This is a genomic window from Acinetobacter sp. 'aerobic (ED)' (genome assembly GCF_904886855.1).
GTDB classification, from domain to species: Bacteria; Pseudomonadota; Gammaproteobacteria; order Pseudomonadales; family Moraxellaceae; genus Acinetobacter; species Acinetobacter courvalinii.
Genome location: NZ_CAJHGI010000013.1, coordinates 1 through 49,044, shown reverse-complemented (window position 1 = coordinate 49,044; position 49,044 = coordinate 1). Strand labels below are relative to the sequence as shown.

The 49,044-nt window shown below is 44.3% G+C and carries 48 protein-coding genes and 1 rRNA gene; 23 read left to right on the top strand and 26 right to left on the bottom strand.

The genetic code is table 11. The features are described from left to right. A 5S ribosomal RNA gene (gene rrf, locus JO943_RS18165) occupies positions 1-115 on the top strand. A gap of 326 nt (positions 116-441) precedes the next feature. Then, positions 442-2,430, top strand: coding sequence for a hypothetical protein (locus JO943_RS18160; RefSeq protein ID WP_202741467.1), 1,989 nt, complete (start codon positions 442-444; stop codon positions 2,428-2,430). Positions 2,431-2,664: 234 nt separating this feature from the next. Here JO943_RS18160 and JO943_RS18155 read toward each other — a convergent pair whose 3' ends face one another. Beyond that, positions 2,665-3,000 carry a TIGR01244 family sulfur transferase gene (locus JO943_RS18155; RefSeq protein ID WP_005228544.1) on the bottom strand — a complete coding sequence of 112 codons (336 nt, stop codon included), beginning with the start codon at positions 2,998-3,000 and terminating at the stop codon, positions 2,665-2,667. Between the two features lie 126 nt (positions 3,001-3,126). Here JO943_RS18155 and JO943_RS18150 point away from each other — a divergent pair, with 126 nt between their 5' ends. The 4 genes from JO943_RS18150 (at position 3,127) to JO943_RS18135 (ending at position 5,443) form a co-directional block, all read left to right on the top strand. After that, positions 3,127-4,023, top strand: coding sequence for an alpha/beta hydrolase (locus tag JO943_RS18150; protein WP_005228546.1), 897 nt, complete (start codon positions 3,127-3,129; stop codon positions 4,021-4,023). Then, entirely contained in the window at positions 4,024-4,461 is a 438-nt protein-coding gene (gene trxC / locus JO943_RS18145; protein WP_005228547.1) for a thioredoxin TrxC, read from the top strand. It abuts the gene before it with no gap. Position 4,462: 1 nt separating this feature from the next. After that, positions 4,463-4,885: an acyl-CoA thioesterase gene (locus tag JO943_RS18140; RefSeq protein ID WP_004774422.1), complete on the top strand. Its 423-nt coding sequence runs from the start codon at positions 4,463-4,465 to the stop codon at positions 4,883-4,885. Between the two features lie 78 nt (positions 4,886-4,963). Continuing rightward, positions 4,964-5,443 (top strand): GAF domain-containing protein, encoded by a 480-nt coding sequence (locus JO943_RS18135; protein ID WP_202741466.1) that lies wholly within the window; start codon positions 4,964-4,966, stop codon positions 5,441-5,443. 53 nt (positions 5,444-5,496) lie between these two features. Here JO943_RS18135 and JO943_RS18130 read toward each other — a convergent pair whose 3' ends face one another. The 3 genes from JO943_RS18130 to JO943_RS18120 all read right to left on the bottom strand — a co-directional run bounded on the left by JO943_RS18130 (position 5,497) and on the right by JO943_RS18120 (position 7,071). Continuing rightward, a complete protein-coding gene (locus JO943_RS18130) occupies positions 5,497-6,006 on the bottom strand; it encodes an ester cyclase (RefSeq protein WP_202741465.1) in 510 nt (169 codons plus the stop codon). A 67-nt stretch (positions 6,007-6,073) separates the two neighbouring features. Next, on the bottom strand, positions 6,074-6,568 hold the full coding sequence (locus JO943_RS18125; protein WP_009506088.1) for a DUF4442 domain-containing protein: 495 nt from the start codon (positions 6,566-6,568) through the stop codon (positions 6,074-6,076). 14 nt (positions 6,569-6,582) lie between these two features. Further along, positions 6,583-7,071 (bottom strand): YajQ family cyclic di-GMP-binding protein, encoded by a 489-nt coding sequence (locus JO943_RS18120; RefSeq protein WP_004774427.1) that lies wholly within the window; start codon positions 7,069-7,071, stop codon positions 6,583-6,585. A 90-nt stretch (positions 7,072-7,161) separates the two neighbouring features. Between JO943_RS18120 and JO943_RS18115 the strand changes: the two genes are divergently transcribed. Beyond that, on the top strand, positions 7,162-7,476 hold the full coding sequence (locus JO943_RS18115; RefSeq protein WP_004774429.1) for a rhodanese-like domain-containing protein: 315 nt from the start codon (positions 7,162-7,164) through the stop codon (positions 7,474-7,476). 76 nt (positions 7,477-7,552) lie between these two features. On the opposite strand, the gene mnmC is transcribed toward JO943_RS18115, so the two are convergent. Genes mnmC through JO943_RS18095 form a run of 4 tightly spaced genes read right to left on the bottom strand, consistent with a single transcriptional unit; the run spans position 7,553 to position 10,884 of the window. Continuing rightward, positions 7,553-9,463 (bottom strand): FAD-dependent 5-carboxymethylaminomethyl-2-thiouridine(34) oxidoreductase MnmC, encoded by a 1,911-nt coding sequence (gene mnmC, locus JO943_RS18110; protein ID WP_202741464.1) that lies wholly within the window; start codon positions 9,461-9,463, stop codon positions 7,553-7,555. Positions 9,464-9,480: 17 nt separating this feature from the next. Continuing rightward, the gene (locus tag JO943_RS18105; RefSeq protein ID WP_202741463.1) at positions 9,481-9,942 is read right to left on the bottom strand and encodes a hypothetical protein; all 462 of its coding nucleotides are present in this window, start codon (positions 9,940-9,942) and stop codon (positions 9,481-9,483) included. Between the two features lie 3 nt (positions 9,943-9,945). Beyond that, positions 9,946-10,248 carry a YciI family protein gene (locus tag JO943_RS18100; RefSeq protein WP_202741462.1) on the bottom strand — a complete coding sequence of 101 codons (303 nt, stop codon included), beginning with the start codon at positions 10,246-10,248 and terminating at the stop codon, positions 9,946-9,948. Positions 10,249-10,272: 24 nt separating this feature from the next. Continuing rightward, complete coding sequence (locus JO943_RS18095; protein WP_005228564.1) at positions 10,273-10,884, bottom strand: septation protein IspZ; 612 nt, start codon at positions 10,882-10,884, stop codon at positions 10,273-10,275. A 45-nt stretch (positions 10,885-10,929) separates the two neighbouring features. On the opposite strand from JO943_RS18095, the gene JO943_RS18090 reads away from it, so the two are divergent. Further along, entirely contained in the window at positions 10,930-11,781 is an 852-nt protein-coding gene (locus JO943_RS18090) for a PHP domain-containing protein (protein ID WP_150956237.1), read from the top strand. Between the two features lie 104 nt (positions 11,782-11,885). On the opposite strand, the gene JO943_RS18085 is transcribed toward JO943_RS18090, so the two are convergent. Continuing rightward, a complete protein-coding gene (locus JO943_RS18085; RefSeq protein WP_202741461.1) occupies positions 11,886-12,785 on the bottom strand; it encodes a LysR family transcriptional regulator in 900 nt (299 codons plus the stop codon). A gap of 103 nt (positions 12,786-12,888) precedes the next feature. On the opposite strand from JO943_RS18085, the gene JO943_RS18080 reads away from it, so the two are divergent. Then, positions 12,889-13,935, top strand: a complete 1,047-nt coding sequence (locus JO943_RS18080) for an aldo/keto reductase (RefSeq protein WP_202741460.1) — start codon at positions 12,889-12,891, stop codon at positions 13,933-13,935. Between the two features lie 51 nt (positions 13,936-13,986). Here the strand turns inward: JO943_RS18080 and JO943_RS18075 are convergent, their stop codons facing one another. Further along, complete coding sequence (locus JO943_RS18075; protein WP_005228572.1) at positions 13,987-14,898, bottom strand: bestrophin family protein; 912 nt, start codon at positions 14,896-14,898, stop codon at positions 13,987-13,989. Positions 14,899-14,942: 44 nt separating this feature from the next. After that, positions 14,943-15,665, bottom strand: coding sequence for a RadC family protein (gene radC, locus JO943_RS18070; protein ID WP_005283232.1), 723 nt, complete (start codon positions 15,663-15,665; stop codon positions 14,943-14,945). A 197-nt stretch (positions 15,666-15,862) separates the two neighbouring features. On the opposite strand from radC, the gene coaBC reads away from it, so the two are divergent. The 6 genes from coaBC (at position 15,863) to JO943_RS18040 (ending at position 20,234) form a co-directional block, all read left to right on the top strand. Next, positions 15,863-17,119, top strand: coding sequence for a bifunctional phosphopantothenoylcysteine decarboxylase/phosphopantothenate--cysteine ligase CoaBC (gene coaBC / locus JO943_RS18065; protein WP_009506095.1), 1,257 nt, complete (start codon positions 15,863-15,865; stop codon positions 17,117-17,119). A gap of 155 nt (positions 17,120-17,274) precedes the next feature. Next, positions 17,275-17,652, top strand: coding sequence for a cytochrome b562 (locus tag JO943_RS18060; protein ID WP_202741459.1), 378 nt, complete (start codon positions 17,275-17,277; stop codon positions 17,650-17,652). Between the two features lie 167 nt (positions 17,653-17,819). Then, positions 17,820-18,665, top strand: coding sequence for a methylated-DNA--[protein]-cysteine S-methyltransferase (locus JO943_RS18055; RefSeq protein ID WP_032876390.1), 846 nt, complete (start codon positions 17,820-17,822; stop codon positions 18,663-18,665). Further along, positions 18,652-19,389 carry a 2OG-Fe(II) oxygenase gene (locus tag JO943_RS18050; protein WP_202741458.1) on the top strand — a complete coding sequence of 246 codons (738 nt, stop codon included), beginning with the start codon at positions 18,652-18,654 and terminating at the stop codon, positions 19,387-19,389. The genes JO943_RS18055 and JO943_RS18050 overlap by 14 nt, the downstream gene beginning before the upstream one ends. Before the next feature lie 4 nt (positions 19,390-19,393). Further along, complete coding sequence (locus JO943_RS18045; RefSeq protein WP_005283246.1) at positions 19,394-19,639, top strand: Ada metal-binding domain-containing protein; 246 nt, start codon at positions 19,394-19,396, stop codon at positions 19,637-19,639. Further along, positions 19,626-20,234 (top strand): alpha-ketoglutarate-dependent dioxygenase AlkB family protein, encoded by a 609-nt coding sequence (locus tag JO943_RS18040; RefSeq protein ID WP_032876384.1) that lies wholly within the window; start codon positions 19,626-19,628, stop codon positions 20,232-20,234. The genes JO943_RS18045 and JO943_RS18040 overlap by 14 nt, the downstream gene beginning before the upstream one ends. A gap of 113 nt (positions 20,235-20,347) precedes the next feature. On the opposite strand, the gene secB is transcribed toward JO943_RS18040, so the two are convergent. The 4 genes from secB to rsgA all read right to left on the bottom strand — a co-directional run bounded on the left by secB (position 20,348) and on the right by rsgA (position 22,697). Further along, entirely contained in the window at positions 20,348-20,806 is a 459-nt protein-coding gene (secB, locus tag JO943_RS18035) for a protein-export chaperone SecB (protein ID WP_004655889.1), read from the bottom strand. 48 nt (positions 20,807-20,854) lie between these two features. Then, entirely contained in the window at positions 20,855-21,115 is a 261-nt protein-coding gene (gene grxC / locus JO943_RS18030) for a glutaredoxin 3 (RefSeq protein WP_005228588.1), read from the bottom strand. 11 nt (positions 21,116-21,126) lie between these two features. Continuing rightward, positions 21,127-21,543 carry a rhodanese-like domain-containing protein gene (locus tag JO943_RS18025; protein WP_004655885.1) on the bottom strand — a complete coding sequence of 139 codons (417 nt, stop codon included), beginning with the start codon at positions 21,541-21,543 and terminating at the stop codon, positions 21,127-21,129. Between the two features lie 95 nt (positions 21,544-21,638). Beyond that, entirely contained in the window at positions 21,639-22,697 is a 1,059-nt protein-coding gene (gene rsgA, locus JO943_RS18020) for a ribosome small subunit-dependent GTPase A (protein WP_202741457.1), read from the bottom strand. Between the two features lie 124 nt (positions 22,698-22,821). Between rsgA and orn the strand changes: the two genes are divergently transcribed. The 3 genes from orn (at position 22,822) to JO943_RS18005 (ending at position 25,190) form a co-directional block, all read left to right on the top strand. After that, positions 22,822-23,382 (top strand): oligoribonuclease, encoded by a 561-nt coding sequence (gene orn / locus JO943_RS18015; protein WP_032876378.1) that lies wholly within the window; start codon positions 22,822-22,824, stop codon positions 23,380-23,382. A gap of 127 nt (positions 23,383-23,509) precedes the next feature. Next, positions 23,510-24,244 (top strand): Bax inhibitor-1/YccA family membrane protein, encoded by a 735-nt coding sequence (locus JO943_RS18010; protein WP_202741456.1) that lies wholly within the window; start codon positions 23,510-23,512, stop codon positions 24,242-24,244. Between the two features lie 142 nt (positions 24,245-24,386). Further along, positions 24,387-25,190, top strand: a complete 804-nt coding sequence (locus tag JO943_RS18005) for an enoyl-ACP reductase (RefSeq protein WP_202741455.1) — start codon at positions 24,387-24,389, stop codon at positions 25,188-25,190. A 142-nt stretch (positions 25,191-25,332) separates the two neighbouring features. Here JO943_RS18005 and JO943_RS18000 read toward each other — a convergent pair whose 3' ends face one another. From JO943_RS18000 to JO943_RS17960, 9 genes are all read right to left on the bottom strand, one after another. Continuing rightward, positions 25,333-26,418 (bottom strand): protein kinase domain-containing protein, encoded by a 1,086-nt coding sequence (locus JO943_RS18000; RefSeq protein WP_202741454.1) that lies wholly within the window; start codon positions 26,416-26,418, stop codon positions 25,333-25,335. Between the two features lie 234 nt (positions 26,419-26,652). After that, complete coding sequence (locus JO943_RS17995) at positions 26,653-28,053, bottom strand: efflux transporter outer membrane subunit (RefSeq protein WP_202741453.1); 1,401 nt, start codon at positions 28,051-28,053, stop codon at positions 26,653-26,655. Between the two features lie 11 nt (positions 28,054-28,064). Then, entirely contained in the window at positions 28,065-30,056 is a 1,992-nt protein-coding gene (locus tag JO943_RS17990) for a MacB family efflux pump subunit (RefSeq protein WP_202741452.1), read from the bottom strand. 1 nt (position 30,057) lies between these two features. Continuing rightward, positions 30,058-31,398 (bottom strand): MacA family efflux pump subunit, encoded by a 1,341-nt coding sequence (locus JO943_RS17985; protein ID WP_032876364.1) that lies wholly within the window; start codon positions 31,396-31,398, stop codon positions 30,058-30,060. Between the two features lie 108 nt (positions 31,399-31,506). Continuing rightward, the gene (locus tag JO943_RS17980) at positions 31,507-32,337 is read right to left on the bottom strand and encodes an SIR2 family NAD-dependent protein deacylase (RefSeq protein WP_202741451.1); all 831 of its coding nucleotides are present in this window, start codon (positions 32,335-32,337) and stop codon (positions 31,507-31,509) included. Between the two features lie 42 nt (positions 32,338-32,379). Further along, a complete protein-coding gene (gene holA / locus JO943_RS17975) occupies positions 32,380-33,375 on the bottom strand; it encodes a DNA polymerase III subunit delta (RefSeq protein ID WP_202741450.1) in 996 nt (331 codons plus the stop codon). Between the two features lie 9 nt (positions 33,376-33,384). Then, a complete protein-coding gene (gene lptE, locus JO943_RS17970) occupies positions 33,385-33,894 on the bottom strand; it encodes an LPS assembly lipoprotein LptE (RefSeq protein ID WP_005228615.1) in 510 nt (169 codons plus the stop codon). 88 nt (positions 33,895-33,982) lie between these two features. Then, positions 33,983-36,622 carry a leucine--tRNA ligase gene (gene leuS, locus JO943_RS17965; RefSeq protein ID WP_202741449.1) on the bottom strand — a complete coding sequence of 880 codons (2,640 nt, stop codon included), beginning with the start codon at positions 36,620-36,622 and terminating at the stop codon, positions 33,983-33,985. A 142-nt stretch (positions 36,623-36,764) separates the two neighbouring features. Continuing rightward, positions 36,765-37,103, bottom strand: coding sequence for a DUF4124 domain-containing protein (locus JO943_RS17960; RefSeq protein ID WP_202741448.1), 339 nt, complete (start codon positions 37,101-37,103; stop codon positions 36,765-36,767). 508 nt (positions 37,104-37,611) lie between these two features. Here JO943_RS17960 and JO943_RS17955 point away from each other — a divergent pair. The 4 genes from JO943_RS17955 to JO943_RS17940 all read left to right on the top strand — a co-directional run bounded on the left by JO943_RS17955 (position 37,612) and on the right by JO943_RS17940 (position 43,679). Continuing rightward, complete coding sequence (locus JO943_RS17955) at positions 37,612-39,336, top strand: acetolactate synthase 3 large subunit (RefSeq protein ID WP_202741447.1); 1,725 nt, start codon at positions 37,612-37,614, stop codon at positions 39,334-39,336. After that, positions 39,336-39,827, top strand: coding sequence for an acetolactate synthase small subunit (ilvN, locus tag JO943_RS17950; protein WP_004804329.1), 492 nt, complete (start codon positions 39,336-39,338; stop codon positions 39,825-39,827). The genes JO943_RS17955 and ilvN overlap by 1 nt, the downstream gene beginning before the upstream one ends. A gap of 123 nt (positions 39,828-39,950) precedes the next feature. After that, on the top strand, positions 39,951-40,967 hold the full coding sequence (gene ilvC / locus JO943_RS17945; RefSeq protein ID WP_004659026.1) for a ketol-acid reductoisomerase: 1,017 nt from the start codon (positions 39,951-39,953) through the stop codon (positions 40,965-40,967). 645 nt (positions 40,968-41,612) lie between these two features. Continuing rightward, positions 41,613-43,679 carry a putative bifunctional diguanylate cyclase/phosphodiesterase gene (locus JO943_RS17940; RefSeq protein ID WP_005228621.1) on the top strand — a complete coding sequence of 689 codons (2,067 nt, stop codon included), beginning with the start codon at positions 41,613-41,615 and terminating at the stop codon, positions 43,677-43,679. Between the two features lie 60 nt (positions 43,680-43,739). Here the strand turns inward: JO943_RS17940 and JO943_RS17935 are convergent, their stop codons facing one another. Beyond that, entirely contained in the window at positions 43,740-44,882 is a 1,143-nt protein-coding gene (locus tag JO943_RS17935) for an alpha/beta fold hydrolase (protein ID WP_202741446.1), read from the bottom strand. Positions 44,883-45,334: 452 nt separating this feature from the next. Further along, positions 45,335-46,417 (bottom strand): AraC family transcriptional regulator, encoded by a 1,083-nt coding sequence (locus tag JO943_RS17930; RefSeq protein ID WP_005228623.1) that lies wholly within the window; start codon positions 46,415-46,417, stop codon positions 45,335-45,337. A 252-nt stretch (positions 46,418-46,669) separates the two neighbouring features. On the opposite strand from JO943_RS17930, the gene JO943_RS17925 reads away from it, so the two are divergent. After that, the coding region (locus tag JO943_RS17925; protein WP_265102663.1) for an ESPR-type extended signal peptide-containing protein at positions 46,670-49,044 on the top strand (2,375 nt) is incomplete at its 3' end.

Genomic DNA, 49,044 nt, shown 5'->3' with positions numbered 1-49,044 from the left:
GCTGGCGACAATAGCAAGAGTGAACCACCTGATCCCTTCCCGAACTCAGAAGTGAAACCTCTTAGCGCTGATGGTAGTGTGGCACTTGCCATGTGAGAGTAAGTCATCGCCAGCTTTTAAATATGAAACACCCCTAACCTGACGGTTAGGGGTGTTTTTTTATTGGCGGGAGAAAATAAGTTGGTTTATTAAATTATATTCCTTTTGGAATATTTATCTCAGAGCAACCTTTATTTCTTTTAAGTAAAAAATTTATTTGTTAAAAGTTCTAACATAATTCTCGATTCTTACAAATAGTTTGATTGGCATCACTTTAATAATCTTTACTTGAAGATAAACTATATTTACACAAAATCTATATTATGGTTACATTAGGCATATTTTTATAATGAAAAGTCTAATTCCGTTTGGGGATTTGATCGGGGACAAAAAGGAATGATCATGAATAAAAAGCAACTTACTTTAAAGTTGTCGGCGATGGCTATCTCTATTTTATTGGTGAGTTGTGGTGGAGGTGGGGGAGGTTATTATGGTTCAAATGATAATAATTCCTCTGGAGGAAATGGCCAGACTCCTGTCACAGCTGTGAATATTACAAATATTCAGTTATATGATGCGAATAATACGGCTACAAATTCAATTACAGCATCGGGTGTAACCGCTAAAGTAAAAGTGACTGATTCTTCTGGAAAAGGAATTAGTGGAGCAATTGTGACATTTCAAGGGGAAGGTGTTGCTTTTGGCACGACCAATGGTGCTGTGCTGACCAATGCGGAAGGCGAGGCCAGTATCTCGGTAAAACCACAAGACTTAAATGCAACCGGCGCTTATCAGTTGTCTGCGACGACTAGTTATAAAGGTACAACGGCAACAACTCAACCTTATAATTTCGTACTTCAGGCTGCAAATATTGTTTTAGTTGGTATGGCAGCAGCCACGACACAACTGGAATCAGGTGCATCTACCAATATTACTTTGAAGACACAAGATTCAAATACTAAGGTGAATCAGAATAATGTGACCGTTAGCTTTAATGCTACTTGTGGAACTTTTGAGCCAGTAAGCGTTGTATCTTCAAATCAAGGTGATGTAACCACTTCTTATAAAGCAATTGGAGCTGACGGGAAGCTGTGTGAAGGCCAGCAAACGATTCTTGCGTCTGGTTCAAATATTCCTGAATCAAAAGTTACTGTGAATATTGCTGCAATTGAAGCTAACTCTTTAAAATATACAACATCAAGTCCAGTTACTTTGGGTATTAGAAGTAGTGGTACTGCTGCATCAGGCCAGATTGAATTTACTTTATATGCGAATGGTACGCCAGCTGCAAATAAAGATGTAAATATTGAATTGGTTCGTGCGCCAGAAGACCTCAGTTTTATCTCTTTAGGCAATCAAAATTCTAAAATTGTAAAAAGTGACCCAAATGGTAAAGTGATCGTAACCTTATATCCAGGGGATAAACCGGGACCTGTCGAAATCAAAGCAACTCTAGTTTCTAACAGCGCTGTTTCAGCGTTATCTAAAAATGTTTCTGTATCAACGGGACGCGCAACTCAAGACGGTTTCAGCTTATCAGTGAGCAAAAATGCCTTGCAGAACAAGGTCGATGGCGATAGTGCTACGATTAACGTCATGTTAAGAGACCGTACGGGTAATCCTGTGCCTAATGGAACGCTGGTGAGTTTTATTAGTGAAGGCGGTGTTGTTACTCCTAATTGTTCGACCAATGCTGGTCGTTGTGCAGTCACGTTATCCGTTCAGGACCCACGACCTTTAGATAACCGAGTTACTGTTCTGGCCTATGTTGAAGGTGATAAGAGCTTTACTGATTTAGATGGTGATAATCTTTATACGAAAGGGGTAGATAAGCTGCTTAGTAATATTGGTAGCTTCTTCCGTGATGATAATGAAAATAACCAATACGATAATAACTATGGTATTGGGGAGTTTCTTTATAATCGGAAAATTGTAGGCAATAAAGCTGCATGCGCGGCCTCAACGATGAATCAGCCGAATATTGCTGATACATGTGACGATAATTTAGATGGTATTCTACGCCAGCAGCTTATCTTTGCATTTTCTGAAAATACGGCAACGTTTACCAATATTAATGCGAGTGAGGGATTATTATCTTTTAATCTGTATGGAAATAGTATGCAAGGGGTTCCTATGCCTACTGGCTCTACTGTAAGCGTTACAGCCGAAGATAATACCAAAGATAATAATTTGTCGTGTACTGCTGAATTGGTACAAGGCAGCACCCCTGTCGCAAATGTATTTAATCTTTTAACACCGACAACTTTTAAAAATAGCACACAAGCCTTTTATGGTTATCGTTTGAAAGAATGTGCTGTAGGGGATATCTTTAAAATTTCTGTCGCAGCTCCTGATGGTAAGGTATCAACAGTTTTTGCTGCGTATAAATAAAAGTAAATTTTTCCTATAAAAAAACAGCACTTCGGTGCTGTTTTTTTATAATGCTGTTCCTACACTCACTGAGGCGGTCGGACGAACTTGCATTGAGCTACAAGCGGAAACAGCGAAAAGGCATAACAGAATAACAGCAAGTTTTGACATGGTTCTTCATCTTATGAAAAAGAACCATCTTCATATAAATCGCAAGATTTAACTATTTTGATCGGGTAATGAAATGTAATGAATTTAATCGTCTAGCAGATCCATCTGTTTGGCTAACTGATATAAATTATTCGAACGGTTCCCTGTGCGGCAGAACATCAAAATCGGTTTTGGCAGTTCATTATAATGATTTGCAAAAGTACGCACGTCCAGTTCAGTAATCTGACCCGCCACGACAGGCTGATAGACATAATCCAGACCTGCACTGCGAGCAGACTCTTCAATCTGTGCACTGGTCGGCTGATCAGGTCCACCTTCCATATCAGGACGGTTATTAATAATCGATTTGAAACCTTTTTCGACAACTTGAGCTACATGCTCCGGGCCGATTTGACCTGCAAAACCTATATTTTCTGACATCTTGTCACTCCAAAATCAAACAAAACATTTTATGCTCTATCTATCATAGCATTAAGCTCGATCTTGGGTTTAAATGTCTATATTAAATAAACGATGATAACGAATAAGATACGCAATGGAGCGCGCATGCATACTTATACAGTTGAGCCGTTGTATGTTACGAGTGGTGATGAAACCATCGCTGCCGACTTCTATCTTCCGAAAACCAATATTAAACCCGCTGTGATTGTGATGGCGCATGGATTTGCTGGATTGCGCCAATTTAAGTTGGTTCAGTATGCACAGCGTTTTGCCCATGCCGGCTATGCCGTGATTTTGTTCGACTATCGTTATTGGGGCGGCAGTACCGGAAAACCGCGTGAACTGGTATCGCTCAGTGCCCAGCTTGATGACTGGAAGAGCATGATTCAATATGCCTCTAACTGTAAGTCGATTGATAGCCGCCGGATTATTTTGTGGGGCACTTCACTCAGTGGTGGCTATGCTCTTAGTTTGGCGACGGATCTGAAAAATATTCAGGCAGTGATGGTACAAGTGCCTTATGTTGACGGGGCAGAGACAGCCAAGCTATATCCATTGCAACGTTATCCAGAAGCATTGAAACGTTCCAGTCAGGACTATATGGGCTCCAAGATGGGCTTGGCCCCTAAAACCTTACCCGTAGTCGATCAATATAAACTCTGTTTCTTACCGACCTCAGATAGTTATTACGGTTATCATTCGATTGTAAACCCTGATTATTACTGGAGTGGGGAGGTGCCTGCACGGGTATTTTTTAATCTGATGCGTTACCGGCCAATCCAGTTTGTACGCAAGATTAATATTCCGGTGTTATTTATTGCGGCTAAATATGACAGCCTGATTCCGATTGCCTCGAGTCGTGAAGCCGCCACCAATATTGCGCCATTTGTGAGCTATCATGAGTGGGAAATGAAGCATTTCGATATTTATCACGATTCTTGGTTTGAAAAAGCAGTCACAACCCAATTAGAATTTTTACATCAACATATCGGAGTGATGTAAATGATTATTGTCTGTGCATCATGTGGTGCAAAAAATCGTGTACCTGAAGAAAAACTGGCGGTTCATCCCAATTGCGGTCAATGTCATCAAGCATTGCTGCCTTTAGAACCGATTGAGCTGAATGAACAAAACTTTAGCAATTTCATTAGTAATAATGATTTACCTGTGCTGATTGACCTATGGGCAGAATGGTGTGGTCCATGTAAAATGATGGCGCCACATTTTGTTCAGGTCGCCAAGCAAAATCCTTACGTTGTTTTTGCCAAAATCGATACGGAAGCAAACCCGCGTTTGAGCGCTGCATTTAATGTCCGCAGTATCCCAACCCTAGTTCTCATGAACAAAACCACAGAAGTGGCGAGAATCAGTGGCGCATTACGTGCACCTGAACTGCAACAGTGGCTAGACCAGCAATTACAGCAACAGCAAGGAAATTAACATGAGCGAACGCCCAAAGCATCCTGAAGGGATCTTATCTCTACAAAATATTGCCATGCCAGCGGATACCAACTGGAGTGGTGATGTTTTTGGAGGCTGGATTGTTTCCCAGATGGATCTGGCTGGAGCGATTCATGTTGAACGTTTTAGTAAAGGCCGTTGTGCGACGATTGCCATTAATCAGATGACTTTCCTCGTGCCTGTAAAAGTGGGTAATGTGATTAGCTGTTATACCAAGATTCTAAAAGTCGGTAGCAGCTCGGTACAGGTTCAAATCGAAGTGTGGAACAGTCACGATGATTCACGTGAACCTGTACGGATTACCGAAGGCGTATTTACCTTTGTTGCGGTAGATGTAAATGGAAATAAACGTTTAATTACAGATGAAATTAAGCAGTCTTTTCTAGCTTCACAGTCAGCTTAAATGATCCGTTTTAATATCTGCACTTACTAGAACAGATGATGATGTTTTAACACTACTTTTTTAATCGAGAATATACAGATGGCTGAAGAACTGGTTTTACAACAGGGCCACAAAGTTGAGCAATATCAAAGTATCCTGCCACAGATTCAGGCCATTGTTGAAGATGAAGCTGATGTGATCGCGAATCTGGCCAATATCTGTGCGGCACTCAGACAGCAATTTGGCTGGTTCTGGATTGGCTTTTATCTGGTGAAAGGAAATGAGCTGGTATTAGGTCCATTTCAGGGGCCCATTGCCTGTACCCGTATTGCCAAAGGGCGCGGTGTATGTGGTTCTGCTTGGCAGCAGCAGCAAGTAATTGTGGTGCCTGATGTGGATCAGTTTCCCGGGCATATTGCCTGTAGCTCTGACTCTAAATCGGAAATTGTGTTACCCATCATGAAAAATGGTGAGTGTGTCGGCGTGCTGGATATTGATAGTGATGAACTGAATCAGTTTGATGAGGTTGACGCTGACTATCTCCAGCAATTGATGACAATGATTGAAAAATTTATCTAAGCCCAAACTAAAAAAGCCCACATGATGTTGGGCTTTTTTTATGTGTACTCTGCTTAGAACATGGTATTGGTATTTTTGCTGTTCTCTGGAATGTTCTGTATCACATCCCAGTGCTCTACAATTTTGCCATGTTCAACCCGGAATATATCTATAATGGCTCGGCCCCGGTCAGTGTCATTTTCAGTCGAATGCACATGCAGGACGACTAAATCTCCTTCAGCAATCACTTTCTTGATGACATTCTTTGCCTGAGGATGATGACTAAATTTTTGCGTAAAGAAGTTTATAAAAGGCATCTTACCATCAGGTACATTCGGATTGTGCTGAATATACTGATTCCCAATATAACGATCCGCATATTGTTTGACCTGATGTTTCAGGAAAACACCTTCATAAAAATCGGTGACAATTTTCTTGTTTTGTTCAGCTACAGATTTTGTGTGCTTTGCGGGCACAGAAACGCGAGAAGAGGCATCCGCAGCAAAGACTTGACCTGGGTAAAATGCTAGATTGAGCAGGACAAATACAGGGGAAAGAAGCAATATTTTTTTCATTTTTAGCATCAGAACACAAACTGAGATGCTTGTATCCTGATACTAATGATGAACTTGGAATAGTCTAGACCCGTTATTATTTTTTACGTTTTGGTAACCAGGCCCAAAGCATCTGGCACTGGATCGGTTCATTACCAGAATCATCAATCACGGTCACAGGAATCAATAACTCGCCTTTTTCATTCTCCGCAATAAACTTTTGCTGATCTGCTGATAAGCTCGCTGTCGCAGTTAAACCACCTTGCGCGACTTTTAAATAATCCACATGCAATGATTTGATCAAGACGATCCGATCATCCGGAACATGTAAACCCGTTAAAAAGCCCGTCGCAGTTTCTGCAAGTAATGCCATTGCGGCAGCATGAACCCCTTTAATATGGTTCTGCATATTGCGCTGGTTTTCAATACGAACAGTCACGTGGTCTTTATCCACCTCCAAATAGCGGATATTGGCTGTGCCGACCATAGGAACAACACGACCAAACGCTTTGCTCCAGAGCGTGCTACGAATGCCTTTTGGAAATTTAGAGGTGGTTTTAACCAGCTTATAAAGACGGTTATCTTTTGCCATGGTGAACCTATTACTTAATCTTTGAAGTTATTAAATTGCAGTGGCAGACCAAATTGTTGTTCACGTAAAAAGTTCATCACTTGTTGCAAAGTATCGCGCTTTTTATCCGTGACACGGATTTTGTCTCCTTGGATAGAAGATTGCGCCTTGATGCCACTTTCTTTAATGGCTTTATTAATTTTTTTTGCGGTATCTGAGTCAAGTCCATCTTTAAGCTTGATCACTTGCACCACATTTTTACCTGAAGCGGTCGCCTTTTGTGGATCGAGTGCCTGTACGTCAACTTTACGTTTATAGAAATGGTTTTCCAGCATGGTATAGACTTGTTCACACTGGAAATCACTTTCAGTTGAGATTTTGATTTCTTTATTTTTTTCATTTAGCTCAATTGAAACATCCTGCCCACGGAAGTCAAAACGTGTAGCAATTTCTTTTTGCGTGTTTTGCACCGCATGATTGACTTCAAATAACTCTAATTCAGAAACAATATCAAAAGAAGGCATAGTTAGACCTTTACAAAGGGAAAGAATATTTGAGATGCTAAGGGGGTTTTCTTCATTTGCCAAGTGTTGTTTACATCAAAGGAGTGCACAATGATCCGTAAACAAGAAATTACAACATTTGAGTTCCCAGAAGGCGCAGTCATTTGGGATGTCCGAGATACCAAAGCGTATACAGAGGCTCATGTCAAAGGGGCGGTGAATCGTCCAATTGCTGAATTAACTGCGGATAGTTTGACTCAAGTGGCAGCGGATCAACCGATTTACATTCTGTGTGGTGGCGGTAGTAAAGCACCGCGTGCAGCAGAGCTTTTAGACGGTATTGATAGTTCTCGTGAGTATGTTGTATTGATGGGTGGCACACGCGCAGCACGTGATGCAGGCTTAGCTTTGGAACAAGGCGCTTAAAACACTCAAAAATTTGCCAAAATACTTGGGTATTTTGGCAAATTCAAAAATAATAAAGATTCAAACGTCCAAATACTTAACCTGAATAATATGGTTTTTTAGCTTTCACTTTCTTCTGGAAGCGTTGCGGATTCAATTTATCCAGTAACGGTTGTGGAACCGGACACAGTTCACCCAAGATCAATGCCGCCAGAATCTCACTACATAGTGGCGCAAACAAGAATCCTTTCGACCCTAAACCTGCAAAGCTATAGTTTTGCTCATGGTTGTGGACTTTGCCGACCAAAGGAAAGTAATCCAGACTCTGGGCACGGACAGCGGCCCGACCTTGCCAGTGCTCTAGAGCAGGCAACTGTTGTGCATATTCAGGGAACACATTGTGGATAAGTTCGTAGTTATGCACATGATCTTCAGCCAAGACTTCGGCATCATCCCGATTGGGATAAAACGAGGCTCCCAGAATCAAGTGTGAGGCATCCAGTTGCATGCAATAGCCGCCATAACTATAGGCCTGATCCAGTGCTAAAGGCTGCTGGCTATTCTCAACCCAGCTGACTTGTCCCCGAATGGGTTTTAAAACCGGGTAGTTTTTAAACAGTTCCGCACTTTGTCTGGCGCAACAGACGATAACATGATCTGCTGTGGCGATCCGTTGTTGCTCCTGCCAAAGTTCAGTTTGTGATTCGACTGAGTTTAAGCGGGAAATTCTGGCTGTTTTTATGCTGATATTCGGATGCTGCAAGATTTCATCGCGTAACTGATGTGGAGAAACTGCACCTGCATGATGTAGTGTCAAATTCGGCAAGTCTGTCTTCGGGAATTGGTGCTGTTCTGATTGTGCTGATAAAACACCTTCAGGATATTGTTCTGCCAAAGCCAGTAATTCATCCGCATTCTTCAATGCCAATTGCTGGACCTGAATTAGCCTAAAAGCCTTAAAACGCGCATAAAAGTTGAGTGCATGCTGCCAGCTTAAGGTCATCAGGTGTTCAGGTGCCTGATCAATCGGGCATAGTTTGGGGTTGAGCAGCGCCAGTGGATTGCCAGAAGCGCCTGCAAGCGGCTCATTTTGCTCGTATACGGTGACTTGATGACCACGTTGAGCAAATGCCCAGGCTGAGCTTAAACCTGCGATTCCAGCGCCAATAATCGCGATCTGGCGTGGTCCGGTGTTTAATCGGCTTGTATTTGCTTCGGTTTCGATGGCTGGGTGCTGTTCTGAATTTATTGAGCCTGTTTCAGGTGTGGCAATGTCCTGCCAGATCGCTTTGAGCATTTCCCGTTTATGTCCAAAACCCCGTGGACGGCTAATCTGGATGCCATGTTGTTTCAGTCCACGTTTCAGTACTCCAGCCACACTAAAGGATGCTAAGGTGGTTCCGAACTCGGACAAACGCACGATGTGATTCAGCACATTTTCTTGCCACATATCCGGGTTACAGGAGGGGGCGAAGCCATCCAGAAACCAGGCATTGACCGCTTGTGTTTTTGGGATGACGGGGAAGATATCCTGTGCATCACCCAGCCATAAATCAATGCTGAAACGTTGTTCTGGAAAACTGAGACGATGACAGCCTGCAATCGGCAGCGGATATTGCTGAATCAGCTGTTCGGCCAGTGGCTTTAGCTCAGGCCAGACATTCAGTGCACGAACCAGGTCTGCTTTGCTGAGGGGAAACTTCTCTACACTGATAGCATGCAGATGGCTATGGTTATCTGGACGTACCTGTTGCCAGAGCTGCCACAGGGTCAAAATATTCAAGCCTGTGCCAAAACCGGTTTCTCCCACACAGAAGTATTGATAATCACTCAGTTGGGAAAGACGTTCAGTTAAATCATTACCGTTTAAAAACACATGGCGTGTTTCCAGTAAACCGTTAGCTTTGGAAAAGTAGACATCGCCAAATTGCTTGGAAATGGGAATCTCGATACCATCGACCCATTCCCAGTCCAGATCAGCGGTTTGTAGTTTTGATGAGAGAGACATAAATAAAGATGCTGGTTTTACCACTGACGACGGCGTTTGGTGTAAACATAACTGGCAATAAAGAAACCGAGAATCACACCGACCGCAATGGTCATGGCGCCGTATAAAAACATTTGTGCGCTACGTTCGCTTTGCAATACCTGAACCTGAACCGTTAAATTGTCATTTTTTAACTGTAGTTCCTGATTCTGTGCCAGTGCTTCAAGATTGGCATGCTCAAGTTGCTTCAAACGGCTAGCCTGATCCTGAATCATGGCTTTGACTTTAGCATCTTGCTGTTGTTTGGCTTTAACAATCTGTTCAGCCGTCAGCGGTTTAGCCGCAGTGGCAGTTGGGTTGGCAGGTGTGGCGGAGGTGATTTTAGCTGGTGTCGCTGGAGCGCCTGCTGTTGGAGCAGCAGTCGGTGTAGCAGGTTCTACCGCCCATGCACTAGAACTGAGTAAACTTAAAATGAAAAAGCTTTTGACTGCAATGTGCATGATTTACCCTTTTGGAAAAGCTTTGTTGAACGGTCTAACCTCAATATCTGAGTAGATCCCTTCTTTTAAAAATGGCTCTTCCTGAATCCAGGCATCCAGTGCTTCGCGACTCTCAAATTCAACAATCATGGTGCTGCCTAAAAAGCCTGCCTGTGGATCATTGGGATCTTTAGGGTGTGCACCAGCAGCAATTAAACGACCTTCATCATCTAACTTTTGTAGACGTTCAATATGTTGCGGACGGGTGGCTAAACGTTTTTCCAGAGTACCTTCGCGATCAGTACAGGTCAGCACAAAATATGGCATGGCAGTAGCTCGATGATTTAAAATCTATTCAGTGGTTTTGAAATGTTTTCGTAAGAAAAACAGTATAGCAGCAAGGTAACTCAGAGAAACGATAATATCGCCAAAAGCTGTGAATTCGCCCCAATATTTTCCTTGCATATAGACAAAACCAAAGAAGAAATGCAAAGCAGCAAGCAAAAAGAATTGACCGCACCAGGCCCAGTTCAATTTGATCCAGCCTCTAGGGCTCAGTTCTAACATTGAACCTAACAGTTTCTGGATAATTGGCATGCGTTCTTTATTAAATAAAGGCGTCACTAAAAAGCCCAGACCAATCCCGATATTGATAATAATTGCCTTCATTTTGATGTAGGTGACATCGCTAAAAATCAGCGTGATGCCTCCAAAAATGACCGACATAAGCACAATAAACCACTGCATTTTTTCCAGTTTGAATTTCTGGAAAAAGAACAGGCAGCCATAGACCACAAGCGTCGAGATCAGCAGGGCACAGGTCGCCACCAGAATATGGTTCTGGTCGGTATTTCCTGCGCTGCCCACCAACTGCAACAAGGGATGATGACTATCTTTAGGATCGGTGGTTTTATAAAAATAAAAGAAGATAATAATCGGAAGATAGTCGAGCAACGCTTTCATGTTACAGTACGATGATGAAATAGGTCAGATAGCATAATACAAACCATGTTCGGTGTCGATTTACATACCCATACGCTCATTTCCGACGGTACCTTCTCTCCTGAGCAGCTGGTACAGGCTGCTGTTGACTTAAAAATACAGATACTGGCCGTGACTGACCATGACACCATGGATGGGCTGGAACGGGCGCAAAATTATGCACAAGATCATGATATTCAAATTATTTCTGGCGTAGAAGTTTCCAGTCAGTGGTCGAGACCCAATACCAAAAAGAGTTACGGTGTGCATATCGTGGCTTTAAATATGCAAGATGAAGCACCCATCAGGGCCATGCTGGAAAATCAGAAAAAAATCCGTGCTGAACGGGCCAAAGTGATTTGTCAGCTCTTAGAAAAATGTATCGATTTTGATATTTATCCTGATGTGATTGCCCAAGTGGATGGGGAGGCAGATCGGGTGACTCGCACCCATATTGCCAAAGCCTTAGTCGAAAAGAATATTGTGAGTCGTCCGCAGCAGGCATTTGACCGTTTCCTGAAAGAAGGCAAGAAAGCCTTTGTCAAATTCGAAGGGGTGGGGCTGAAAGAAACCATCGAGATTATTCATGCCAGTGGCGGGTTGGCTGTTCTGGCTCACCCAACCCGTTATGATTTGTCGGCAACCAATATCCGTTACCTGATTGAACTGTTCGCTGAATCTGGAGGTGACGCGGTTGAGTTACCGCCTGCAATAGAACCCGCTTCAACCCGACAGATGGTTGACCGGATGATTCAGCAATTTAATCTGGCGGTTTCAATTGGCAGTGATTTTCATGGCGACAATATGCCGTGGATTAAACTGGGACAAACGCCGCGAGTCAATCAAGGACAGAGCGGAATTTGGGAACGTTTTCGATAAGTGGATCAATGAAAAAATTACAACTTTGTTTCATCGTTGTTTTATGGAGCATTCAATGGATGTTTCATGGTTTTGCAGGACTTTAAATCAACTTAGATTTTAATTTACCAATTAGCGTGTTGCTGGAAGTAATCGCTTAAATAATCTAAAAAGCATTGCACCTTCGGCGGTACCAAGTCCCGATGCGGAAACACGGCATAGATTGCAGTGGCTTGTACGGGAAAATCAGGCAGCACCTGGACCAGTTTGCCGGTATTTAAATCTTCCGCAACATGCCAGAGCGAATGATTGGAAATGCCTAAGCCCTGTAAGGCAGCCTGTCGAATGGCTTCACCCGAATTGCTACTAAAGTAACCTTCGACACGGATCTGTTCAGTTTCACCCGCTTTATTCAGAAAATACCACTGGTCGGTTAAGCCATTGGCATGCTGTTGCAAAATACAGCGATGAGCTTTGAGATCAGATAAGCTTTCTGGAGTCCCATATTGTTGCAGGTAAGCAGGTGACGCACACAGTAACCTTGGATTTGAGCTTAATTGTCTGGCAATCAGACTGGAGCTTTGTAACTGTCCGATCCGAATCGCCAGATCCATGCCTTGTTGAATTAAATCAATGTTTTGATCATTCAGGTCCAGATGAATGTTTAGTTCAGGATGTAACAGCGCGAATTTGGCAATCACAGGCATTAAGATCTTGGTCCCAAAGATTGCGGAAGCGGTCATGCGCAATGTCCCGGAAAGGATATGATCTTTGACTTTTAATGATTCATGTAAATTGACAAAATCAGCCAGCCAGCTACGCCCATGCGTCAGCAAGGTACGGCCTTCTTCTGTCAAGCTGAGTGTGCGAGTGGTACGGTGAAATAAACGCAATTGTAGCTGTTGTTCCAGGCGTTGCAGTTTCTGGCTGGCGACAGACACGGAAATATTGGCATCTTGCGCGGCTTTGCTGATCGAGCCCAAGTCTGCAACCCGAATAAAAAACTGGAAATCTTCTGTATTCATTATCAATAAAACCAGAAAAGTATTTCCTGATTATCGTGGTTTTTTTAATAAACCCCTAGCGCTATTTTAGCTCTTAAGCAACTACAGGTTTAAGAGAAGCATCATGAAATATCATTTTTTAGGAAACTCAGGGTTAAAAGTCTCGGAATTAGGATTTGGCGCAGGCACTTTAGGCGGGCAGGGACAAATTTTTTCTGCCTGGGGGCAAGCCAGCCAAACCGAGGCCAATCACATGATTCAGGCGGCTCTGGATGCCGGGATCAATTACTTTGATACCGCAGATGTCTATTCCGATGGCGAGTCGGAGCGCATGCTTGGCAAGGCTTTGGCCTCGAAAAGACAGCAGGCAATTATTTCGACCAAGGTGGGTATTCGTAGCTCGGCGCATTTGAATGCTGCAGGGTTGAGTCGGGACTATTTACTTTCCGCCGTAGAGCAATCGCTGACCCGACTCGGAACCGATTATATTGATGTATTGCAATTGCATCAGTTTGATAGTTTTACCGCATTACATCAATTGATGAAAACGCTGGATGAACTGGTACGCAGTGGTAAAGTCCGTTATATCGGCGTGTCCAATTTTGCTGGCTGGCAACTGATGAAAGCTCAGGCCATTGCAGAACAATATGGTTATGAGAAATTTGTGGTCAATCAGGTCTATTATTCCTTAATTGGCCGTGATTATGAGTGGGAGCTGATGCCTTTGAATGACGATCAACAGATCGGGGCAGTGGTGTGGAGCCCTTTGGGCTGGGGACGCTTAACCGGTAAATTTGATCGGGAAAATCCGATTCCGGCCCAGAGCCGTTTGCATGAGACGGCACAGTTTGCCCCGCCTGTGAATGAGACACATCTTTATCAGGTCATTGATGCACTTAAACAGATTGCAATCGAAACAGGTTATTCCATTCCTCAAATTGCCTTGAACTGGTTGTTACAGCGTCCAACCGTTTCCAGTGTCTTGATTGGTGCGCGTAATCAGACGCAACTGCAAGAAAACCTCAAAGCAAAAGATCTTCAGTTATCGACTGAGCATCGGGCGCAGTTAGATCAGGCCAGTGCGATTTATCCACCTTATCCTTATTATCCGTACTGGAATGGGCAGTTCACGGAGCGCTTCAAGTCTCTGGTACCCTCACAGTTTGGTTAAGCGTTTGATTTATCATCCGAATAAAAATGCCCTCATTGGAGGGCATTGAAATTAAAGCAGGTTATGATCTTGGGCCTGAATTGGCGGTGGCGTCGGGCGGCCCAAAGTGCCGAGTAATTCGATCTCAATCGAGCGAACCATGGCATCAAGCGGTAGGTCGTTACTTTGTGTGCCAAAAGGTTCTTCAATTTCAGTACTTAAGGCATCCAGACCAAGAAAGGTATAAGCCAGAATTCCCACCAGTAAGGGAGTGGCCAAACCTAATAAGGAACCTAAGCTGAAAGGTAACATAAAGCAGAAGAAATACACGGTTCGATTCAGCAACACTGAATAGGCGAAGGGAATTGGCGTGTTGGCAATACGGTCACAACCGGTTTGCATTTCGCTTAAAGCCGCCACATGACGGTTCATCTGGGTATAGATAATATCCGAGATTTCGCCCTCTTTCATGGCCTGTAACAGTTCCCACTGGATCAGGCTCAGCGTGTATTGCGGGGCATTGTGCTGTTGGTAAAGCTGGGTCAGCGCCTGTTGGCTCAAGCCGCTGGTTTCCGTCAATTCGGTCGGATTTGCGGTTTGATGGCGCAAACGGTCACGTAAAACATTGGCAAACACAATCACATTTTGAATGATACGTTCCCGGCGGGCTTGGGTTAGAACACGACAGTCCCGATCAAAATGACGGGCCGTGGCAATCAGAACTCCCCAGAGTTTACGGGCTTCCCACCAACGGTCATAACAGGCGGTATTCTTGAAGCCCAGAAAAATCGACAGGACCACACCGATCAGGGTAAAGCCAACCAATGGAATTTCAGGGAAACGGTAAAGGCCCACATATTCAACACCGCCAATAATGGCAGAGATCAGCATCACGAAGCCGAGTGAAGGTAAAATTTTGGGTAGAATCGTCCCACGCCATGAGAATAAAACTTTAAAAATACTCGGCTGGTCACGGACAATCATGTTATATGAATCATTAATTTTATGTATTGATGTTCAGGCCAGATTCAGGCTTTGTCAAGACCAGATTGCCTGATTGGAGCAGGGTTGAGTAGTTGTTGTTCAGAAAAGGAAAAATGTCCTTCAGGCGAAATAATAAAGTGATCGATTAGGTGGATTTCCAGCAGTTTACAGGCCTGTTTTAACTGCTGGGTCAGATAAATATCTTCGGGTGAAGGTTGGGCAATTCCATAGGGGTGATTATGGGCCACCACGATCTGGCAGGCTTGCTGTTGTAAGGCATAGCGTAAGGTCTGGTTGAGTGAAACAGTGCAGGAATGATGCGAGCCAAAAAACAGTTTTTTGAAATGCAATTTTCTCAGCTCTGCATCAAGGCAGAGTACCGCAAAGACCTCCTGCTTTTCTCCCAACAGTTCATAACGTAAATAGTCGAGCACCAGCGTAGAGGTATCCAGACAAAGTCGTTGCTGATGGAAATGATTATTCAGATAACGTCGGCCCAGCTCTTTGACTGCCATGAGCTGGGCGTACTTGGTCGCAGCAATGCCATTAAATTGTGATAAGTCCTCAAGATTGGCATCAAATATCAAGTTAAGTCCGCCAAAGTGTTGAATCAAAATACGCGCCAACTCCACCGCAGAGTGCTGTTTCGAGCCCGAACGAAGAAAAATCGCCAACAGTTCGGCATCAGATAAGCTTTGTGCACCTTGAGATAAAAGTCGTTCTCTAGGACGTTCTTGCTCGGGCCAGGTTTTTATCGATTGATTCAATGCTTGTTTTTCCCTTTGATTTTATTGTGATTATTATTTTTTTAGGCAAAAAGAAGTGCTATGCGTGGCCTTTTGATTTTTGCCAGACCAATAATATTCTCTACCGCCAGTTCCACTGAAATGTTGAGGGTGCCACTTGGGTATCCACTTATTTAATGCTATTGTGAGCGCCACTGCAACAGTAAGGTATCCTGTTTGTGAGCTTCGATCTAAGTGTTATTCCCCATAAAAACATTATATTAGCGGTTACGGGTGGTATTGCTGCCTATAAAAGTGCCATCTTGGTCCGCCGTTTAAAAGATTTCGGTTTTGATGTCCGTGTGGTCATGACACATGGCGCGCAAGCATTTATTACTCCTCTTACTTTTCAGGCGCTGTCTGGAAATCCGGTGCATACCGAACTGCTTGATCCTGAAGCCGAAGCCGGTATGGGACATATTGAATTGGCTCGTTGGGCCGATCTGGTTCTGGTTGCACCTGCCAGCTGTGACAGCATTGCAAAATTTGCCAATGGTTTGGCGGATGACTTGCTCAGTACGCTCTATCTGGCAACCAAAGCCCCGGTCTGGGTGGCACCAGCCATGAACCAGCAGATGTGGGCGGCGAAAGCGACACAACGCAATTTGCAAACGCTGGTGGAAGATGGCGTGCATGTGATCATGCCAGATGCCGGTGAACAGGCCTGTGGTGACGTGGGGCTGGGCCGTATGCCTGAGCCTGAAGATTTGGCCCGTCAGGTTGCGGCCTATTTCCATAAGGCACAACGTGCGCTCGCTGAAAAATTTGGCCTGCTGGCTGGAAAGCGCGTCACGATTACTGCAGGGCCGACCCGTGAAGCGATTGATCCTGTGCGTTATATTTCAAACCATAGTACCGGTAAAATGGGCTTTGCACTGGCAGCTGCCTGCTATGCTGCAGGGGCAAAAGTGACGTTGGTTGCAGGTCCGGTCAGCTTGGATACGCCGAATGGTGTACAACGCATTAATGTCAGTTCAGCCATGCAGATGCTGGATGTCAGCATGAACCAGTTGAAAGAAGGGTGTGACATCTTCATTGCAACGGCAGCTGTAGCGGACTATCGTGTGGCACAGGTTGCAGAACATAAGATTAAAAAAGCAGGTGATGAACTTGCGGTCGCATTAGTGAAAAACCCGGATATTGTGGCGACCATTGCCCAGCAGGAGGAGCGTCCATTTATGGTCGGCTTTGCCGCTGAAACGCAAAATGTAGAAGAATATGCGGCAGGTAAACTGGTGGCGAAAAAACTGGATATGATTGCCTGTAATGATGTATCACGTCCTGACATCGGTTTTGCTTCAGATCAAAATGCCATGACTGTGTTCTTTGCCCAGTCTTATCATATGAAAAAGCGTGAGCTGGAAAAAGCATCGAAACAGGAGATTTCACAGCAACTGGTTGAATCTATTGCTGATGCTTTACGCCGTCGTTTATAAACGAGGGAAGCAATCTTTTTTATTAAAATGCAACGATTTCGTTGCATTTTTTATGTATGCTAAATCAGCAATGTGCTTTGTACCCTGGATGTTAGCGACAAAGTTTTTGCATATGACAAATAAAGCATAGCCACAGTTTTTGATAGGATATCCTGATGATTAAAAAAACTTTAGCCACCGTTGTGATGTTGTCCGCTTTTGCATTCAGCCATACGGCAATGGCTGCGGGTTTAGAAGATGACATGAAGACGCTGGGCAAAAATTACAAAGCGTTTAACCAAGCTGCAACGCCACAGGCTGCCACAGCCGCGTTAAATAATATGCGTACTGCTGCGGTACATTCGAAACAATATAATCTGGCTGCAAATACACAGGCGAAAGTTCCTGCTTCAACAGCGTTATTTGACCAGATTGTCGGGGAAATTGATAAGGCCAAATTACTGGTACAAGCCGGTAAACTGGATGAAGCCAAAAAACAGGGTAAAAAGATTGCGGAATTACGTGATCAGGGGCATAAGTATTACACCCACTGATCGATCAGTGACGGGGAATAACCTGATAGGGCTGTGCTTAAACAAGTGCAGCTTTTTTATTGGAATTTGAGACCGTAAAACGACCGGGTTGAGACTGAGCATGATTCAGATTTTCACTGGGTGGCAAAGTTGCTACAGTGAAAACAAGAATGATGAGAGGTGATGATATGTCCTCACAACAACGTAATTATGAGCGTATTGCCCAAGCGATTCAGTACATCCAGCAGAACTTTCAGCAACAACCACAACTGGATGAAGTGGCTGCGCACATTCATTTAAGTCCTGCCCATTTTCAGCGTTTATTTACCGATTGGGTCGGCACCAGTCCTAAAAAGTTTTTACAGTATATTAGTCTTGAACATGCCAAACGGATTTTGAAACAGGAACAGGGCAGTATTTTTGATGCCACCTTTGCCACAGGACTGTCCAGTACCAGTCGCTTGCATGATCTGTTTATCCAGATTGAAGGCATGACGCCGGCCGAATATAAACATGGTGGCCAGAGTCTGACCATCCACTATCAATTTGCAGAGACCTTGTTTGGTGAAGTGCTGATTGCATCTACCCATAAAGGTATTTGTGCACTCAGTTTTGTCGATGATCGGGTGAATGCTTTAGCCCAGTTAAAGATGCAATTTCCTCAAGCGATGTTTATTGAACAGGTTGATGCCTTTCAGCAAAGTGCTTTGGCTTTGTTTCAAAAAGATCAACCTCAACTAGCAGAAATTAAACTGCATTTAAAAGGTACTGAATTTCAGCTTAAAGTGTGGCAAAGCCTGCTCAAAATTCCAATGGGACAGCTCTCTACCTATGGTGAGTTGGCCAAGGCGATTGAACATCCCAAAGCAGCACGGGCAGTAGGTACTGCGATAGGCAGTAATCCTGTGGCATTCCTGATTCCCTGTCATCGGGTAATTCAGTCCAGTGGCCTGTTTGGCGGCTATGAGTGGGGGAGCGTGCGGAAAACAGTGATGATTGGCTGGGAAGGTGTGCAAAGCCATGCCGCAATCTGAACAAGAGCAGATCCAGACGGTGATCGATAAGATTCAGGCTGCGGATTGGGAGCGGATCACAGAGCAAATCCACCATCAGGGATTTGCCTTGATTGAGCAGGTGTTATCGACCGAACAGTGCGAACTGCTGCAACAGTTGTATCCGCAAGCGGAGCTGTATCGTAAAACGGTGGACATGCAACGCTATCGTTTTGGTCGAGGTGAATATAAATATTTTACTTATCCGTTGCCCAATCTGATTGAACAACTACGTCATGAGGTTTATTCCCATCTGGTGCCCATTGCCAATGCATGGTTTAAGGTACTGAAGATAGCGCAAACATTCCCGGCTTCACATGCTGAGTTTTTACAGTGGTGTCATCAACAGGGGCAAACGCTGGCAACGCCTCTGATTTTGAAATATGAGCAGGGCGGCTTCAATACACTTCATCAGGATTTATATGGTGAGGTGTATTTTCCTTTACAACTGGTGATTGTACTGAGTCAGCCGAATCGGGATTTTACAGGAGGAGAACTGGTCTTTACCCAACAAAGCCCGAGAGCTCAATCCAAAGCCATGGTGATGCAGCCACAGCAAGGCGATCTGTTAATTTTCACCACGCAATTTAAGCCAGAAAAAGGCAGTCAGGGCTATTATCGGGTCAATATCAAGCACGGGGTCAGTCCGGTGCTGCACGGTCAGCGTTATAGCCTCGGGATTATTTTCCATGATGCAGTGAGTTAGGTTGATGTGGCGACATCTTGAATTAACACAGACCGTGTTACATCAGAAACTGAAACAGCAACAGATTGTATTTGCAGGCAATGCACAGCTTAAAATTTATGGCCGGTTGACCTGTGCCTCGGGGAAGCGCATGCTGAAAAACAATCGGGTATTTTTCTTGAATGAAGATGAAGCGATAGCACAAGGCTATCGTCCTTGTGGACATTGTATGCGACAAGCCTATAAGAAGTGGAAAGATGCAACTATTTGATATTGAAGCTGATCCTGAACTGAATCATTTACCCTATGATGGCACGGTACAGTACTATGGCAAAGTGCTGCAGACCGCGCTGGCAGATCATTATTTTGAAACGCTGCTACATAGTATTGCCTGGGAAAATGATCAGGCGCTGATCTTTGGAAAATTACTGACGACTAAACGCAAAGTAGCGTGGTATGGAGACCGGCGCTTTGAATATACCTATTCTAATATGAATAAATATGCCTTGCCGTGGACACAGGAATTAGTTGAACTAAAACAACTGGTCGAAGCGTTAACTGGTGAGACCTTTAATTCTTGTTTGCTGAATCTTTATCATCATGGTGAAGAAGGGATGGCTTGGCATAGTGATGCGGAAACGGATCTCAAAAAAGATGGTGCAATTGCGTCTTTGAGCTTTGGCGCAGAGCGGAAATTTGCTTTTAAACATAAACAGAGCAAGGAAAAAGTCGAGCTCTATTTAGAGCATGGCAGTTTATTGGTGATGAAAGATACCACTCAGAGTTATTGGTTGCACCGCTTGCCACCGACCAAAAAAGTCAGTACCGCACGGATTAATCTGACCTTTAGAACCATTGTGGCTTAAGCATAAAAAAAGGACTGAGAAATCAGTCCTTTTGCAGCTAATCCCTCCCAACCTTCCTTTTAAAAAGGGAGGCGTTCCTCTTCTTTTATGAAGAGGAATATGGAGAGAATGACTTATGCTTGACCTTGCGCGTCTGCATCCGCTTGGAGACGTTGCATATTTGCTTCAAATTCAGCATCAAAGTTGATTGGTGTAAGAAGCAATTGCGGGAAGCTACCCTTTGTCACCAAATCATTGACCGCTTCGCGTAAGAACGGGAACAGGATATTCGGGCAGTACGCACCCAGGATGTATGGAAGACGGTCTTCTTCAACACCATCGACCAGGAAGATACCTGATTGAGTTACATCAACGATGAACGCAGTTTCATTTTCGTTGTTCGCTTGAACCACAACTTTTAAAGACACTTCATAGTGTGTTGGATCAATTTTTTCTGCAGCAGAAGATAAATTGATGTTGAGTTCTGGTTGCCATTGCTTGGTAAATACTTGTGCACCAGGAACTTCAAAAGAAATGTCTTTGGTATAAATACGTTCTAACGCGAGTTGTGGTTGAACTTGTTCTTCGCTCATTGTTTTTCCTTAAATCTCGGATGTGTTGTTAAGCTAATAGATATGCTGTTAAGCCAATAATTGGTCGAGTTTACCTTCACGCTCTAAAGCATAAAGTTGATCAAAACCACCGATAAACTGATCTTTAATAAAAATTTGTGGCACTGTACGGTGATTGGTACGTTGCATCAATTCCATACGAACTTCTGGTGCTTCATTGGAAAGATTAATTTCTTTAAAAGCAACACCTTTACGCTCAAGTAATTGTTTTGCACGGACACAGTACGGGCAAGAAAGGGTTGAATAGATGGTGACGTTTGGTGTTGTCATGTTATCTCTCCTTAAGCTTTGGTTTTGCTTTTAACTAAAGGTAAGCCTTGCGCTTTCCAGTTGCTAATCCCACCGTCTAGACGGTAGCTGTCAGCGTGACCTACTTTTTGTAGTGCTGAACCGGCAACTTGCCCTAAGTTACAAATGAAGACCAATGGACGATCACTTGCTTTTAATTCATCAACATGACTGGTGATCTGGCTATATGGAATGTTACGGCTACCGCTGATGTGACCATCGCGGAAATCTTTTCCATCACGTAAGTCGATCAAGATGGCATTTTTTGCCTTGACCAAGATACCGAGTGATTGTGGTGAAATTTTACGACCATTGCGTTGTCCTTCCAAAATAAAGAACAACACGATTAACACGCCGAGCGTACCAAACAAGAAGGGGTGATTCCCCATAAACTCTAACCAGCGTTCCACAAGTCACCTAAAATTAAAATACAAAATTGATCCTGAGTATAACTTATCTCTATGGTGATCAAAAATGTTAGTTCAAGGGGCAAAGCCCAACAAAATTAACTTTTTTGCTGAGCTTCCTGAATTTCGTCCATTAAACGCAGATAACTGTCCAGGCGTCTTGGCAAAATTTCACCCGCCTCAACCGCTTGTTTCAGTGCGCAATTTTTCTCATGGGTATGGGTGCAATTCCGGAACTGGCAAAGTCCCAGATGCGTTTCTATCTCTGGAAAACCGGTACGCACCTTTTCCGGACTGAGGTGCCATAGTCCAAACTCACGGATTCCCGGAGAATCAATGAGCGCACCGTTTGTTCCAAATTTGATCAAACGGGTCGAAGTGGTGGTGTGTTGACCGAGTGCCGAGTTTTCTGAAATCACATTGGTTTTCTGTGCGGCATCAGGAACGATGGTATTGATCAATGAGCTTTTACCGACACCCGACTGTCCAACGAACGCAACAGTTTCATTGTCCAAACGTGCAGATAATGCCGACAGGTCGCCACGTGATTGGCAAATCAGAGTTTCATAGCCTAATGCTTCATATTCACTGAGCAGGGTCAGAATCGGATCATCTTCAGTCAGCAAGTCCGATTTATTCAGTACCAGCAGCGCTGGAATATTGGCATCGGCACAGGCCACCAGATAGCGGTCGATCAAGGTCGGTGCGGGCTCGGGTAAAGGCGCGAACACAATCACGATCAGGCTGATATTGGCAGCAACCGGTTTGACCTTGTGATAACGGTCGGGGCGGGTCAGTAAAGATTGTCTTGGATAAATCGCAGTGATAATACCCAAACCTGTAATCGGATCGGCTTGCCATTTCACCCGATCGCCTGTAACCAGTAATTCGAGGTTGGTACGGGTATGGCAACGCCAGATGCTGTCCAGTTCAATCGGTTTCCAGAACGGTTCCGGCTCACCCTCGGCCACTTGCGGTTTTTCAGGATGCTGTTCAGGCACAGACAAGGCTTGTACTTCGAGTTGACGACCATAATGCTGAACAACCAGTCCATCTAAATCTTGTGACGTGTCAATGTCGTCCTGACGCGATTTATGCTGTTTCTCAATACGACGCTGCTGTTGTTCGGTTAAACGACGCTTACGAATTAAAGCCATTCATATCCCAAAAAATCCACACTTTGAAGACCGCAAAAATAGCATGAAGCCGCTATAGAATTACAGCCAAGATGTAATTAATTTGCTACTATTGATGTTTTTAAGCACTTTAGAATTGCCATCCATGAGCAGCACCCCTGATACACGATTAATTTGGATCGATCTGGAAATGACCGGTCTTGATACCGATAATGACAAGATCATTGAAATTGCAACAATTATTACAGATGATCATTTAAATATCTTGGCTGAAGGGCCTGTTTTAGCGGTACATCAATCTGATCTGATTCTAAATGCAATGGATGAGTGGAATACCAAGCAACATGGTCAGTCAGGCCTGATCGAGCGTGTTCGCCGTAGTAAACTGACTGCACAAGATGCGGAACAGCAAACACTCGAATTTTTGAAAAAATGGGTCAATCCAAAATCTTCCCCGATGTGCGGTAACTCCATTTGCCAAGACCGCCGTTTCCTGCATCGTTTGATGCCTGAACTGGAACAATTCTTCCATTATCGTAATCTGGACGTATCTTCGGTAAAAGAACTGGCGAAACGCTGGAGACCCGAGATTATGAGCGGTTTAAAGAAAAATGCGTCGCATTTGGCAATGGATGACATCCGTGATTCGATCGCAGAATTAAAATACTACCGCGAATACTTTTTTATCATGAATCACGATAAGTAATCGATGATTGAGTGATACATACAAGGAGCTTAGGCTCCTTTTTTAATACGCTAAAAATATTTGGGCTTGATCAAAAAATCGCTTAAACTCGGGTTTTAATAGCAAACTATAAAAAAAGAGAGCGTACATGCAAAGTACTAACCCCATTTTAACGCGGGTAGAAACCTATCAAGATTTGGCTACGCCAATGACCATTCAGGGTGCGATACAAAAATCTGTCCTGTTAACAGTGATTGCTGCTGTTTTAGGGATGGGCTTATTTTTCTACTGTGCGGTGACCGCGAATTTGTCGGTTGCCTACGCTGCAACGATTATTGGTGCAATTGGTGGTTTCATTCTGGCACTGGTGACCACATTTAAAAGCAATACCGCGCCGGCTTTAGCGATTCCTTATGCCTTGTTTGAAGGGGCTTTTCTAGGTGGTGTATCGTTTATTTTCCAGTTGAAATATCCTGGTGTTCCGTTACAGGCCTTATTGGCAACATTCGTCACCACTTTGGTGCTGTTTGCCTTATATAAATTTCAGATCATTCGTGCCACTGAAAAGTTTAAGGCGGTTGTGATTTCGGCATCAATTGCGATTGCCTTGGTATTTGTGGTGCAAATCATTTTGCGTTTGGCCTTTGGTTCGAGCATTCCTTATATCTTTGAAAGTAACTGGTTGGGAATCGGTTTTGCAGCTTTTGTTGCGGTGATTGCTTCTTTAAACCTGATTCTGGACTTTGACCTGATTGAAACGGCAGCTGCACAACGTGCACCCAAAGCATTTGAATGGATCTGTGCCATTGCCTTATTGGCGACACTGGTGTGGATGTATTACTCATTCCTGCGTTTATTGAGTCTGCTTCGTGGTGATGATTAAGTTCTGATTGAAGTGAAAATATAAATCGTCTTCACATGAAGGCGATTTTTTTATGCAACATTGTAAAAAAGATGGATTATGCAATTCCGCAAGCGCTGGAATCTTGGCATCATGTGGTGAAAATTTTTCGAGTGAGAATAAGATGTCACAAGGACTTTTAGCTGGTAAACGTTTTTTAATTGCCGGTATTGCAAGTAAATTATCGATTGCTTACGGTATTGCTGCAGCGTTACATCGTGAAGGTGCTGAGCTTGCGTTTACTTATCCAAATGAAAAGCTGAAAAAACGTGTCGATGACTTCGCTGCACAGTTTGGTTCAACTTTGGTTTTCCCTTGTGATGTTGCTGTTGACGCAGAAATTGACAATGCTTTTGTCGAGTTGGCAAAACACTGGGATGGTCTGGATGGTGTAGTACATTCAATTGGTTTTGCGCCAGCGCATACGCTTGATGGTGACTTTACTGACGTAACCGACCGTGACGGTTTTAAAATTGCACATGACATTAGTGCTTATAGCTTTATCGCGATGGCGCGTGCGGCTAAACCATTATTACAAGCGCGCCAAGGTTGTTTATTGACTTTAACTTACCAAGGTTCAGAGCGTGTGATGCCGAACTATAACGTGATGGGGATGGCTAAAGCATCACTTGAAGCGGGTGTTCGTTATTTAGCATCAAGCTTGGGTGTAGACGGTATTCGTGTGAATGCAATTTCTGCAGGTCCAATTCGTACTTTGGCTGCATCAGGCATCAAGTCTTTCCGTAAAATGTTAGACGCCAATGAAAAGATTGCGCCACTCAAACGTAATGTGACTATTGAAGAAGTGGGCAATGCTGCATTGTTCCTGTGCTCACCATGGGCTTCAGGTATTACAGGCGAAATCATGTATGTTGATGGTGGCTTTAATACGGTTGGTATGAGCCAGTCAATGATGGATGATGAATAATTAGATTGCTCTAAATTATTTGATAAAGCCGCTTTTATAGCGGCTTTGTTTTTTTAAGGAGGGTGGGTTCTTTAAACTATAACGCTTTGCTAACCAGTAAATTGCGAGCGTAGCGAGTAATTTATCCGCGTGCAGCAATTTGTTAAATGCACTTTTCAAATTTTGTTTGAAATTGCCTCCATCTTTCCCACAAAGATGGCCATCTATCTTTTAAAGGTTCTGTAGATGCCATTTGTTCAAAATAATTGACAAGAAATTCTAACTGAACAAAGCTTTCTGGTGATTCACGTTTAATAATATCGAGTAATGATATCTTAACCTCCTCAATAGATGGTCTATTAGCGGCGTTAACTGAGAGCATGTCATGAATAAGTGATTGGACCTCAGGCTCTATCGGTGGAATACCCTCAAAAGTTATACTTGCGGTCGTAGCCCATTTTTTCCAAGCATCAGCCTTAGTCCACTTTTTACTATTACCCTCAACGGGTCGAGGCCAATAATCATTTAGCTTTATGCCAACCGGATGGAAGCCACCACTCATAAGCTCATAAAGAATGACCCCCAGCGCAAATACATCCGTTTTAGGTGAAAGCTCTGATTCACTCCACTGTTCTGGAGCCATATAAGGCCGTGAACCACCAAAGATGGAAGAGTCTCGAAAAGCATTTGCTAGACCAAAATCAGCGATTAATGCCAAGTTATAGATATCCAGATCAGGTAAACCACAAAATTCGCTTTTTACTTCCCTTAGAAAAATATTGGCTGGCTTCAAATCTTGATGAGCTATTAGACCGCTCTCATAGCAGTGGCTCAAGCCACTGCAAACATAAACCATTATTGAAAGCTTTTCGGTCACGCTAGAAATTTCAGACTTTCGTATGGCCCTCTCAAGGTCTCCTCCCCAATAACGAAATAGTGCTACAGGGTTTCCAATAACCTCAGTGAAATCAAACGCCCAATGAACAAACATCTGGTGGTTATATGAAAGCTGATTCTTTAGTTCATTAACAAATCTTTTATTCGTTTCCTGAATGGAAACGTTTTTAAGAGGTTTCGGTATTTTTGCACATACATATCGAGGTGATACATTTTCACCTTGATCAAAAACATAAATCTCTCCGCACATACCTTCAGAAACTGAAACGCACGTCCCTTTGTTACTCAAAGCAACCCCTAACATAAATTTCTTCTGAGCATCATCAAGGGTATGAAAATCTATTTGTTCCATGGAGCTGAGATTCCTTTGCATTTAACTATAGTTACACAGCAAATTTACCGCATAACCAAAATGAAAATGCCATATAACCAATTTTGTGCTTATCCGGTGTAATTATATTTTGATCAGCATATAAAACAGCAAGATTTACGTCAATGCATAAATTTTATGAGTAAAATCAAAAGCTCTCAGCTCATTAAAAATGAGCTAAAAACTTTAAGCGAGTAAACAATAGCAACTCATGTGCTATTTTTCAGGTAGTTCTTTTACAGGACTACCGCCAAGCGCTTGCATCAAGGTCACATAGGCATTGTATTGATTCTGCTTGGTTTCAACCAAACTCAGTCGTGCATTACGTGTGGTTTCCTGCGCATCCAATAAGTTCTTTAAGGCAATCGCTCCATTGCGATAACGCACTTCGGTCAAGCGCTCAGTTTTATCAGCCAGCTCGACATTGCGTTGTTGCAGTTGAACCTGCTGATTCAGTTGAGTGCGATTGGATAAGGCATTTTCCACATCGGCAAAGGCCTGATACAGCGTTTGGCGATATTGAGTGATGGCTTTTTCATACTCAAGATCACTGATCGCAATATCTTTCTTCATATCGTTATATTGCAGGAAAGGTAGGCTTAAGCTCGCACCCAAAGTTAAAGCAGGATTCTTTAACAGTTGGGTTAAGGAAGTGCTGGTAGAGCCGAGACTTCCGGTCAGGTTAATCGACGGATAGTAGCTGGCTTTAGTGGCATCTTTGGTGGCTAAGGTTTTACGCAAACGTAATTCAGAGGCCTGTAAATCTGGACGGCGCGATAAAATATCCGCTGGTAAGCCGACAGCGATACTTGGCAAAGCATTGCGCGGTAATTGTGCAGGTTCCTTGATGTTCAATTGTTGTACGGGCTCATGCAGTAAAACCGCAAGGGCAGTACGGGTTTCAACACATTGTTGTTCAATCTGGCTCAGGCTGGCTTTCTGGCTTTGTACCGATTGCTCTGCCTGAGTCAGATCCAGACCAGACACGGCACCCGCCTTATATTGCGACTGCACTAATGAATAGGTTTTTTGGGTTGAGGCCAAATTTTGCTGAACAGTCTGATAACGTTCATTCAGATAGCCCAATTGCCAATACAGTTTCGCCGTGGTACCCACTAGACTTTGTGCAGTCGCTTGTAAATCTTGTTCAGTGGCTAAAGCTTCCCAGCGGCTGGCTTCGGTTTGGCTGGCCAGCTTGCCAAATAAATCAAGCTCATAGCTAACGCCAACGCTCGTCGATAAACCACGATCAGAACCATCGCCTGAATTTAGGTTATAACTATGACCAGTGGAAACGGTAGAGCTGGTACGAAGGCCTTGTTTATTTGCAGTCAAATCTGCCTGTAAGCGGGCCTGTTTCAAGGTGATGCCTGCCACGCTTAAATCACTGTTTCTCGCCAGAACCTGATCGACCAGTTGATTTAACTGGGCGTCATTAAACAGGGTCCACCATTGATCGGTCAGATTCACCTGTCTATTTTTTTGTGCATCGTACTGGAACTGTTGTGGTACTTGGACGGCAGGGGCGTTGTAGGGTGTTTTGACGACCGCAGAACAGCCCGCTAGAGAACCGGTAAGAACCAGTGCAAGTCCTAATTTTGTGAATTGAAAAGACATACTCAAATTCCTTACTCTCTCGCTAAAGCCGCAACCGGGTCGAGTTGTGCCGCATTTCGTGCTGGCAAGAAGCCAAATACAATACCAATCAGACTTGAGCAGACAAACGCTGCCACAATCGAGGTGGTTGAATAACTCATTTCAATCACGCCTTTGGCAAAGTGACCAATAATCTGTCCAATCCCTAAAGAGAGCAGTACACCCAGCACACCACCCAATAAACACACCAGAATCGCTTCGATCAGGAATTGCTGCAAAATATCGCTTTGTCGCGCACCGACCGCCATACGTACCCCGATTTCCTGGGTCCGTTCGGTCACAGAAACCAGCATAATATTCATTACGCCAATACCACCCACCACCAAAGAAATGACCGCAATTGCTGAAATCAGCAAGGTCATGGTGGCTGTGGTTTGCTGAATAGTTTCACGAATACTATCCGAGTTCTGGGTAAATACATCCTGTGCGCCGTGACGCTGTTCCAGTAAGGTCAGGATTGCATTTTCGGCAGCACTACTTGGATATTCGTCTTTAATACGCACGATGATGCTACGTACATTGGATTGCCCCAGCATACGGCTCATGACTGTCGAGTAGGGCAGATACACGTTCAGGCTGTCTGAATTGCCCATAAAGCCTTGCTGTGCATCAATCACCCCAATAATACGGCTGGGTACACTGCCCAATAACAGCACCTGACCGACAGGGTTGGTACCATCGGCAAAGAAGGTTTTTTCCGTGTTGGTGTCAATCACCACATCTTGTGCACGTTGGGTCACGCTGGCCTTATCAAAAGGCTGGCCAGATTTAAAGGTCATACCGCGGACATAGAAGAAATCCGAGCTGACCCCATTCACAGTCGCCGCAGCTTCAGTATCTTTATAACGTAGCGTCAGACTGGTATTGGCTGACGGGCTGACCCCATCCACATAGGGCTGTTCTGCCAAGGCTTCGGCATCGGCAGGTACCAGCGTTTTGGCTTGTGAGGTCCGCGAGTTATCACCAAAACCACGTCCTTGATAGACGGTGATGGTATTGGTCCCGAGACTGCTGATATTTTCCAGAATCTGCTTTTGTGAGCCGTTACCCAGCGCCACAACCGAGACCACTGAGGCAATCCCGATAATGATCCCGAGCATGGTCAGGAAGGTTCGCATCCGATGCGCATTCATGGCGAGTAAGGCCATACGGAATGCTTCACCGAGACGGTCAAAGAAAGAACGCCAGGCTGAGGTTTTCTTCTGTGGAGTCCGTTGCAGGGTTTGATGTTCTAAATCTTGATCGGCATGTTCAGGCACATTGGCACGGTCTGAAATAATATTACCGTCACTAATCTCGATGATACGGGTGGCATTTTTCGCAACATTCAGATCGTGTGTGACCAGAATAATGGTATGACCTTTGGCATTCAGCTCACGCAAAATGCGCATTACCTCAATACCACTGTTCTTATCCAGTGCGCCTGTCGGTTCATCGGCCAGAATCACATCACCGCCGTTCATTAAGGCACGGGCGATAGAGACACGTTGCTGCTGACCACCTGAAAGCTGGCTTGGTCGATGATGTAAGCGTTCTTCAAGTCCTAGCTCAGACAACAATTCAGCAGAGCGTTGCTGCCGCAGATGACTGTCGACGCCTGCATAAATGGCAGGAACTTCAACGTTACCTGAGGCACTTAAATCACCCAGTAAATGATAGCGCTGGAAAATAAAACCAAAATATTCACGGCGTAATTGGGCCAGTTCATCTGGCTCTAGCTGGCGTGTTTCACGACCATTGACCTGATAGCTGCCTGCGGTAGGTTTATCCAGACAGCCCAGAATATTCATCAGGGTCGACTTACCTGAACCGGACTGCCCGACAATTGCAACCAGTTCACCTGCATAAATCTTGAGGTCGATTCCTTTTAGAATCTGCACAGTACCTTCACCCGCCGGAAACTCACGGGTGAGGTTGCTGACCTCAAGCAGGGGCTGTGATGAATGTGTTTGATGTTGCGTCATATTACATTCTCATTGCACGTTGGTTGCTACGTTTTGCCGCTTCATTTGAGCTGTCAGAGGCATCGGCAATCACTACCTGATCGCCTTGTTTCAAGCCTTTCAGTACTTGTGCAGTGACACGGTTGTTTAAACCGATCAACACCGGTTGTGGTTGAGCTGTACCATCGGCCTGTAACACACGAACCATACCAGTAGACGCTTTACCTTGTGCAACGAGTGCTTTTTCTTCTTCACTCAGCTCTAGGCGTTTTGGACGTTGTGCTTTATCCCCATCGGTTTTTTTCGACTGTTCTGATGATCGATTACCTTGACCACCCTTGGCACTACGATTACCACGTTGAGTCTGGATCGCTGCGGCTGGAATGGTTAAGGCATTTTTGGCATCAGCAAGCACGATGTAAACCTGAGCCGTCATATCAATACGAAGTTTGCCATCTTCATTCGGTACATCAAATAATGCGTTGTAATACACCGCTGCATTCGAAGTTGATGAACTGTTACTGCTGGTGGTTTCGGTATTGATCGAGTTTGGCGCTGGTTCAACCTGACGCAATTTCGCGTAATGTTTCTTGTCGCTGTTACCTAAAGTGGTGAAATAAACGGTTTGGCCTTTTTCAACTTTCATGACATCGGCCTCAGAAATCTGTGCCTTAATGGTCATGGTATCGAGCTTTGCCAGCTTCACAATGGTTGGCGCCGTTTGATTGGCGTTTACGGTCTGACCTTCTTCAGTCACGATCGCCACAATGGTCCCGTCCATTGGCGCCACAATACGGGTATAGCCTAAATCTTCTTTGGCGGTTGCGAGGGTTAAGCGAGACTGTTCAATCTGTGCATTGATCGATGCAATTTGAGCTTGAGCCGTTTTAAAGTTTGCCAAAGCCGCTTCCAGTTCAGCACGAGAGGTTGCGTCTTGACTGTACATGGCCTGTTGACGCTTATATTCGGCTTCGACTTTGGCCAGATTGGCCTGTTGTACCGCCAATTGCGCCTGTTGGTTTTTGATGTTGGCTTCGGCTGTTTTCTTTTCGTTTTCCTGACGAATTGAATCAATTTGAGCAATCAGCTGACCTTGTTTAACCTGGTCACCCAACTGGACATACATCTTTTTCACCTGACCTGATACCTGTGCACCCACGCTCACCATTTTGGTGGCTTCGAGTACCCCCGTTGCCAATACCGAGTCTTCAATATCTCCGCGAGAAACTTCGGCACTGATATATTGTGGTGCTTGAGCTTTAGGCTTAAAGAACATCCATCCGAGTGCAGCGATGATCAGCACAGCGAGTGCAATCAGGATGAGTTTACGAGGCTGGATTTTTTTAGTGGTTGTTTTTGGCATGGCAACAGGTCAAAAGTAAGAAACTGCAGCTAGTATAAAAGTGAAATAAGGATAAAGCGTGAATATTTTTAATCTGGAATGAGAATTATTTTCTTTTTTTCTGCTGAGTTATTCTATAAAAATCTGATAAATACTGCGCACACCTGCTTCAGCATTGATGGGCAGGGCAACGCCACCTGTTGAGGGTAATGCAAATTCTCTGGGATTAATTCGAATCAGGTGGGGAGCAAAACGCTCGCTAAAATAACGCACGGTTGGTATCGCCGTACCTGCGCCCAATTCGATCACAACAGGTTGATGATGATCTTCTAAAAAAGTCGTGAGACGATGCAGCTGTTGTTTTTGACACTGGCTCAGCCACGTATCATCATTAAACATCAGGATATTTGGACGAGCAAGATGGCCGCAGTGCGGGCAGCGTGGCAGTTGTCCCTGCCATTGGCAATGCTGATGATTAATTGCTGGGGTTAATTCATCTGCTGGCCAGATATCGGATACACAGGCTGTAAGGCATTGCAGATGGTGAATAGAACCATGACATTCATAAATGTATTGCGGATCAAAGCCTGCTTTTTGAAATTGTCCGTCTACATTGGACGTAAATACAAAATAGGGCAGTTGCAACTGTTCAGCCAATTGTCTAAGGAGATGAAAGCCTTGATGGGGGAGGGTTTGCCGATACAGAGCCAGGCGATGTCCATAAAATCCCCAAGCCAGACGGGGCTGCTGTTGAAACGCGGCTGGATTGGCAATTTCCGTAAAATCGAGACGCTGCTTACCGAGTTCAGGATAAGCTTGCCACATGCCCTGATTACCACGAAAGTCGGGCAGACCAGAATCGACACCCATGCCTGCACCTGCACTAATGATCAGGCTATCCGCTGATTTAAACAGATTTTTTATATGTTCAGTTTGACGGGGATCGAGTTGAAAAGACATGTGAATGCCTGTTGTTATGATGATGAGATGGATTACCTGGTTTTAAACGGGTTGGGCAAATAACGTTGTTCCACAGAGTTCACTCAAGGCCTGTAGCATCAGGTGTTCGGCATTCTCTTTTGACATGCCTTTAATCGATGCGTCAATCCGTAATAATAAATCAGGCCAGTTTAAAAACTGTCTCGGATTCAGGCGACGTAAAGCCTGTTGATATTGCGATACCTTGGTTTTCCAGATGCCGAGCTGAATCGCATTGTGTGGTTGCTCGAACAGCTGCATCAATAAACGCATTTCCTTGCTCAGCGTCCACAAAATCAGGCTGTCCGGTTCACCCGCACCAATCAGGTACTGATAAATCTTCACGGATTGAGCCAGATTGCCTGCAAGTAGCGCATCACTTAAATCATAAGTGGTATAACGCGATTGATCCTGCAAGCAGGCATACAGCTGTTCAATCTGAATCTGTTGAATGTCGGGGAACGTATCTGCAACTCGCATCAAGCTGTTTTTGGCAGCCAGCAAGTTATGTTCATGATGCTGCATCAGCCATTGCCAGGCATCATTATTGAGCTGGATATTGAGCTTTTCTGCTTCGATGGCGAGGATACGCTGTCGATCTTGCGGATAGGTTGCGGTAAGCGGTACCACCACACCATTGGCTTCAACCACCTGAAAAAAGGCTGACTTTAAACTGCTACTGTCCTGTTTGGGCAGAACGATCAACAGCAGGTTGTGTTCATTATGTTGAATATAGCTTTTAAGCTGTTTTAAGCCATTGGCATCCGGTTTGATATTGCCATGCACTTCAATCGCCAGTTGTTGAGAGAACAGGGACAGGCTATTCAGTGCATTAAAGACATTTTTCCAGTCATTGACACTACTGATGTCGTAGCGCTGGCGTTCAACTTCTTGTTGTTGCCAGCTTTTACGAAATGCATCCAGCAGGTTTTGTTCAAGCAGCGGTTCTTGTCCGTGCATGATCCATGCACCGCGAGCTTCATTGACACGTTTTAAGGCTTGAACATAATCCAGTTTCATAAGGCGTGATTATGGCTGGGCTTTAGGTAAACGGTTGGCCGCAATTTGACGTGTGATCTGCTGTGCTACATCATCGATCACAATACGGTTCAGATACGCTTCTTGCTGGTTATCGGTGTTTACCGTTGCCACATCGTACTGGTAAGTACGAGACGCGGTGAGCGTACGCGGTTCGGTAATTTTACGGCCTTGACGATCTTCAATCTGGAAGGTCACGGTCAAACGCAGTAATACTTCGGTGAGTTTACCGTTGAGGAGCTGACGGCGAGGAGTGTAATCCAGAATGCGCAGCACATAGGCATCATTGGCATTGCTGAGTTGTACGCCGGTTGCACTGAGGTAAATACTGAGTCGGTTTTCAAGTTCACCGGTATTGGCAGGCAAGGCTAAAGACAGCTTGTTATAGACCAGCGGCGCTGCTGTTGGGTTACTTCCTTTTAAATGAAAGCCACAGCCGACTAAGCCTGCACTTAGGCCTAAAGTGAGAACGATAGCAGCTGCACGTTGCGCTAAGTGCATATTGATTCCTCTATTTATTCATCTTCCCTCAGCCCTCTTTTCAATTGAGGGAACCTCTCTTTTTTACAAAGAGAGGTTAAAAGGGCGTTTAAACCACTAAATTAACGAGTTTATTTGGTACCACAATTTCTTTCTTGGTCGGACCGGTCAAGAATTGTTGCACTTCTGGTAAAGCTTTTGCCAGCGCCAATAAGTCATCTTTAGACATATCAACTGCGACGTCTAACTTACCACGAAGTTTACCATTCACTTGTACAACAATCGTTTGTGTATTACGGGTTAATGCCGACTCATCCACTTGCGGGAATTCAACCGTAGTCAGTTCCAGACCAAACTGGGTCAATAAGGTTTGACTTAAGTGTGGTGCAAACGGTGCAAGTAAGGTGAGGAGCGTGGTAATCGCTTCACGTGCGACAGCGGCGTCATTATCATCTTTCGCTTCAAACTTGTTGCTGGCATTGAGTAATTCCATCAAGGCAGCAATTGCGGTATTGAAGGCATGACGACGTTCGATGTCATCACCCACTTTCTGGATGGTTTCATGGGTTTTACGACGTAAATCCTGTGCATCTTTAGAAAGGTTTGCAGTATCAATCGTAGTCGCCTGATTGCCTTTTTCAAGGAAACCTGCTGCTAAACGCCAGACACGTTTCAAGAAACGGTTTGCGCCTTCTACACCCGCATCTGACCATTCCAATGACTGATCTGGTGGTGCTGCGAACATCATGAACACACGTGCAGTATCCGCGCCGTATTGATCAATAATCGCTTGTGGATCAATACCATTGTTTTTCGACTTGGACATTTTTTCTTGTCCGCCGATGACAACTTCCTGACCATCACCTGAATATTTTGCAGACAGGATACGACCTTTCTCATCGCGTTCTAACTCGATATCGGCAGGGTTAAACCAGGTTTTCTTGCCATTCTCCGCTTCACGATAGAAGGTATCTGCCAGCACCATGCCTTGTGTTAACAAGTTGGTAAATGGTTCGTTACCTTGTACTACGCCTTCATCACGCATCAATTTATGGAAGAAACGTGCATACAATAAGTGCAGAATGGCGTGCTCTACACCACCGATATATTGGTTCACAGGCAGCCAGTTTTGGGCAGCTTCAGGTTTTACCATACCACCGGTAAAGTCTGGAGAAGCATAGCGTGCATAGTACCAAGATGATTCTACGAAAGTATCCAGGGTATCTGTCTCGCGACGTGCATCGCCGCCACAGCTTGGACATTTGGTTTCATAGAACTCAGGCATTTTATTCAATGGGTTACCAGAACCATCTGGAACCACATCTGTCGGTAAGACTACTGGTAATTGATCTTCTGGAACTGGTACCTGACCACAACTGTTACAGTTGATCATCGGGATCGGACAACCCCAGTAACGTTGACGAGAAACACCCCAGTCACGTAGACGGAATTGAACCTTCGAATTTGCCAAAACTTGTGGTTCTAATTTTGCAAGGAAGGCATCGAAAGCCGCCTGGAATGTTAAACCGTCAAACTCGCCAGAATTAACCAGTTTGCCTTCTTTCGAGCCATACCATTCTTGCCATTCAGTTGCAGAATAATCTGCATCGTCAGCACCTTTGGCATCAATCACTTGCTTGATTGGCAAGTTGAATTTATTGGCAAATTCAAAGTCACGTTCGTCATGGGCAGGCACCGCCATGACTGCGCCAGAACCATAAGACATCAACACATAGTTGGCAATCCAGACCGGAAGCTGTTCACCGGTTACAGGGTGTTTTACAAACAAACCTGTGGCCATGCCTTTCTTTTCAGCAGTGGCTAAATCCGCTTCTGCGACTGAACCCATGCGGCATTCTTCAATAAATGCAGCCAATTCAGGGTTGCCTGCTTCTGATTGGAGGGCAGCAGCTTTCAGCGCAAGCGGGTGTTCTGCTGCAACCGCAACATAGGTCACACCCATAAGTGTGTCAGCACGTGTGGTATAAACCGTTAAGCCGTCAGCATAGATTTCAGTATTGGCAGACGGGAAGGTGATTTCCATCCCCGTCGAACGGCCAATCCAGTTACGTTGCATGGTCAAGACCTGTTGCGGCCAGCCGTCTTGCAAGGTATCGAGATCGTCTAATAATTCTTGTGCATAGTCGGTAATGCGGAAGTAGTACATTGGAATATCGCGTTTTTCCACCAATGCACCTGAACGCCAGCCACGACCATTTTCAACTTGCTCATTGGCAAGAACAGTCTGGTCGACCGGATCCCAGTTCACGGTTGAAAGCTTACGATAGATCAAGCCTTTTTTATAAAGCTGTACGAATAACCATTGTTCCCAGTGATAATACTCTGGGGTACAGGTTGCAAATTCGCGATCCCAATCGACAGACAAGCCCAATTTTTTCAATTGGTCACGCATATAAGCGATGTTTTCAAAGGTCCATTTGGCCGGCGCAACCTGATGTGCAATCGCTGCATTTTCAGCAGGCAAACCGAATGCATCCCAACCCATTGGCTGCAGGACAGTCTCGCCTTTTAAACGATAAAAACGGCTGATCACGTCACCAATGGTGTAGTTACGCACATGCCCCATGTGCAGCTTGCCACTTGGGTAAGGGAACATCGACAGGATATAGCGATGCTTGCCCTCTACAGTGTCTGCAACTTTAAAAACTTTGCGATTGTCCCAGTCTTGTTGAACTTGGGGCTCAATGGCACTTGCTTGATATTCGGAGTCAATGTGAGAAGTCGTCATAGGGATATGCGATACAACAAAAAAGTAAAGTTAAGATTGCTGCACAGCATAGCGCAAAATTGCAGGAAATGTCAGTTTTTAGATCGGGATTTTATCTGCAAGCGTCGCCAGCTGCAGGCCAGCTTGCAGATCGCCACGCCGTTTAATAGGCAGATTGCGGGGCGTTTGCCGGTGGCGTTTGTGGTTTGGCGGTATTGGCAGGTACTTCGGGTTCAACTTGAGGTACTTGAGGTGCAGTATTCGGGTTAGTCGTTGCATTATCCTGCTGAGATGGATTCTGTTTCACCGAATGACTGCTGCCATAAGTCGAAACTTTATCCAGTCGTTTGGCACCTTTCGGGGGTGGCGTGGTGGTGTAATGGGTCGAGCCCTTGGCATCCATCCACTTATAATATTGCTGTGCCTGATTGTGGCTGGAACACAGTAATAGGATTGTTGTTACTAGTGTATATAAGCTTGATTTTAAATAAGATGATGTCATATTTGATCTCCCCAAGAGAATGTTGTTTATATTCGATCAAAATGCTGAATTGAGGTGTTTACAATGCCTATTTTTCCTTAAAAAGAAAACAGTTTTTTGACAAAAGGATGTTTAAAAAGACCAAATTATTCCGTGAAATGTGTTTAAAAAAACAACAGCTAAAAAATATTCGTTAAAAACCTTTTCTTTGTTCTTGACTTTGCTTATGAAAGAAACAAGAATGCTTTCTTAAGTTTTATATGCGCTTATTTGATCACCCTTCGAATAAATGTCATGGCTTGTAATGGACATTCTTTCTAGCCGAGAGAATGATTTTTTGAAATGTGCTTATCCCAGCATATTTTGATTCGAGATGTCATCAAGTTTATACGGCTGATGAGTCTCAGAAAATTTTTCCTATTACAGCAAAAACGAGTAGAATACGCACACTTATAAGAAGTGCAAAAGTTAATGAATAACACACAATTTATGTCTCCCATAAATTGTGCTAACACTAGGGTGAATCACGTTGGAACTTTTATCTGGTGGTGAAATGCTCGTTCGTGCCCTCGCGGACGAAGGCGTAGAGCATGTTTTTGGGTATCCAGGCGGCGCTGTATTACATATTTACGATGCGCTATTTCAACAAGACAAAATTAACCATTACCTCGTTCGTCATGAGCAAGCTGCTGGTCATATGGCAGATGCCTACTCACGCGTCACGGGTAAAACTGGTGTAGTACTGGTCACTTCAGGACCAGGCGCGACCAATACCGTCACTCCAATTGCAACAGCCTACATGGACTCGATCCCGATGGTGATTCTGTCTGGTCAGGTTGCCAGCCATCTGATTGGAGAGGATGCGTTCCAGGAAACGGATATGGTCGGTATTTCTCGCCCAATCGTAAAACACAGTTTCCAGGTGCGTCACGCTAGCGAAATTCCTGCCATTATCAAGAAAGCATTCTATATTGCTGCCTCTGGCCGTCCGGGTCCGGTTGTGGTTGATATTCCAAAGGATGCCACCAATCCGGCAGAAAAATTTGCCTACGAATATCCTGAAAAAGTGAAGATGCGTTCATATCAGCCGCCTTCACGTGGTCATTCAGGTCAAATCCGTAAAGCGATTGATGAACTGATTTCTGCAAAACGCCCGATCATTTATACCGGTGGTGGTGTTGTTCAGGGCAATGCGTCTGGCTTATTGACTGAGCTGGCACATTTGCTTGGCTATCCAGTGACCAACACCCTGATGGGCCTTGGTGCTTTCCCGGGCAATGATCCACAGTTCGTGGGCATGTTGGGCATGCATGGTACCTATGAAGCCAATATGGCGATGCATAATGCCGATGTAATTCTGGCCATTGGTGCACGTTTCGATGACCGTGTAACCAATAATCCTGCAAAATTCTGTACCAATGCGAAAGTGATTCATATTGATGTAGACCCTGCCACCATTTCCAAGACCATTATGGCGCACATCCCGATCGTGGGTGCAGTAGAGCCGGTACTTCAGGAAATGCTCGCGCAGTTGAAACAGATGAATGTTTCAAAGCCAAATCCTGAAGCAATTGCAGAATGGTGGTCTCAGATTAATGAATGGCGCAAAGTTCATGGCTTGCGTTATGAAGCAGGCCAGAACGGTGTCATGAAGCCACAACAGGTGGTTGAAGCACTGGATCGCGTGACCAATAGTGAAGCGATTATTACTTCTGACGTTGGCCAGCATCAAATGTTCGGTGCCAACTACTACAAATACAAACGTCCACGCCAGTGGATCAACTCGGGCGGCTTGGGCACCATGGGTGTTGGCTTGCCGTATGCGATGGCTGCAAAGCTAGCATTCCCTGACCAGCAGGTAGTATGTATTACTGGTGAAGCATCAATCCAGATGTGTATCCAGGAATTATCGACCTGTAAGCAATATGGCCTGAATGTAAAAATCCTGTGCTTGAATAACCAGGCACTGGGTATGGTGAAACAGTGGCAGGACATGAACTATGAAGGACGTCATTCAAGTTCTTATGTAGATTCATTACCTGACTTTGCCAAGTTGATGGAAGCTTATGGTCACGTTGGCATTCAGATTAACCACGCAGATGAGCTGGAATCTAAATTAGCTGAAGCGATGGCGATTAATGATAAATGTGTATTCATTAATGTCATGGTTGACCGTACTGAACATGTCTACCCGATGCTGGTTGCTGGTCAGTCCATGAAGGATATGTGGTTAGGTAAAGGGGAGCGTACATAATGAGACATATTATTTCTGTACTCGTTGAAAACGAGGCGGGTGCGCTTTCTCGTTTGGTGGGTTTGTTTTCTCAACGTAATTACAACATTGAGACACTGAATGTTGCGCCAACCGAAGATGAAACCTTATCGCGTTTGACCTTAACCACCTATGGTGATGATCACAAGATCGAGCAGATCACCAAACAACTCAACAAACTGGTTGAAGTGGTAAAAGTGGTCGATCTGTCTGAAGGTTCACATATTGAACGTGAATTGATGCTGATCAAGGTTAAGGCATTGGGTGCTGCGCGTGCGGAAATTAAACGTACAGCTGACATCTTCCGTGCGCAAATCGTGGATGTTACACCGACGACCTATACCATTCAGATCGCAGGTACAACGGACAAGATTGATGGTTTTATTGATGCCCTGGCAGAAAACACCATCCTTGAAGTGGTGCGTTCAGGTGTATCTGGTATCGCACGTGGCGAAAAAGTTTTAACAATTTAAAAATCTCCCCCAATTCCACTTTAAAAGTGGGTGTAACACCTGAAAAGGTGATCTGGGGGAGCCAACAAAAGATCTGTCCTTGCAGAACAAGGGAAATGACAACAATTTTAGCGGAGTAAACAGATGCAAATTTTTTACGATAAAGACTGTGACTTATCTATCATCCAAGGCAAGAAAGTTGCAATCATTGGTTATGGTTCTCAAGGTCATGCACATGCACTTAACTTGAAAGACTCTGGCGTAGACGTAACTGTTGGTTTACGTGCCGGTTCAGCATCTTGGAAAAAAGCTGAAAATTCTGGTCTTAAAGTATCTGAAGTTCCAGCTGCTGTAGCGCAAGCTGACTTGGTCATGATCCTGACTCCAGATGAGTTCCAATCTCAACTTTATCGTGACGTGATTGAACCAAATATTAAAGAAGGTGCAACTTTAGCGTTTGCGCACGGTTTCTCTATTCTTTATAACCAAGTTGTTCCACGTAAAGACTTAGACGTGATCATGGTTGCACCAAAAGCACCGGGTCATACAGTACGTTCAGAATACCAACGTGGTTCAGGTGTTCCTGACTTGATCGCAATCCATCAAGATGCTTCTGGTAATGCACGTAACGTTGCACTTTCTTATGCTTCAGGCGTAGGTGGTGGTCGTACCGGTATTATCGAAACTTCTTTCCGTGAAGAAACTGAAACTGACTTGTTCGGTGAGCAAGCTGTTCTTTGTGGTGGTGCTGTTGAACTGGTTAAAATGGGCTTCGAAACTTTGGTTGAAGCTGGTTATGCACCAGAAATGGCTTACTTCGAATGCTTGCACGAACTTAAGTTGATCGTTGACTTGATGTTCGAAGGCGGTATCGCAGACATGAACTATTCTGTATCGAACAATGCAGAATATGGTGAATATGTGACTGGTACTGAAGTGATCAACGAACAGTCTCGTGAAGCAATGCGTAATGCATTGAAACGCATTCAGTCTGGTGAATATGCGAAGATGTTCATTCAGGAAGGTGCGTTGAACTATCCATCTATGACTGCTCGCCGTCGTCAAAACGCAGCACATGGTATCGAAGTAACAGGTAACAAGTTACGTGCGATGATGCCTTGGATTCAAGCAAACAAGATTGTTGATAAAGAGAAGAACTAATTTCTCGAATCAATTGATTTGAATGCGAAGACCCACTCTATTTGAGTGGGTTTTTTATGTCTATCTTTACGTGCCTCAAAAAGATGAAAGCAGTACTTTCATCTTTTTTCGTACCTTGGATTCAAGCGAATAAGATTGTAGATAAAGAGAAAAACTAAGTTTTAGTTTAATCTTTAAAAAGCCCTTCTATAAACAAGGGCTTTTTTTATGCGATGTAAATGACAGGTGTTGCATCCGAAGTAAAAATCAGATGAATGCAGTTTGAGATTTAAGCATTTTTATGAGAAAGTTTAACCATGCTCCAGCACAATAATGCCTTAAGATTTTGCGGAATCTGGGCGATTTAAAAACAGTTCCAAACCCAAAAAGTGCCCTGCAAAAAGCGTTAGTAAAAATAAATTAAATTTTCAATTAAAAAGTAGAAATAAAAAATAAGGCTTTTCATCGGTTTGAAATGTTCACCTGCTTTTATTCTATTGATTTATAAAGTGAAAAGGACTTGACCTTATGCCAGATGATGCTATTGTTAAGGAAAGTTTATGAATGTCAAATTCATCGCTTTTTTGAGTGTAGAAGGTCGTTCGGATTTCGAGCATTTTTGCTCATCAAATAAAAAAAAGTACTGAATAATCATGGAAGTCCTTTATGGTTCACGTTGATTACGATAGCACATTGGTCATCGTTTCCATTTTGGTTGCAATAGCGACATGCTATGCGGCAGTTTCAATGGAAGAACTCGTTTTTAAAGTTGCTTATAAAAAATTTGAAAAAAGCATTTTAGTGGCGAGTGGCTTAATCTTAGGATTAGCGATATGGTCAATGCACTTTGTGGGAATGCTGGCTAGCCATTTGCCAGAAGGGTATCGTTTTGATGTGAGTTTAACCATACTGTCCTATCTGGTCGGTGCTGTGGCTTCCATTTTTGCGGTATGGCTCACTTCTAGGCCAACCTTGCCTTTACCTCGTCTCGTACTTGGTGCTGTTTTTATGGGTCTCGGCATATCGGGCATGCATTACACCGGCATGCTGGCATTAATGGTTGAACACCACCGGATGCATTATGACCCTCTGTTGGTGATCTGCTCGGTGCTGATTGCGATTAGTGGTTCGGGCTTAAGTTTCTTTTTTATTTTCAAATATAAAAATGCAATAAAATACCGTACCTTACTTAAAGCAACTGTTGCTATCCTGATGGCATTCAGTATTGTCGGAATGCATTATACTGGCATGGCAGCCACCTACTTTGATGAAAGCCTGGCGCAAGTCCTGACCTCGGATCAGACTCAACAAAGTGTTTTACTGTTTACCATTATTTTTATTACCAGTCTGGTTTTTGTCGCTGGTTTCGCGGTCGCAGTGCTAGAAGCGCGTCTGGAAGAGCGCAATGAACAGCTCACAAAGATGAATAAAGAGCTGGCCACCCAGTCGCTACATGATGCGCTGACAAAATTACCGAACCGTTTGTTCCTCACAGATTATGCTGAAGTGGTGTTTAGCCACCATCGTTTGCACGACCAAAAAGCGGCATTTCTCTATATCGACTTAGACCGTTTCAAGTCTGTGAATGATGCTTTTGGGCATCATATCGGTGACCAGTTGCTGATCCAGATGGCAAACCGTCTCCATAATAAATTAGACAATAGCCGCCATAAGCTGTTCCGGATTGGTGGCGATGAGTTTGTTCTCATTGCCGAAAATACCGATATCAATGAAGCGATGCAGCTTGCAGAAAATCTTCTGCACTACATTCAGGAAACCTATTTAATTGCGACCAAAGATATCAATATCTCTGCCAGTGTCGGGATTGCCATGTATCCAGAACATGGCACCAATGTACAGGACATTTTGATCAATGCCGATGTCGCGATGCTGATCTCGAAAGAGCAGGGCCGCAATACTTATACCATGTTCCATTCCATGTCCGATCAGCAGGATGTGCGCAGTCAGTCCAAATTGATTAATGATCTTTATAAAGCGGTCGATGAACAGCAATTTGTGTTGTTTTACCAGCCCAAATTTACCGCCAGTTATGAAGTCTGCGGTGTCGAAGCGCTGATTCGCTGGAAGCATCCAACGCTGGGATTATTAACACCGCAAATGTTTATCGATGGCGCAGAAAAAACCGGTTTGATTATTCCGATGGGCTATTGGGCGCTCGAACAAGCCTGCCAGCAAATCCAGAAATGGGAACAAAATAACAGTGCCTTCTACCCGATAGCCGTCAATCTGTCTGCACTGCAGTTTGAAAATAAAAAGCTGTTTAGCGTGCTGGAACAACTGTTAGAACAGTATCAGATCCAGCCGCATCATTTAATTCTTGAAATTACCGAATCGACCGCGATGCATCATATCGATTCTAGTATCCGCACCTTGGAACGCTTGCGCAAACTCGGCATCCGCATTGCGATTGATGATTTCGGGACAGGCTATTCCAGTTTTCTGTATTTAAAAGATTTACCGGTGGATGAGCTTAAAATTGACCGCGGTTTTCTCATTGATCTGCAGCCTAATTCCAAAGAAGAAGCGATTTTAGAAAGTATTATCCATCTGGCCGCAAAGCTGGGTTTGATCGTGACTGCGGAAGGAGTAGAGACCCAACAGCAGGCCGATATCCTGACCAGCTTAGGCTGCCATCAGTTACAAGGCTACCTGCTAGGTACACCGGTCAATGTCGAAAGTCTGGTGTTGCATCGCCAGCAACATTTTGCCTGAATCATGGATATGGGCTGCTCGGTTTGTTAAAACTTTACAGCCGGATCTTGCAGAATTTTTTTAATCCGAACGTTGCGCTAACCACTGGGTCACCACTGGCCAGACGGAATGCGGTGCCTGATTGCCTGAAACCAGTCCCATATGCCCACCAGGAACAATTTCAAACTGTTTATCGGTACTGCTAATCAAATCCATCAGTGGGCGTACTGCCTCGGCAGTGACAATGATATCGGTATTGCCACCCACCGCCAGCACAGAACAATCAATGTCTTTTAGATTGGCCGTTTGTTCCCCGAATTTCACCGTTCCTGTGGAAAGTTCATTATCAATCCAGAAACGTAAAATAATATCGCGCATGACACCGCCCGGATAGGCCAGCATATTGTCCACAAAAGAACTTGAAGTCGCGTGATTGATCACAAACTGGCGGTCATTCAGGTTTTTGAGTAGTTCCCAGTAATTTTTAAAGTTTCCAATCGGATCGGTGAGTTTAAAGCCCAGCGTATTTTGCCAGCCGTGGATATGGAAAACCCGGCTTGGCACTTGATAAATCCGGAATTTGGTGTTGCTGCGAATCCATTGCGCCGGTGCAGTTAGCTTCTGGTAAAACTTGCCCATATAGCCTGATTTATGGGTATTAATCGGCGAAGCCAGAATTACCATATTCTGAATATTTTTATCTTTAAACAGTGAGGTATAACACAGGGAAAGTGCACCACCTAAACTCCAGCCATACAGGGAAAGCTGCTGCTGACCGCTACGCTGGCGAATCTTTTCAATAAAGTCGGGCATAAAGGTTTTGACATAGGTGCCGAGATTATATCGAGCCTGTCGCAAGCTAGGCGTACCCCAGTCAATCAGATAAACGTCAAAGCCCTGTGCCAGAAAATAACGGACTAGACTACGAGTTGGGAATAAATCATAAATCAGCATATTGGCTGCAAGTGGCGGCACAATGACTAAAGGAATCCGGTGTTTTATGACGCTACGGTCAGTACTGTAGTGACGCAGGCTGATAATTTCACGCTGATAGACAATCTCGAAAGGAGTCTTGCCTGACAGGGCCAACTGTTGGCCGCGGAAGACACGATCTACAGCATTTGCCAGAATATGCTGGGCTTGCTGACGCCTGCGGCTATTCAAAATGCGTTGCACCGCTTGAGTCGTGATGAGAGGTCGTTTCGCTTTTGGCAATTGAGTCATTGTGAACCTAAAACGTTAAGGTGTTGCACTATTGGGTTGCGGCATATTAGAAGAAAAATGCGTATAGCTCAGTGACTCATTTGCTTAACTTATTTACCAAAATGATCAATTTTACAGAGGAGAAAATGGCTCTCGTCATGGTCTGGCTATTCTTATGAAAGAATAAAAATCAAAATAATATTTATAAATAAAGCTTTATAATTAAAAAACCCCAGTTAGGGTCTCGGAAAACACATAACTGAGGATAAAGTGATTATTTAAAAATTGTTTAAATATAAATAAAAAGCCTCAGTTGCTACGGGGAAGTGCAACTGAGGAAAACCCACGTCGTTTAATTAATGTATGGTGATTTTTTGTGAATTGAAATACTTTTAATTAAAAATACACCATATGTTTAATATTTTGGTTTAAAGTGTTTAATCTATTTTGATAAAATTTATTTAAAACCCAAGTTATATTTTGCTCTGCTTGAGATAATACTGTTTAATCGCAACACGTTGTTCCCGTATATAATCACTTGGATTTTTCCCGGTCCAGCCAATAAATGCTCTTGAAAATGCACTGATATGGCTATAACCCAGTAAATCGGATATTTCCTGAATATTACGATTGGAGTCGATCAGTTTTCGGGTAATTTCAAACTTTTTTGATTGGAGTAATGCTGAAAAAGTGGTGTTGGCACTGGCCAACTCTCTTTTCAAGGTCCGTTCAGAGATCTTTAGCTTTCTCGCAACTTCACTTAAACCCGGAAAGCCTGATCCTGGAATAAACTTGAGTTGCTGGTTTACTTTTAAAATGATTTTATTATCCTGGTCCTGATAAAATAAATATTCCTTATTCATCAGCTCCTTGGCAATGGTATAAGCAGCGGTTGAACTAAAGGTCAGCGGTAAATCTAGCGATTTAATATCAAAACTGATCTGGTTATATTCTTTGTTGAAGTTGAAGGCGGGTAAACGTTTTTCATAAAAATGATGATATTTTGGAACATCCCAAGCAATATCAACACTGATGCCGGTCAGATTATAATTAGTGATCAGTTGCAGGTTGGTCACAATATCAATAATCGCGCTTTCGATAAAAAATTTATTAATACTGTCTTTCTGGAACTCATTTAATTGACTGGGTAACTGATATAAGGGATTAAATCGAATAATAATTTTATTGTTTTTATTGAAGATGGATAAGTCCATTTTATGGACCCGCATACTATAAAAACTCTGTAAGTCATTCAGCACCTGACCGATGGTACTGTTGGTTAGTAATGCGAATCCCAAGGCGCCATGGGTGGTAATTTTACAATTAAAACCAAATTGATAGCCCAGACCTCGATCGGGTAATAGCTCTAGAATACGGCCAACATAGTCAGTCCATAAGTCAAAACTTAAACGGTCATTGGCGTTCATATCGGTGAGGTAGGATAAGGGAATTTGACACCTTCTAATGATTTCACTTTGTGGAATACTAAATTTGGCAGCAGTTTCTACCAGTATTTTTAGATAGTCATTATGTACGTTAAATAGCTGTTTTTTCATGGCAAAAAGAAAATATTGATCTATAACACTTATACAGGAGCGTGGGGGTGCCTGATCATTTTTTAAGTCAAAGTCCCAAAATGTTTAATAATGTGCGCCAAAGTGTTTTTTATTATTCTTTTGAGGAATAGTAGGCATTTTTTACTAAAAATACGCATCAATTGTTAAAAAAAAAGAGTAATTGTTAAGAGGTTTTTGCAAGTTACCGTCTATTTTTCGTGCGTTAAACCCTTTTGTGTAGGCGCACATTCAATGAATAAAATCTATCGTTTAGTCTGGAACAAAAGTCTGAATTTATGGACTGTGGTTTCAGAAAATGCACGTGGTGTTACTAAAAAACGTAATGTATCAGCAAATACAGACGTGCAGGCTTCGACTTTAGTCCAAGCAGATTCAAAACAACAAAAACAGTATCAACCTATTACCACGGTACTGGCACTGACCATCAGTTCGGTACTGTGGAGTGCCGGCGCATTGGCTGCAACCAATACTGGTGGCGGTTCTGTTTCAAACAGTAATGGCAGCAGTATGGCTTTGTCTCCGACTGCTTCGCAATGTGGTACCGGTTCCGGTGAGGCCAGTGTCAATGGTAATGCAGGAGTCGCGATTGGTTGTGGTAGCTCCATTACTGGTACAGACCCAACAATTCAACAAGGACTTGTAAACCGTCGTGGAACAGGTGCAAATAATTATCCTACGGGGGCAGCGTCTGTAACTAGTGCTTCAACTGCAGTAGGCCGGAATAACAAGATCAGTAATCCGGGTGGTGCGACTGTTTATGGTAACTCGAATGTTTCGGATGGAACGGGTACCTTCCAGAATGTTGCGATTGGTCAGGGTAACCGTACCGCTGGTGATGGTTATAATACGGCACTGGGGATCGGGAATGAGCTTACTAATGGTAATTCCAATGTCGCGCTCGGAGTGAATAACCGTGCAGCAGGCAATACTTCGATTGCCATGGGGCGTGGAACCTGGGCGGATGCCAGTTATAGTTTTGCAGCAGGTAATACGGCTACCGTAGCGGCTGGGGCAACCGGTGCGATTGCCATGGGCCATTCTGCCACCTCGAAGGGAGTACGTGCTATTGCCATCGGTAGCAGTACTTCGACTGCAGTCAACTATGATCCTGCCACTGCTGCCAATGCCGATGGAGCGGACTCGGTTGCAGTCGGTACAGGTGCCAAAGCCACAGGTAACCAGACCACAGCAGTCGGTCGTCAGGCCAAAGCGGCGGGTGCAAATGCTTCAGCTTATGGTAATGAAGCCAATGCCAATGGCACCTCTAGCGTCGCAGTAGGTGATAAAGCCAAAGCTCAAGGCAATAATGATATCGCCATGGGCCTGAATGCGGCGACTGCATCTGGCGGCAGCAATAATATTGCAGTGGGTAATGGCGTTACCACTGGTGCAACAGGACAAAACGTTGCTATGGGTTCGGGTACAACCACAGCCAATTCAGCTTCAAGCACAGGTGGTGCAGTTGCGATTGGTCGCGACCAGAAAGCCACAGGTGATGGTGCAGTTGCGCTGGGTGACCCGAACACCGCCAATGGTAATGGTACTGTAGCCTTGGGTCGAAACAATACGGCAGCAGGTGATGATGCTGGCAATACGGCGGCCAATGGCGCGGTGGCAATCGGTAATGAAAACAAGGCGATCGGTCAAGGTTCAGTTGCATTGGGTAATACTTCAACCGCTGCAGCAGCTGGTGCGGTTGCTTTGGGTGATACCGCCAAAGCGCAGGCAAGCAATGGCGTGGCACTGGGTTCCAATGCCGTGGCGACCAATGCGGATGATGTGGCATTAGGTTCTGGCAGCCAGACTTCAACGGCAACTGGTAATGCTTATCGTACTGGTACAGCAGCGCCAAGTTCGGTGGTTTCAGTCGGTACAGCAGGCAATGAACGCCGTATCCAGAATGTCTCTGCAGGTGCAGCAGACACTGATGCAGTGAATGTTAGCCAGTTAAGAAGCGTACAGGATGGTGTGGACCAGCTTGGTCAAACTACCGCTGATGCACTGGGTGGTGGTTCAAGCTATGATCCAAGTACAGGTGCTGTTTCTAACCCGACCTATACGGTGAATGGCAATAACGTCAACAATGTCGGTGCTGCAATCAGCGAGTTGGACAAAGGCTGGAACTTGCAGTCGAACGGTGCCAACAGTGGTGCTGTGAAAGCAGGCGATACCGTTGATATCGGCACAGCAGACGGCGAAGAAAACCTGCAAGTTGCGAAAGAAGGCAACAACATCAAGTACAGCCTGAACCGTGACCTGAAAGTGGATAGCGTGACTGCGGGCGATACCGTGATTAACAACGACGGTATGACCATTACTGGCGGTCCAAGCGTGACCAAGTCTGGTATTGATGCTGCGGGCACGACCATCAGCAATGTAGGACCGGGTGTTGCAGGAACTGATGCAGTTAACGTAGATCAACTTAACCAAGCCAGCCAAGACCTGACCGATAAAGGCTTTGGCCTGACTGCACAAGACGGCACCACTGTTCAGAAGAAACTGGGCGAAGCGGTTGATGTGGTTGGCGCTGATTCAAATATCAGCACCAAAGTTCAAGACGGTAAAGTGGCGATTGAACTGGCCAAAGACCTGAACGTCGACAGCGT

Bases quoted from the DNA above. Each gene is read 5' to 3' on its own strand.
- ilvC (WP_004659026.1), top strand. From the start codon at position 39,951: ATGCAAATTTTTTACGATAAAGACTGTGACTTATCTATCATCCAAGGC.
- JO943_RS18060 (WP_202741459.1), top strand. From the start codon at position 17,275: ATGATTAAAAAAACTTTAGCCACCGTTGTGATGTTGTCCGCTTTTGCA.
- JO943_RS18005 (WP_202741455.1), top strand. From the start codon at position 24,387: ATGTCACAAGGACTTTTAGCTGGTAAACGTTTTTTAATTGCCGGTATT.
- grxC (WP_005228588.1), bottom strand. From the start codon at position 21,115: ATGACAACACCAAACGTCACCATCTATTCAACCCTTTCTTGCCCGTAC.
- JO943_RS18045 (WP_005283246.1), top strand. From the start codon at position 19,394: ATGTGGCGACATCTTGAATTAACACAGACCGTGTTACATCAGAAACTG.
- JO943_RS18140 (WP_004774422.1), top strand. From the start codon at position 4,463: ATGAGCGAACGCCCAAAGCATCCTGAAGGGATCTTATCTCTACAAAAT.
- JO943_RS18085 (WP_202741461.1), bottom strand. From the start codon at position 12,785: ATGAATACAGAAGATTTCCAGTTTTTTATTCGGGTTGCAGACTTGGGC.
- JO943_RS18080 (WP_202741460.1), top strand. From the start codon at position 12,889: ATGAAATATCATTTTTTAGGAAACTCAGGGTTAAAAGTCTCGGAATTA.
- JO943_RS17990 (WP_202741452.1), bottom strand. From the start codon at position 30,056: ATGACGCAACATCAAACACATTCATCACAGCCCCTGCTTGAGGTCAGC.
- JO943_RS18095 (WP_005228564.1), bottom strand. From the start codon at position 10,884: ATGAAAGCGTTGCTCGACTATCTTCCGATTATTATCTTCTTTTATTTT.
- orn (WP_032876378.1), top strand. From the start codon at position 22,822: ATGAGCAGCACCCCTGATACACGATTAATTTGGATCGATCTGGAAATG.
- JO943_RS17995 (WP_202741453.1), bottom strand. From the start codon at position 28,053: ATGTCTTTTCAATTCACAAAATTAGGACTTGCACTGGTTCTTACCGGT.
- holA (WP_202741450.1), bottom strand. From the start codon at position 33,375: ATGAAACTGGATTATGTTCAAGCCTTAAAACGTGTCAATGAAGCTCGC.
- JO943_RS18160 (WP_202741467.1), top strand. From the start codon at position 442: ATGAATAAAAAGCAACTTACTTTAAAGTTGTCGGCGATGGCTATCTCT.
- JO943_RS18150 (WP_005228546.1), top strand. From the start codon at position 3,127: ATGCATACTTATACAGTTGAGCCGTTGTATGTTACGAGTGGTGATGAA.
- JO943_RS18115 (WP_004774429.1), top strand. From the start codon at position 7,162: ATGATCCGTAAACAAGAAATTACAACATTTGAGTTCCCAGAAGGCGCA.
- secB (WP_004655889.1), bottom strand. From the start codon at position 20,806: ATGAGCGAAGAACAAGTTCAACCACAACTCGCGTTAGAACGTATTTAT.
- JO943_RS18130 (WP_202741465.1), bottom strand. From the start codon at position 6,006: ATGCTAAAAATGAAAAAAATATTGCTTCTTTCCCCTGTATTTGTCCTG.
- JO943_RS18105 (WP_202741463.1), bottom strand. From the start codon at position 9,942: ATGCACATTGCAGTCAAAAGCTTTTTCATTTTAAGTTTACTCAGTTCT.
- JO943_RS17935 (WP_202741446.1), bottom strand. From the start codon at position 44,882: ATGACTCAATTGCCAAAAGCGAAACGACCTCTCATCACGACTCAAGCG.
- JO943_RS18050 (WP_202741458.1), top strand. From the start codon at position 18,652: ATGCCGCAATCTGAACAAGAGCAGATCCAGACGGTGATCGATAAGATT.
- JO943_RS18075 (WP_005228572.1), bottom strand. From the start codon at position 14,898: ATGATTGTCCGTGACCAGCCGAGTATTTTTAAAGTTTTATTCTCATGG.
- JO943_RS18135 (WP_202741466.1), top strand. From the start codon at position 4,964: ATGGCTGAAGAACTGGTTTTACAACAGGGCCACAAAGTTGAGCAATAT.
- JO943_RS17980 (WP_202741451.1), bottom strand. From the start codon at position 32,337: ATGTCTTTTCAACTCGATCCCCGTCAAACTGAACATATAAAAAATCTG.
- lptE (WP_005228615.1), bottom strand. From the start codon at position 33,894: ATGCACTTAGCGCAACGTGCAGCTGCTATCGTTCTCACTTTAGGCCTA.
- rsgA (WP_202741457.1), bottom strand. From the start codon at position 22,697: ATGGCTTTAATTCGTAAGCGTCGTTTAACCGAACAACAGCAGCGTCGT.
- trxC (WP_005228547.1), top strand. From the start codon at position 4,024: ATGATTATTGTCTGTGCATCATGTGGTGCAAAAAATCGTGTACCTGAA.
- JO943_RS18040 (WP_032876384.1), top strand. From the start codon at position 19,626: ATGCAACTATTTGATATTGAAGCTGATCCTGAACTGAATCATTTACCC.
- JO943_RS17960 (WP_202741448.1), bottom strand. From the start codon at position 37,103: ATGACATCATCTTATTTAAAATCAAGCTTATATACACTAGTAACAACA.
- JO943_RS18000 (WP_202741454.1), bottom strand. From the start codon at position 26,418: ATGGAACAAATAGATTTTCATACCCTTGATGATGCTCAGAAGAAATTT.
- JO943_RS18125 (WP_009506088.1), bottom strand. From the start codon at position 6,568: ATGGCAAAAGATAACCGTCTTTATAAGCTGGTTAAAACCACCTCTAAA.
- JO943_RS18120 (WP_004774427.1), bottom strand. From the start codon at position 7,071: ATGCCTTCTTTTGATATTGTTTCTGAATTAGAGTTATTTGAAGTCAAT.
- JO943_RS18090 (WP_150956237.1), top strand. From the start codon at position 10,930: ATGTTCGGTGTCGATTTACATACCCATACGCTCATTTCCGACGGTACC.
- leuS (WP_202741449.1), bottom strand. From the start codon at position 36,622: ATGACGACTTCTCACATTGACTCCGAATATCAAGCAAGTGCCATTGAG.
- JO943_RS17985 (WP_032876364.1), bottom strand. From the start codon at position 31,398: ATGCCAAAAACAACCACTAAAAAAATCCAGCCTCGTAAACTCATCCTG.
- JO943_RS18100 (WP_202741462.1), bottom strand. From the start codon at position 10,248: ATGCCATATTTTGTGCTGACCTGTACTGATCGCGAAGGTACTCTGGAA.
- JO943_RS18155 (WP_005228544.1), bottom strand. From the start codon at position 3,000: ATGTCAGAAAATATAGGTTTTGCAGGTCAAATCGGCCCGGAGCATGTA.
- mnmC (WP_202741464.1), bottom strand. From the start codon at position 9,463: ATGTCTCTCTCATCAAAACTACAAACCGCTGATCTGGACTGGGAATGG.
- JO943_RS18055 (WP_032876390.1), top strand. From the start codon at position 17,820: ATGTCCTCACAACAACGTAATTATGAGCGTATTGCCCAAGCGATTCAG.
- JO943_RS17930 (WP_005228623.1), bottom strand. From the start codon at position 46,417: ATGAAAAAACAGCTATTTAACGTACATAATGACTATCTAAAAATACTG.
- ilvN (WP_004804329.1), top strand. From the start codon at position 39,336: ATGAGACATATTATTTCTGTACTCGTTGAAAACGAGGCGGGTGCGCTT.
- JO943_RS18010 (WP_202741456.1), top strand. From the start codon at position 23,510: ATGCAAAGTACTAACCCCATTTTAACGCGGGTAGAAACCTATCAAGAT.
- JO943_RS17940 (WP_005228621.1), top strand. From the start codon at position 41,613: ATGGTTCACGTTGATTACGATAGCACATTGGTCATCGTTTCCATTTTG.